This is a genomic window from Bacillus sp. AM 13(2015), from assembly GCF_001518755.1.
GTDB lineage: Bacteria > Bacillota > Bacilli > Bacillales > Bacillaceae > Bacillus > Bacillus safensis.
Genome location: NZ_LKCP01000072.1, coordinates 1 through 57,671, shown reverse-complemented (window position 1 = coordinate 57,671; position 57,671 = coordinate 1). Strand labels below are relative to the sequence as shown.

The 57,671-nt window shown below is 42.9% G+C and carries 39 protein-coding genes and 1 pseudogene (1 of these 40 running past the window's edge); 36 read left to right on the top strand and 4 right to left on the bottom strand.

Annotated features, from left to right (window positions below; all coding sequences use genetic code 11):
• The 12 genes and pseudogenes from purB to ablB all read left to right on the top strand — a co-directional run.
• On the top strand, positions 1–362 hold the end of the coding sequence (purB, locus tag AOQ70_RS12450; RefSeq protein WP_059376577.1) for an adenylosuccinate lyase. The gene continues 934 nt to the left of window position 1, outside the view; only the last 362 of its 1,296 coding nucleotides appear in the window; its start codon lies off the left edge, out of view; its stop codon occupies positions 360–362.
• A 72-nt stretch (positions 363–434) separates the two neighbouring features.
• A pseudogene (purC, locus tag AOQ70_RS12445) lies at positions 435–1,156 on the top strand (phosphoribosylaminoimidazolesuccinocarboxamide synthase).
• Complete coding sequence (gene purS, locus AOQ70_RS12440) at positions 1,149–1,403, top strand: phosphoribosylformylglycinamidine synthase subunit PurS (RefSeq protein WP_003214349.1); 255 nt, start codon at positions 1,149–1,151, stop codon at positions 1,401–1,403. The pseudogene purC and the gene purS overlap by 8 nt, the downstream one beginning before the upstream one ends.
• Entirely contained in the window at positions 1,400–2,083 is a 684-nt protein-coding gene (gene purQ / locus AOQ70_RS12435; RefSeq protein WP_024424510.1) for a phosphoribosylformylglycinamidine synthase subunit PurQ, read from the top strand. The genes purS and purQ overlap by 4 nt, the downstream gene beginning before the upstream one ends.
• Positions 2,067–4,298 carry a phosphoribosylformylglycinamidine synthase subunit PurL gene (gene purL / locus AOQ70_RS12430; RefSeq protein ID WP_047202804.1) on the top strand — a complete coding sequence of 744 codons (2,232 nt, stop codon included), beginning with the start codon at positions 2,067–2,069 and terminating at the stop codon, positions 4,296–4,298. Before purQ ends, purL begins: the two co-directional genes overlap by 17 nt.
• Entirely contained in the window at positions 4,274–5,704 is a 1,431-nt protein-coding gene (gene purF / locus AOQ70_RS12425; RefSeq protein ID WP_039183010.1) for an amidophosphoribosyltransferase, read from the top strand. The genes purL and purF overlap by 25 nt, the downstream gene beginning before the upstream one ends.
• 96 nt (positions 5,705–5,800) lie before the next feature.
• A complete protein-coding gene (purM, locus tag AOQ70_RS12420) occupies positions 5,801–6,841 on the top strand; it encodes a phosphoribosylformylglycinamidine cyclo-ligase (protein WP_039176942.1) in 1,041 nt (346 codons plus the stop codon).
• On the top strand, positions 6,838–7,407 hold the full coding sequence (gene purN / locus AOQ70_RS12415) for a phosphoribosylglycinamide formyltransferase (protein WP_059376576.1): 570 nt from the start codon (positions 6,838–6,840) through the stop codon (positions 7,405–7,407). The genes purM and purN overlap by 4 nt, the downstream gene beginning before the upstream one ends.
• A gap of 15 nt (positions 7,408–7,422) precedes the next feature.
• The gene (gene purH / locus AOQ70_RS12410; RefSeq protein WP_059376573.1) at positions 7,423–8,961 is read left to right on the top strand and encodes a bifunctional phosphoribosylaminoimidazolecarboxamide formyltransferase/IMP cyclohydrolase; all 1,539 of its coding nucleotides are present in this window, start codon (positions 7,423–7,425) and stop codon (positions 8,959–8,961) included.
• A gap of 12 nt (positions 8,962–8,973) precedes the next feature.
• Complete coding sequence (purD, locus tag AOQ70_RS12405; protein WP_059376571.1) at positions 8,974–10,248, top strand: phosphoribosylamine--glycine ligase; 1,275 nt, start codon at positions 8,974–8,976, stop codon at positions 10,246–10,248.
• A 111-nt stretch (positions 10,249–10,359) separates the two neighbouring features.
• Positions 10,360–10,554 carry a hypothetical protein gene (locus AOQ70_RS12400; protein WP_039176953.1) on the top strand — a complete coding sequence of 65 codons (195 nt, stop codon included), beginning with the start codon at positions 10,360–10,362 and terminating at the stop codon, positions 10,552–10,554.
• 21 nt (positions 10,555–10,575) lie between these two features.
• On the top strand, positions 10,576–11,421 hold the full coding sequence (ablB, locus tag AOQ70_RS12395) for a putative beta-lysine N-acetyltransferase (RefSeq protein ID WP_059376569.1): 846 nt from the start codon (positions 10,576–10,578) through the stop codon (positions 11,419–11,421).
• Here ablB and AOQ70_RS12390 read toward each other — a convergent pair.
• Entirely contained in the window at positions 11,416–13,074 is a 1,659-nt protein-coding gene (locus AOQ70_RS12390; protein ID WP_059376567.1) for a PucR family transcriptional regulator, read from the bottom strand. The two genes, ablB and AOQ70_RS12390, sit on opposite strands and share 6 nt — an antisense overlap.
• 190 nt (positions 13,075–13,264) lie before the next feature.
• Here AOQ70_RS12390 and AOQ70_RS12385 point away from each other — a divergent pair, with 190 nt between their 5' ends.
• From AOQ70_RS12385 to AOQ70_RS12370, 4 genes are read left to right on the top strand one after another with little or no spacing between them, the layout of a single operon-like run.
• The gene (locus tag AOQ70_RS12385) at positions 13,265–14,629 is read left to right on the top strand and encodes an aspartate aminotransferase family protein (protein WP_059376565.1); all 1,365 of its coding nucleotides are present in this window, start codon (positions 13,265–13,267) and stop codon (positions 14,627–14,629) included.
• Between the two features lie 12 nt (positions 14,630–14,641).
• The gene (locus AOQ70_RS12380) at positions 14,642–15,328 is read left to right on the top strand and encodes a CoA transferase subunit A (RefSeq protein ID WP_058837843.1); all 687 of its coding nucleotides are present in this window, start codon (positions 14,642–14,644) and stop codon (positions 15,326–15,328) included.
• Positions 15,304–15,969 carry a 3-oxoacid CoA-transferase subunit B gene (locus tag AOQ70_RS12375; RefSeq protein WP_041087095.1) on the top strand — a complete coding sequence of 222 codons (666 nt, stop codon included), beginning with the start codon at positions 15,304–15,306 and terminating at the stop codon, positions 15,967–15,969. Before AOQ70_RS12380 ends, AOQ70_RS12375 begins: the two co-directional genes overlap by 25 nt.
• A 14-nt stretch (positions 15,970–15,983) precedes the next feature.
• Positions 15,984–17,249: a peptidase gene (locus AOQ70_RS12370; RefSeq protein ID WP_059376564.1), complete on the top strand. Its 1,266-nt coding sequence runs from the start codon at positions 15,984–15,986 to the stop codon at positions 17,247–17,249.
• 30 nt (positions 17,250–17,279) lie between these two features.
• Here AOQ70_RS12370 and AOQ70_RS12365 read toward each other — a convergent pair whose 3' ends face one another.
• A complete protein-coding gene (locus AOQ70_RS12365) occupies positions 17,280–17,501 on the bottom strand; it encodes a YgaP family membrane protein (protein WP_059376561.1) in 222 nt (73 codons plus the stop codon).
• 125 nt (positions 17,502–17,626) lie between these two features.
• On the opposite strand from AOQ70_RS12365, the gene AOQ70_RS12360 reads away from it, so the two are divergent.
• Positions 17,627–19,369, top strand: a complete 1,743-nt coding sequence (locus AOQ70_RS12360; protein ID WP_059376559.1) for an adenine deaminase C-terminal domain-containing protein — start codon at positions 17,627–17,629, stop codon at positions 19,367–19,369.
• A 561-nt stretch (positions 19,370–19,930) separates the two neighbouring features.
• A complete protein-coding gene (locus tag AOQ70_RS12355; RefSeq protein ID WP_024424524.1) occupies positions 19,931–20,245 on the top strand; it encodes a YerC/YecD family TrpR-related protein in 315 nt (104 codons plus the stop codon).
• A gap of 241 nt (positions 20,246–20,486) precedes the next feature.
• Here AOQ70_RS12355 and AOQ70_RS12350 read toward each other — a convergent pair whose 3' ends face one another.
• A complete protein-coding gene (locus AOQ70_RS12350; RefSeq protein ID WP_041087101.1) occupies positions 20,487–22,067 on the bottom strand; it encodes an FMN-binding glutamate synthase family protein in 1,581 nt (526 codons plus the stop codon).
• A 139-nt stretch (positions 22,068–22,206) separates the two neighbouring features.
• Between AOQ70_RS12350 and AOQ70_RS12345 the strand changes: the two genes are divergently transcribed.
• A complete protein-coding gene (locus AOQ70_RS12345; protein ID WP_039176971.1) occupies positions 22,207–22,437 on the top strand; it encodes a hypothetical protein in 231 nt (76 codons plus the stop codon).
• Here the strand turns inward: AOQ70_RS12345 and AOQ70_RS12340 are convergent.
• Positions 22,360–22,827 carry a DUF2283 domain-containing protein gene (locus AOQ70_RS12340; protein WP_082700852.1) on the bottom strand — a complete coding sequence of 156 codons (468 nt, stop codon included), beginning with the start codon at positions 22,825–22,827 and terminating at the stop codon, positions 22,360–22,362. The genes AOQ70_RS12345 and AOQ70_RS12340 overlap by 78 nt on opposite strands.
• A 564-nt stretch (positions 22,828–23,391) precedes the next feature.
• Between AOQ70_RS12340 and AOQ70_RS12330 the strand changes: the two genes are divergently transcribed.
• The 17 genes from AOQ70_RS12330 to AOQ70_RS12250 form a co-directional block, all read left to right on the top strand.
• Entirely contained in the window at positions 23,392–23,910 is a 519-nt protein-coding gene (locus AOQ70_RS12330; RefSeq protein WP_058837836.1) for a hypothetical protein, read from the top strand.
• A gap of 187 nt (positions 23,911–24,097) precedes the next feature.
• Entirely contained in the window at positions 24,098–24,790 is a 693-nt protein-coding gene (locus tag AOQ70_RS12325) for a heptaprenylglyceryl phosphate synthase (protein WP_039176977.1), read from the top strand.
• A 57-nt stretch (positions 24,791–24,847) separates the two neighbouring features.
• Positions 24,848–27,070, top strand: coding sequence for a DNA helicase PcrA (gene pcrA, locus AOQ70_RS12320; RefSeq protein ID WP_059376556.1), 2,223 nt, complete (start codon positions 24,848–24,850; stop codon positions 27,068–27,070).
• Between the two features lie 44 nt (positions 27,071–27,114).
• A complete protein-coding gene (gene ligA, locus AOQ70_RS12315; RefSeq protein WP_058837834.1) occupies positions 27,115–29,121 on the top strand; it encodes an NAD-dependent DNA ligase LigA in 2,007 nt (668 codons plus the stop codon).
• A 15-nt stretch (positions 29,122–29,136) separates the two neighbouring features.
• Complete coding sequence (locus tag AOQ70_RS12310; protein ID WP_039176984.1) at positions 29,137–30,333, top strand: CamS family sex pheromone protein; 1,197 nt, start codon at positions 29,137–29,139, stop codon at positions 30,331–30,333.
• A 133-nt stretch (positions 30,334–30,466) separates the two neighbouring features.
• Complete coding sequence (locus AOQ70_RS12305; protein ID WP_059376554.1) at positions 30,467–31,666, top strand: MFS transporter; 1,200 nt, start codon at positions 30,467–30,469, stop codon at positions 31,664–31,666.
• Between the two features lie 91 nt (positions 31,667–31,757).
• Positions 31,758–36,227, top strand: a complete 4,470-nt coding sequence (locus tag AOQ70_RS12300) for a non-ribosomal peptide synthetase (protein ID WP_156417751.1) — start codon at positions 31,758–31,760, stop codon at positions 36,225–36,227.
• Complete coding sequence (locus AOQ70_RS12295; protein WP_059376550.1) at positions 36,224–37,765, top strand: serine hydrolase domain-containing protein; 1,542 nt, start codon at positions 36,224–36,226, stop codon at positions 37,763–37,765. The genes AOQ70_RS12300 and AOQ70_RS12295 overlap by 4 nt, the downstream gene beginning before the upstream one ends.
• On the top strand, positions 37,728–38,708 hold the full coding sequence (locus tag AOQ70_RS12290) for a C39 family peptidase (protein WP_059376548.1): 981 nt from the start codon (positions 37,728–37,730) through the stop codon (positions 38,706–38,708). The genes AOQ70_RS12295 and AOQ70_RS12290 overlap by 38 nt, the downstream gene beginning before the upstream one ends.
• Positions 38,705–39,415, top strand: a complete 711-nt coding sequence (locus AOQ70_RS12285) for a thioesterase II family protein (RefSeq protein WP_059376544.1) — start codon at positions 38,705–38,707, stop codon at positions 39,413–39,415. The genes AOQ70_RS12290 and AOQ70_RS12285 overlap by 4 nt, the downstream gene beginning before the upstream one ends.
• Positions 39,412–40,269 carry a 3-hydroxyacyl-CoA dehydrogenase family protein gene (locus AOQ70_RS12280; protein ID WP_059376540.1) on the top strand — a complete coding sequence of 286 codons (858 nt, stop codon included), beginning with the start codon at positions 39,412–39,414 and terminating at the stop codon, positions 40,267–40,269. The genes AOQ70_RS12285 and AOQ70_RS12280 overlap by 4 nt, the downstream gene beginning before the upstream one ends.
• A gap of 14 nt (positions 40,270–40,283) precedes the next feature.
• A complete protein-coding gene (locus tag AOQ70_RS12275) occupies positions 40,284–41,336 on the top strand; it encodes an HAD-IIIC family phosphatase (RefSeq protein ID WP_059376538.1) in 1,053 nt (350 codons plus the stop codon).
• Positions 41,337–41,363: 27 nt separating this feature from the next.
• Positions 41,364–41,633 (top strand): acyl carrier protein, encoded by a 270-nt coding sequence (locus AOQ70_RS12270; protein ID WP_059376537.1) that lies wholly within the window; start codon positions 41,364–41,366, stop codon positions 41,631–41,633.
• Positions 41,620–42,762, top strand: a complete 1,143-nt coding sequence (locus tag AOQ70_RS12265; RefSeq protein WP_059376535.1) for an acyl-CoA dehydrogenase family protein — start codon at positions 41,620–41,622, stop codon at positions 42,760–42,762. The genes AOQ70_RS12270 and AOQ70_RS12265 overlap by 14 nt, the downstream gene beginning before the upstream one ends.
• Before the next feature lie 19 nt (positions 42,763–42,781).
• Positions 42,782–51,871: a hybrid non-ribosomal peptide synthetase/type I polyketide synthase gene (locus AOQ70_RS12260; RefSeq protein WP_059376534.1), complete on the top strand. Its 9,090-nt coding sequence runs from the start codon at positions 42,782–42,784 to the stop codon at positions 51,869–51,871.
• Positions 51,872–51,891: 20 nt separating this feature from the next.
• Entirely contained in the window at positions 51,892–54,561 is a 2,670-nt protein-coding gene (locus tag AOQ70_RS12255; RefSeq protein ID WP_059376530.1) for a non-ribosomal peptide synthetase, read from the top strand.
• On the top strand, positions 54,554–57,671 hold a 3,118-nt coding region (locus AOQ70_RS12250; RefSeq protein WP_059376528.1), incomplete at its 3' end, for a type I polyketide synthase. The genes AOQ70_RS12255 and AOQ70_RS12250, both read left to right, overlap by 8 nt.

Sequence of the window (57,671 nt, the reverse complement as noted above, 5' to 3'; positions counted from 1 at the left end):
TTTTACCAGATGCTACGATTGCACTGAACTATATGCTCAACCGTTTCTCAAACATCGTGAAAAACTTAACGGTTTTCCCTGAGAACATGAAACGCAACATGGACCGCACACTTGGCTTAATTTACTCACAGCGCGTTCTTCTTGCCTTAATCGATACAGGCATGGCACGTGAAGAGGCATATGACACGGTTCAGCCAAAGGCAATGGAAGCGTGGGAGAAGCAAGTGCCGTTCCGTTCATTAGTAGAAGCAGAAGAAAAAATCACGTCACGTTTAACACCTGAACAAATCGCTGACTGCTTCGATTACAACTATCATTTGAAAAATGTCGATATGATTTTCGAACGTCTAGGTCTTGCGTAAGAAATGGGCCGCCTGCTCGCCAGGCGCCCAATCCTGAAAATTGCCAACATTCAAATTAGGAGGCCAACCTGAATGACTGTGAAACAAGAACTTCTCTACGAAGGCAAAGCAAAAAGAATTTATCAGACCGATGACGAGCATATTTTATATGTTGAATATAAAGACTCAGCTACAGCATTTAACGGCGAAAAGAAAGCTGAAATCGAAGGCAAAGGCAGACTGAACAACGAGATTTCAAGCTTAATCTTTCAAATGCTGCATGAAAAAGGGGTCAACAATCACTTTGTAAAACGCCTCTCTGAAACAGAACAGCTCATTCAAAAGGTACAGATTGTTCCGCTTGAAGTCGTTGTACGAAATGTAGTGGCGGGCAGTATGTCAAAACGCTTGGCATTCCAGAGGGAACGAAACTGGACACACCTTTGATTGAGTTTTACTACAAAGATGATGCACTCGGCGATCCGCTCATTACAGAAGATCATATTCGCATTTTACATGCAGCCACACCTGAACAGGTAGAGGAAATGAAACAGATCACAAGACAAGTGAATGAAGAATTAAAGCAAATCTTCTCAGACTGTCATGTGAATTTAATTGATTTCAAGCTTGAATTCGGAATAGATCACGAGAATCGTATTTTGCTAGCTGATGAGATTTCACCTGATACGTGCAGGCTTTGGGACAAAGATACAAACGAAAAGCTTGATAAAGACGTGTTCAGACGAAACCTGGGCGGCTTAACGAATGCATACGAAGAAATTTTCAAAAGACTTGGAGGCCATAAACATGTATAAAGTGAAAATTTTTGTCAGCTTAAAAGAGAGCGTTCTTGATCCACAAGGAAGTGCCGTGCAGCACGCTTTGCACAGCATGTCTTATCAGGAAGTAAAGGATGTCCGTATCGGTAAATACATGGAGCTTGTCATTGAAAAATCAGATCGTGATTTAGACACAGTCGTCAAAGAAATGTGCGAAAAATTACTTGCCAACACGGTGATTGAAGATTACCGCTATGAGGTGGAGGAGGTTGTCGCACAGTGAAGTTTGCAGTGATCGTCTTGCCTGGCTCTAACTGTGATATCGATATGTACCATGCGATTCAAGATGAGCTAGGTGAACAAGTTGAATATGTATGGCACGACGAAACGAGTCTTGACGGATTTGACGGTGTACTCGTACCAGGCGGTTTCTCTTATGGGGATTACTTAAGATGTGGTGCGATCGCCCGCTTCTCAAACATCATGCCGGCGGTGAAAAAAGCAGCTGAGGAAGGAAAACCTGTTCTTGGTGTTTGCAACGGGTTCCAAATTCTTCAGGAGCTAGGCATTCTTCCGGGTGCGATGAGACGAAATAAAGACTTGAAGTTTATCTGCCGACCAGTTGAACTCATTGTAGAAAACAACGAAACACAATTTACAAGCGGTTATCAAAAAGGCGAATCCATTACGATTCCTGTAGCGCACGGTGAAGGCAACTTCTACTGTGATGAAGACACTCTAGCGAAGCTCATTGAACGTGGCCAAATCGCTTTCACTTACGGAGACGATATTAACGGCAGTGTGAATAGAATTGCAGGTGTAACGAATGAAGAGGGCAATGTACTCGGCATGATGCCGCACCCTGAGCGCGCGGTTGATTCATTACTAGGCAGCGCAGACGGACTTAAATTGTTTCAATCTATCGTGAAAAATTGGAGGGACACTCATGTCACTACTGCTTGAACCAAGTCACAAGCAAATTAAAGAAGAGAAATTGTATCAGCAAATGGGATTGAGTGATGAAGAATTCGCTTTAATCGAATCCATTATTGGCAGGCTGCCAAACTACACAGAAACGGGTATTTTTTCTGTCATGTGGTCAGAGCATTGCAGTTATAAAAACTCAAAGCCTGTTTTAAGCAAATTCCCGACAAAAGGAGAACATGTCCTTCAAGGTCCTGGGGAAGGCGCTGGAATCGTTGATATTGGAGACAACCAAGCGGTTGTATTTAAAATCGAATCACATAACCATCCATCTGCGATTGAACCGTATCAAGGAGCGGCGACAGGTGTCGGCGGAATTATCCGTGATGTATTCTCCATGGGTGCACGTCCGATTGCTGTATTAAACTCTCTTCGTTTTGGTGAACTGACTTCACCGCGCGTGAAGTACTTGTTTGAAGAAGTAGTGGCAGGGATCGCAGGCTATGGAAACTGTATCGGAATTCCAACAGTCGGCGGAGAGGTTCATTTCGATCAAAGCTATGAAGGCAATCCGCTCGTGAATGCAATGTGTGTTGGACTAATCAACCATGAGGACATTAAAAAAGGGCAGGCCAAAGGTGTTGGCAACACGGTCATGTACGTTGGTGCCAAAACGGGACGTGACGGAATTCACGGTGCAACATTTGCGTCTGAGGAATTTTCTGATGAATCAGAAGAAAAACGCTCAGCTGTTCAAGTCGGTGATCCGTTCATGGAAAAACTGCTGCTTGAAGCGTGCCTTGAAGTCATCAAAAACGATGCACTCGTTGGGATTCAGGATATGGGAGCGGCTGGCTTAACAAGCTCAAGTGCGGAAATGGCGAGTAAAGCAGGTTCTGGTATCGAGATGAATCTAGATCTCATCCCGCAGCGTGAAACAGGCATGTCAGCATACGAAATGATGCTTTCTGAATCTCAAGAGAGAATGCTTTTGGTCATTGAAAAAGGCCGTGAACAAGAGATCATTGATATTTTTGAAAAATACGATCTTGAAGCGGTATCAGTCGGTCATGTGACAGACGATAAAATGCTTCGTTTACTTCACCAAGGTGAAGTGGTATGTGAGCTTCCTGTTGACGCGCTTGCAGAAGAAGCGCCGGTTTATCACAAGCCGTCAAGTGAGCCTGCCTACTATCGTGAGTTTTTAGAAACAAAAGTTGAAGCACCTGCTATCACAGATGCAGCCGACACGTTAAAGCAGCTTCTCCAGCAGCCAACAATTGCAAGTAAAGAATGGGTTTATGATCAATATGACTACATGGTTCGGACAAATACAGTCGTTGCACCAGGCTCTGATGCGGGCGTTTTAAGAATCCGTGGAACGAAAAAAGCCCTTGCGATGACAACCGATTGTAACGCACGTTATCTGTACCTTGATCCAGAGGTCGGCGGGAAAATCGCAGTCGCAGAAGCAGCACGTAACATTGTGTGCTCAGGCGCTCGTCCGCTTGCAGTAACAGATAACTTAAACTTCGGTAACCCAGAGAAACCAGAAATTTTCTGGCAAATTGAAAAATCTGCTGACGGTATTAGCGAAGCTTGCCGCAAGCTAAGCACACCAGTTATCGGTGGTAACGTCTCTTTATATAACGAATCAAATGGAACAGCCATTTACCCAACACCAGTCATTGGGATGGTTGGTTTGGTCGAAGATACAGCTCATATTACGACGCAGTCATTCCAGCAGGCTGGCGATGTGATTTTCGTGATTGGTGAGACGAAGGAAGAATTCGCAGGCAGTGAGCTTCAGAAGATGACAGAAGGCCGTATTTACGGAAAAGCACCAGAAATTGATTTGGATGTAGAGCTCACGCGTCAGGAAGCCCTTCTTGCTGCGATTCAAAACGGACTTGTTCAATCAGCACACGATGTGTCTGAAGGCGGTCTTGGTGTCGCACTTGCTGAAAGTACATTTGGAACAGACGGTCTTGGCGCTCAAATCCAATTGGGTTTAAACAGCGAAGCTTCATTATTCAGTGAAACGCAGTCACGTTTTGTTGTCACAGTGAAACCAGAGCACCGCGAAGCATTTGCTGCGGCTGTCAAAGATGCGAAAGAAGTTGGAACGGTCACAAATGATGGTGTATTCACCGTCAAAAATCAAGAAGGACAACAATGGATTCATGCAGCGGTCAACGAACTTGAACGCGCATGGAAAGGAGCGATCCCATGCTTGCTGAAATCAGAGGCTTAAACGAAGAGTGTGGCGTCTTTGGGGTTTGGGGACACGAAGAAGCCCCGCAAATCACATATTACGGATTGCATAGTCTTCAGCACCGAGGACAAGAAGGTGCGGGAATCATTGCAACAGATGGTGAAAACCTGACGGCACATAAAGGCCTTGGACTGATTACGGAAGTCTTTCAAAACGGTGAGCTAAAGGATTTGAAAGGAAAAGGTGCAATCGGACATGTCCGGTATGCGACAGCAGGCGGAGGCGGCTTTGAAAATGTGCAGCCCCTTTTCTTCCGCTCGCAAAACAACGGCAGTCTTGCCCTTGCTCATAATGGGAACTTAGTGAATGCAACGCAATTAAAGCAGCAACTAGAGAACCAGGGGAGTATATTTCAGACATCTTCTGACACTGAAGTGCTCGCTCATTTAATTAAGCGCAGCGGCTATATTGAATTGAAAGAGCAGATCAAAAATGCCCTGTCCATGCTTAAAGGAGCATATGCTTTCTTAATTATGACGGAAACTGAAATGATTGTGGCACTTGATCCGAACGGCTTACGTCCGCTTTCACTTGGTATGCTTGGGGACGCTTATGTCGTTGCTTCTGAAACATGTGCATTTGACGTTGTCGGCGCCACGTATTTACGAGATGTGGAGCCTGGCGAAATGCTGATCATTAATGATGAAGGCCTCAAATCTGAGCGCTTCTCCATGAATATTAACCGCAGCATGTGCAGCATGGAATACATTTATTTCTCAAGACCTGACAGCAATATCAATGGCATCAACGTGCATAGTGCGAGAAAGAACCTTGGCAAAAAGCTTGCTGAGGAAGCACATGTCGAAGCAGATGTTGTGACAGGTGTACCAGATTCGAGTATTTCTGCAGCGATTGGATATGCCGAAGCAACAGGTATTCCATATGAGCTCGGTTTAATTAAAAACCGTTATGTCGGCAGAACCTTTATCCAGCCGTCTCAAGCACTGCGTGAGCAGGGCGTGCGCATGAAGCTGTCTGCTGTGCGCGGGGTCGTCGAAGGAAAGCGTGTCGTGATGGTGGATGATTCCATCGTACGCGGAACAACAAGCCGCCGCATTGTGACGATGCTAAGAGAAGCGGGTGCGACGGAAGTCCATGTCCGCATTAGTTCACCGCCAATTGCACATCCGTGTTTTTATGGAATTGATACGTCCACACATGAAGAGCTGATTGCTTCTTCTCATTCAGTGGAAGAAATTAGACAGGAAATCGGTGCAGACTCCATTGCATTTTTATCTGTAGACGGTTTAATGGACGGGATTGGCAGAAAGTATGATGATCCGCAGCGCGGTCAATGCTTAGCATGCTTTACTGGGAAATACCCGACGGAAATTTATGAAGATACTGTTCTTCCGCATGTGAAGGAAACAGCACTGACGAAATAATCGAATAAAGGAGCAGCAGTCAAGATGATTTGATATGCTGCTCTTTCATTCTGCTGGAAATAAATGAAAGAGAAGCAGCTAAAAGGAGTGAATGGGATGTCAGAAGCATATAAAAACGCCGGTGTCGACATCGAAGCAGGATACGAAGCCGTCAAACGAATGAAAACACACGTAGAACGTACAAAAAGAGCAGGCGTCATGGGTGCTCTAGGTGGATTTGGCGGTATGTTTGATTTATCTGAGCTGCCATATAAAAAGCCCGTTCTTGTTTCAGGAACAGATGGTGTCGGAACGAAATTAAAGCTTGCCTTTTTAATGGATCAACACGATACGATCGGTGTCGATGCCGTGGCAATGTGTGTCAACGATGTGCTTGCACAAGGGGCAGAACCGCTCTTTTTCTTAGATTACTTAGCAGTCGGAAAAGCAGATCCTTTGAAAATTGAATCCATTGTCAAAGGTGTGGCTGACGGCTGTGAGCAGTCTGGTTCAGCGCTTGTCGGCGGAGAAACAGCAGAAATGCCGGGTCTTTATACAGAAGATGAATATGATATTGCTGGTTTTTCAGTAGGTGTCGTTGAAAAGGATGAAATCGTGACAGGAGAAAGCATCAAAGAGGGGCACTTGCTGATTGGACTCAGCTCAAGCGGAATTCATAGCAATGGGTACTCTCTCGTTCGTAAAGTATTGCTTGAAGACGCTGGTCTTGACCTTCATCAAACGTATGAACCTTTTACAAGACCTCTTGGAGAAGAGCTTCTTGAACCGACCAAAATTTATGTGAAGCCTGTTCTTAAACAAGTGAAAGCCGGTAAGGTTGACGGTATGGCACATGTGACAGGCGGCGGCTTTATTGAAAATTTACCACGTATGCTGCCTGAAGGGCTTGGCGTTGAGATTGATAACGGCTCATGGCCAGTACCGCCAATTTTCTCCTTTATTCAAGAAAAAGGACAGTTAAAGGCTGAAGAAATGTTCAATGTGTTTAATATGGGCATTGGTTTTGTCTTAGCCGTAAAAGAAGATGACCTTGTCGAAGTGATCAGAGGACTTGAAGAAGACGGAGAGAAAGCTTTTCTCATCGGCCGTGTTCAAAAAGGAGAAGGTGTCACATTCGGCGGTGGAAGCCTCTCATGAAGAAGTTTGCGATCTTCGCCTCTGGAAGCGGGACGAATTTTCAAGCCATTATGGATACATTAAAAAAGGAACAGTGGCAGGCAGAGGCCGCCATTGTGATTTGTGATAAACCGGGGGCAAAGGTGCTGGAGCGTGCTGAGAAAGAGGGCATTCCCTCCTTTGCATTTACCCCGAAGGCTTTTCCGAATAAAGCCGCTTTTGAACAAACGATCATTGAACAGCTTAGGCTGCATGAAGTGGAATGGGTTTTCCTTGCTGGGTATATGAGACTGATTGGTCCGACATTACTTGAAGCATTCAGAGGGAAAATTGTTAATATCCATCCGTCCTTGCTGCCAGCCTTCCCAGGGCTTGATGCTATTGGCCAAGCCTATCAAGCAGGCGTCAAAGTGGCAGGCATCACTGTCCATTTTGTCGATGAAGGCATGGATACAGGTCCAATCATTGACCAAGCGTCGATTTACATCGAACAAGGGGAAGAGCTTGAATCGATTGAAAAAAGAATGCATGAACTAGAACACACACTATATCCAAAAGTGATCAAATCACTTTTAGAATTATCTTAATGAGGTGACGAAGGCATGACGATCAAACGCGCATTAATCAGTGTTTCCGATAAAACGAATCTTGTACCTTTTGTGAAAGAATTAACAGAACTTGGTGTTGAAGTGATTTCAACTGGAGGTACACACAAGCTTCTTCAAGAGAACGGCATTGATGTCATTGGAATTTCAGAAGTCACTGGATTCCCTGAAATCATGGACGGACGACTCAAAACACTTCACCCGAACATTCATGGCGGACTTTTAGCAGTGAGAGAAAACGATGAGCATATGGCACAGATTGAAAAGCATGGCATTCAGCCGATTGATCTAGTTGTCGTGAATCTCTATCCATTCAAAGAGACGATCTCAAAAGAAGATGTAACATATGAAGAAGCGATTGAAAACATTGATATTGGCGGACCGGGAATGCTTCGTGCAGCATCAAAAAACCACCAAGACGTCACAGTGATTGTCGATCCTCGTGATTATGATACAGTCATTCAGCAAATCAAAGAAGGCGGCGTGTCACTAGAGAAAAAGCGTGAGCTTGCTGCAAAGGTATTCCGCCATACGGCTGCTTACGATGCTCTGATTTCAGATTACTTAACAAACTTTGTCGGCGAAACAGAGCCAGAACAGTTCACTGTCACGTTTGAGAAAAAACAATCCCTTCGTTATGGAGAAAACCCGCACCAAGCCGCGACTTTCTATGAAAATGCTCTTCCAGCGAAAGGTTCGTTGGCTACTGCCAAGCAATTACATGGAAAAGAGCTTTCCTATAACAATATTAAAGATGCAGATGCAGCTCTCCAAATTGTACGAGAATTCACGGAGCCGGCCGCTGTTGCTGTGAAGCATATGAACCCGTGCGGCGTTGGTACAGGAGAAACGATTGCAGAAGCATTTGACCGAGCGTTCAAGGCAGACGAAACTTCTATTTTTGGCGGCATTGTGGCTCTTAACCGTGAAGTAGACAAACAAACGGCTGACGTGCTGCATACAATTTTCTTGGAAATTGTCATCGCTCCTTCGTTCAGCCAAGAAGCACTTGACGTGTTAACGTCGAAAAAGAATCTTCGTCTATTAACATTAGATGTAGAAGCGGATCTTGGGAAAAAAGAAAAGCAGCTGACAAGTGTCCATGGCGGATTACTTGTTCAGGATATTGATACGTACGGTTTAGAGGAAGCAACGATCTCTATTCCAACGAAAAGAGAACCAACAGAAGACGAATGGAAAGACTTAAAACTTGCTTGGAAAGTGGTCAAGCATGTGAAATCAAATGCCATTGTTCTTGCGAAAGATCAAATGACAGCAGGGATCGGCGCTGGACAAATGAACCGTGTCGGCTCAGCGAACATTGCGATTGAGCAAGCAGGTGAAAAGGCAAAAGGAAGCGCACTAGGCTCTGATGCGTTCTTCCCAATGGGCGATACAGTGGAAGCTGCTGCAAAGGCAGGCGTCACAGCGATCATTCAGCCAGGCGGATCTATTCGTGATGAAGAATCGATTCAAAAGGCAGATGAATACGGCATCGCCATGGTCTTCACTGGCGTTAGACATTTCAAACATTAAGGGGATGACAGAGTGAACGTACTAATTATCGGCAGAGGCGGAAGAGAGCATACCATCGCATGGAAAGTGAATCAAAGTGAACTTGTCAGCCAAGTATTTGTCGCACCCGGCAATGATGGAATGACAGATGCTGCGAAGCTTGTACCAATCGACGAAGGCGATCATGAGGCATTAATTCGTTTTGCAAAAGAAAACGAAATCGGCTTAACCATTGTCGGTCCAGAGGTTCCTTTAATCGCAGGTGTCGTTGATGCATTTGAAGAAGCAGGTCTAAAAGTATTTGGACCGAATGCAAAAGCTGCGGTCATTGAAGGCTCAAAGGAATTTGCAAAAGACTTAATGAAAAATTATGATATCCCAACAGCCGCTTATGCTACCTTCACATCGTTTGAAGAAGCGAAGGCATATGTGGAAGAAAAGGGTGCGCCGATTGTCATTAAAGCAGACGGGCTCGCCGCAGGAAAAGGCGTCACAGTGGCTATGACGCTTGAAGAGGCGGTCGATTGTCTGCATGATTTCTTAGAGGATGAAAAGTTTGGCGATGCCAGTGCATCTGTCGTCATCGAAGAATTTTTAACAGGCGAAGAATTTTCACTCATGGCCTTTGTCAACGGAGAAAAGGTGTACCCGATGGTGATTGCGCAGGATCACAAGCGGGCCTTTGAAGATGACAAAGGGCCGAATACAGGCGGAATGGGCGCTTATTCACCAGTTCCGCAAATTTCAGATGAAGTGGTTCAGAAAGCGGTGGAGGACGTCGTCAAACCGGCAGCTCGCGCAATGGTGCAGGAAGGGCGTCCATTTACAGGCATTTTATATGCAGGCTTAATGCTGACACCAGAAGGCTCAAAGGTGATTGAATTCAATGCACGCTTTGGCGACCCTGAAACGCAAGTGGTTCTCCCTCGTCTACAATCAGATCTAGTTCAAGTATTTCTCGATATTCTTGATGGAAAAGATGTGGACTTACAGTGGAAAGACACTGCGGCTGTCAGTGTGGTTCTTGCATCAGAAGGATACCCAGAAGACTATGCAAAAGGCACACCAATCGGTACCTTGCAAACGACTGTCTCTGATGTCGTGACCTTCCACGCAGGAACAAAAAAAGAAAACAATCAATTCGTCACGAATGGCGGCCGTGTAGCGAATGTAACCGCATTTGACGACACATTTGAAGCGGCAAGATCAAGAGTGTATGAAGCGGTTAAAGAAATCATACAGCCAGGTCTATTTTATCGCCGTGACATTGGTGCCCGTGCGCTGAAGGCTGCGGGGAAAAACGTTTAATCAAAACACCTTTCTATCTGACGAGATGGAAAGGTGTTTTTTGTTCATGAGAAGGGATGATGCTCGAATATGAAGAAGTAATATGGGATGACGAATTTATGAGGAGGCAGCATGGTCATTCAAGGAATCATTCTATTTGCCATCGTTCTACTTATTTTATTTATACTGTTCTCAAATCTCATCATGTATGAAGCGAGAAAGCAAAACAAAGCCAAAAAAGGCTCAGCCATTAGGTATATGATCATGTCGATTTTTTCTGGTATCGTCATTGTTTCATGTTCCATTTGGATTTTTTTTATTAGCTGATTTATAAGAGAGGATGAGTATATGGTGCAATTGAAGGAACTTGCGAACGAGCGTTTTTCTGCCTCGATCTGTATTGATTCATTTAATGAGCGAATCCGTTTGGATGACTACAGCGGCAGGGTGCGGGATGTGATTCAGTCGGTTCTTCAGGAAGCGGCGGACTGTAAGGCTTCTAAGGTCATTGTGAAAGTCAGGCGTGAGCATATGCCTCTTTTTTTAGAAAAAGGCTTTCGGCTTGAAGGTGTGTTTTCTCATTATTTTCTTGGAAGTGATGCGTACGGCATGTCGCTCTTTCTGACGGAGAGTCGAATGAACAGCCCGTATTGGCTGAAGGAAGATGAAATTGTTGCGTCTATTCAAGAAAAGCCTCTCAAAAAAGATCAAGGCACGTGGCAGGATGAGTATGTGATGAGGAAAGCGGATACGCAGGATATTCACAAGTTGGCAAAGCTCTATGATACCGTCTTTGAAACGTATCCTACGCCAATGAATGAGCCAGATTACATCCAAAAGGTGATGGAGGAAGGGACGGTTTTTTATGCCGTTGAACATGACGGGCACATTGTGAGTGCAGCATCTGCTGAAATCAATGCGCCTTATGGTCATGCGGAATTAACAGATTGTGCGACCCTTCCGGCATACAGAAAGCTAGGATTCATGCACCAGTTGATTCTAGCACTCGAAAAGGAACTTCAATCCATGCACATTTATGTCTTTTATTCTCTTGCACGTGCACTATCCTATGGAATGAATCAAGTGTTTTATCAGCTCGGCTATACATATACCGGCCGATTCCAAAACAACTGCTATATTTTTGACAAAATTGAAGATATGAATCTATGGGTCAAAACGCCGAATGAATTATGAAATGGTTCTCATCTGATCAAGCAGACCAGATAGGCGGTACGCCATGATACTGAGCTGCAGCTTCATCCGATCATCCGTGGATTTGAGGCTGCAGCCTGTTCTCGTTTCAATTTGTTTCAGCCGGTAGCTTAATGTATGTCTGTGAATAAACAATTCTCCCGCAGATTTTTGAATATTTTCATTGTGGGCCAAATACACTTCGAGTGTATGGATCAGGTCTGCTCCCTGTTTTTTCGTATAAAGCAAAGGACTTAACAGCTCCACGTAAAAGTCATGCAAATTCATCCCCGCTTCATTCATTTCAAGAAGCATCCCGTATAAGCCAAGCTTCTGATAATGAATGATGCATTCGTCTGTCTTTAAAAGCGGAAGAAGCCTTGCTGCATACTGCGCTTCCTTCGCGCTTTTTGCAAAGAGACCGATCTGGTCATAGGCTCTCCCAATGCCAATCACGATCGGATGGACGGGAAAAAAATAAGACCAAGTGCTCCGGCACTCTTCTGCTGCGCGATACCACTCCGCTTCTTGAAACGCTTTTTTTTCTGCGGGGGTAAGAACAAAAATGGAATCGAGCCTTGTCTTAAGTAAAAAAGGAATATGTCTGCGTTCAAATATCGACGTGAGCAATTGAGATAGGCGCTGCATCATTTGGTGATCGAGCTGTGTGTGCTGATGCTGAAATTGAAAGTAGATGACCACCTGCTCATCGCTCATATCATATTGCAGCTTAGTTGCTTGTTCGATGACATAGCTTTCTTCTGTATATTGCTGCTGCAAAATATCATCTAACAAATGACCTTGCATTTGGTTTTCTGTATCTTGAATGGCTTTTTGCTTCAGCCATTCAATCGCATACACGGCTCCGGCATGCTCGATGGCGATTGCGTCGAGATGGTGCCACGTTTCTTTTTTCTTTAAAGCCACAATAAACCCAAAAATATCGCCCATTGCAATGACGGGGCACGCAGCCAGCACAAACGCACCGCACGTGTCATAGACGAGCCGCCCTTTCTCCTCAGCCTGCTTGAGAAGAGGTGTCGTTTCAATTGGTTCGTGATCTGTTTGAAAGCCAAATGCAGGAGAATACGTTACTTCGTCTGTTTCGAGGTGAGCTGCTGTTTGATGTAAAAAAACATCAAGCACAACGATGTTTGCCGAAGTGAGATGTGCCAGCTCATCTGTAATTTGTGTGACATTTTTATTGCTGACATTTAAATGAGTCAGTCTTTGGTGAATGGCTGAAGAATATTTAAGCTGATGAAGCTGGCTGCTGACGATTTGCTCTAGGACGGCTTTTGTAATGTCTGAGAAGTTGACATGTGAAGGAATCTCGATGAGTGGAATGTCGCTGTTTTTGGCAGCTTCGATCAGTGATGCAGGAATTTCCGTTAAGTACACGCCTTTATAAATGGCAATGGCGGATAGACGATCAGATTGAATCAGTTCTTCAAGCCGGGCGCGCCTTTCCCTATTGTCTGCAAGCCCAAAGCCGGTTGTAACAAGCAGCTCTCCTTCTGAAAGCCTTGAAGTATCTTCGATAATTTCCACGATGGTCACCCACTGAATGAGGCGATCCAGTCCATTTTCTCCAGCAAGCAGCTTTGTTTCCTTCATGATATCGAGCGAGAGTGCATCTTTGACGAGAATCGCCATAGACTCATGACCTCCTTTTGAACACTCTTATACACGATGTATAAAAAATGCGTGTGAAATTCGGGCATATGGCGAATGGAGGATGACTGCCCTCTTGATTAAGCTAATCTTATAACAAGTATACAAAATTTTCTTGCGATTCATGAAAAAAGAAAGATGCAGCTGCTGACGAGAGAGGGAGGAATGACAAGTGGAGACCCGGGATTACTTAATCAAACCAATGTTGAATCAGCATTATCCTGTGGCTGTGAAAGGAGAGGGGATTTATTTATATGATCGGGACGGGAAAAAATATTTAGACGGCTCATCTGGTGCTGTCACGGCAAGTATTGGACATGGCATACGAGACATCATTGATGCCATGACAGAGCAAGCGGAAAAGGTGAGCTTTACGTACAGATCACAATTCACAAATGAACCAGCAGAAGAACTTGCCTATGAATTGAGTACGCTCTGCCCAGGGAACCTGAACTGGTCTTTTTTTGTCGGAAGCGGATCAGAGGCAACAGAGACCGCCATGAAAATTGCCATTCAGCATTGGCAGGAGCAGGGGAAGGCTGAGAAGAATCACATCATCTCAAGATGGATGAGTTATCACGGCATCACACTTGGTGCGCTGTCGATGTCAGGACATATTGCAAGGAGAGAGCGCTTTGAACCACTGCTCGAAAAGCATCCGGTGCTGTCTCCGCCATATAGCTACCGTTCATGGCTGCCAAAGGAAGATAGCAAGCAGGTCGAATGGTATGTCCAGGAATTTAAAACCGTCATTCAGCGTATAGGAAAAGAGAGGATTGCGGCTTTTATTGCAGAGCCGATTGTTGGAGCAGCGGGCGCGGCACTTGTACCGCCAGATGGATATTTTGAGGCGATGAAGCGAGTTTGTGAGGAAAACGATATTTTAATGATTGCAGATGAAGTCATGACAGGCTTTGGACGAACTGGGAAAATGTTTGCCATGGAACATTGGGGCGTCGTACCAGATATTATGGTACTCGGAAAAGGCATGAGTGCCGGCTATTCACCGATTGCGGCAGCTGTCTCAGCGGATCATGTGATTGCACCGATTCTCAGCGGTTCGGGCTCTGTGATGGCAGGCCACACATATAGCGGCAATCCGCTTTCAGCAGCCGTCTCACTGGCTGTCATTCGATATATGAAAAAACACCAGCTTTCAGAACGGGCTGATTTGTCTGGCCGATATTTAATGAATGCTTTAAAGGATTTGCAATCAAAACATTCCATTATAGGAGATGTGAGAGGAAAGGGACTGCTCATTGGCATTGAGTTTGTCGCAGACCGATTATCGAAAACACCATTTCCTGCCCATGCTCAAATGACACATTTAGTTGTGGAGACGGCCAAACAGAATGGTTTGCTTGTTTACCCAGCAAGCGCTGGAGAGGATGGCGTAGGAGGTGCAGCAATCATGATCGCACCGCCGCTTTCCATCGCGCAGCAGGAGATGGATGAACTCATTCATTTATTCGGGCAGACAATGACGCAAGTTGAACAAGAAGTCATCAATCGAGGGTTTTTCCCATCTGCGATGTAGGGAGGAAAGAGGATGAACAAAACAGCGAGTCTTGATGAAGTGATCACACATTTTAAGGACGGGATGACCATCATGTTTGGCGGGTTTGGCGGTGTGGGGTCACCGCCATCATTGATCGATGCCATCCTAGAAGCCAATATCAAAGACCTGACATTGATCGGAAACGATGCAGGCTTCCCGCAAATCGGTGTTGGCAGGCTGATCACAGAAGGAAGGGTGAAGAAAATCATTGCTTCACATATTGGCTCTAATCCAATTGCCGGGCAGAAAATGCAGGCGGGTACACTAGACGTTCTTTTTTACCCGCAGGGCATCCTAGCGGAAAAGATTCGGGCAGGCGGAATGGGTTTAGCGGGCATTGTGACAGATGTCGGCATGGATAGCCTCAATCTTGATGAGAAACAATTGGTTCCGCTAGGTGGAAAGCAGTATATTCTTGAGCCTGCGCTGACTGCGGATATTGCGATTGTGAATGCCCTCAAAGCAGATGAAGCAGGGAACCTGATTTTTGATAAAAGTGCTCGGAATACCAACCCGATTGTGGCGATGGCAGGAGACTGGACCATTGCAGAAGTAGAAGAGATTGTGCCTGTGGGCAGGCTTCATCCAGAGGAAATTGTGACACCAGGCGTATTTGTGAACCAGATCGTGCAATCAAAAGGAGTGAACTGGACATGGGCATGGGAGACATCGATTTAAGACACCGCATAGCCAAACGTGCGGCACAGGAAATTGAAGATGGGATGATCGTCAATCTTGGGATCGGCATCCCAACCCTTGCAGCTGAATACATCCCACCACATTACGAGGTGTGGCTGCATGCAGAAAACGGCATTATGGGAGCAGGCGCTTCACCAGCACGAGGGGAAGAAGACCCGAATTTGTGCAATGCCGGAGGTTTCCCTATTACGTTAACAAAAGGCGGCTCATATATGGACAGCACAACCGCTTTTGGCATCATTCGCAAAGGGATGCTGGATATGACGATTTTAGGTGCACTTGAAGTCAGCAGTCAGGGGGATCTTGCGAATTGGATTGTACCAGGTAAACGAGTACCGGGTATGGGCGGAGCGATTGAACTCGCGCAAAAAGCGAAAAAGGTAGTGGTCGTGATGAGTCACCTTGATAAACACGGACAATCTAAGATAAAAGCCGCCTGCACGCTGCCTTTAACAGCTAAGTCTTGTGTGGATCTGATTATTACAGATATGGCAGTCATTGAGGTCAAATCACAGCTGCTCATTTTGCGTGAAGTCATGCCGCCGTTTCAGCCGGAAGATGTCATGAGGGCGACAGAGGCGCCGCTCATTTTAGCGCCTGATGTCAAATCTGTTGTGTAGAAAGGATGACTGACTTGCAGCCAACCACACGTATCAGAAACTGGATGAAAGAGCATAAGGAGGAAGCCGTGACGCTTCTTCAGCAAATGGTGCAATGTGACAGCACACAAGGGAATGAGCAAGAGGTACAGCAAATCGTAGCAAATAAACTTTCTGCCATTGGCTTTGATGTTGACGTATGGGACATTGGCGGAGATGATTTGCTGAACCACCCGTATTTTTATTCCCCGAGGCGTTCTTTTAAAGGAAGTCCTAATGTCGCCGGACGATTGAAAGGAAAAGGCGGCGGCAAATCTATTTTATTAAATGGGCATGTGGATGTTGTCCCAGCAGGAGATCACAAACAATGGACATATCCGCCTTACAGCGGGCATATCATAAACGGGAGACTTTATGGACGCGGGGCAACAGATATGAAAGGTGGAAACGTTTCTTTACTCTTTGCACTTGAGGCACTGCATGCACTTCAGATTCCGCTGAAGGGAGATGTCGTGTTTCATAGTGTTGTTGAAGAAGAGAGCGGCGGTGCAGGCACCCTTGCAGCCATACTGAGAGGATATACAGCAGATGCAGCCATCATTCCAGAGCCAAGTCATATGAAAATCTTTCCGATTCAGCAAGGATCTAAATGGTTCAGACTGCATATTAAAGGAAGGGCTGCTCATGGCGGAACAAGATATCACGGTGTTTCTGCTATAGAAAAGAGTACGATTGTCCTTTCACATATAGCGGCACTAGAAGAAAAAAGAAATCAGCGAATCACGGAGCCGCTGTTTCAGCATATCCCAATTCCGATTCCGATCAATATCGGGAAAATTCAAGGCGGTGATTGGCCATCCTCTGTAGCAGACCTTGTCACAATGGAAGGCAGGCTCGGGGTGATGCCGGGTGAGACAGTAGAACAGGCAGAGAAGGAACTAGAAAATTGGATGGCAGGACTCGGAGAAAAAGATGAATGGTTCCATGAACATCCTGTTGAGGTCGAATGGTTTGGTGCAAGATGGCTTCCGGGTTCAATCGATACGGATCATCCGCTTTTAGGTTTATTGAAGGAACAATATGAAGCGGTCATGAAGCAGCCGCCGAAGATCGAAGCCGCCCCTTGGGGAACTGACGGAGGATTACTGTCACAGGCAGCAGGTATTCCGATTATCGTGTTTGGACCTGGAACAACGGAGCTTGCCCATTTTCCGAATGAATCTATCGACATTGAGCATGTGATAGAAGCAGCAGAGATTATTGCAGGGACAATGGTCGAATGGTGTGAAGCAGCGGAATGAGATGAAATGAACATAAAAAAGAAGGCTGCCTTACTCAGCCTTCTCTTTATGTGTGTCCTGCTGCTCACACATATATGTCACTGGACAAAAACGAAGAATGCCAGATCCTAGTTTCATACTGCCAAACATGATGCTAAAAAGAAGCATTTTACTCCATGGTTTTCTAGCATATAAGGATCCAGCTACAGTACATATTGTCATTCCACAGGCAATTCTAATGAGCGCTTCCATTAAGCCGAGATTAGGTTTCATTGAAGGTGAATCTCCTTTTTTAAATTATTTTAAGTGTGATTTCAAGAAATTGTAACGTTTCATTAATGCGTAACGTGGTTCGTTATGTTACGATAGGGCTAATACAAATGAAGGAGAGTATGTGAATGTCCGAACGTACTTTTAATTGGAGAAATAATGACATCCGCACACAAATCGATGTAGTCGACTCAAAAATAGTTCCAACACTCCTTTTAACGAATGGACTCGTGCTTAACCCGTTTTTGAAGCAATGGGTGAAGGCAAATATTTGGATACATGATGATCGAATTGTTTATGTCGGAGCAGAGCTTCCTCAAAATAAATCAGCTAAACGTGTGATTGATTGTGAAGGGAAATACATTGTGCCTGGGTATATAGAGCCTCACGCGCACCCATTCCATATTTATAATCCCCAATCACTTGCAGAATATGTGTCTCAATTTGGCACAACAACAATGGTCAGCGATAACTTATTTCTTCTTTTGCAAAGCAATGAAAAGAAAGCGCTTTCCACTCTATGTGAATTAAAAAAGCAGCCATTTCAGTATTTCTGGTGGTCCAGATACGATCTTCAAACGGAAGTCAGATATGAAGATGAGATGCTGCCTGTCAACTACCGGAAGGAATGGATTGATCATCCTGACGTCCTTCAAGGCGGCGAATTAACAAGCTGGCCAAGATTGATGGACGGTGATGATCTCATTTTATATTGCATGCAAGAAACGAAGAAGCAGAGAAAACGAATTGAAGGGCATTTCCCCGGAGCTTCTGAGAAAACGCTAACAAAAATGAAGCTGTTTGGCGCGGACAGTGATCATGAAGCGATGAATGCGGACGATGTGTTAAAAAGATTGTCCCTTGGCTATCATGTTTCATTGCGGCATTCTTCCATCCGACCAGATTTAGTGAATATTTTAAGAGAATTGCATGAGCGTGATTTTAGACACTATGACCACTTTTTCTATACAACAGATGGTGCTGCTCCTCACTTTTATGAGGAAGGCATGATTAACCGCTTGATTTCGATCGCCCTTGAAGAAGGCGTGCCGATCATTGATGCGTATAATATGGCGACATTTAACATTGCAAAATACCATCAAATTGATGACTTATTAGGCGTTGTCGGTCCTGGACGGCTGGCTTCTTTGAATATTTTAGATGATCCAATGAACCCAAATCCTAAAACAGTCATATCTAAAGGGGTTATCCTCAAATTAGATGGCGAGAACCAGCATCAATTCCAAGAAACAAAATGGGAAAATGGCGGGCTTCTTCCATTAGATTTGGGGTATGACCTGACGATGAGTGATTTGCAATTCTCTATGCCACTAGGTGTGAAGATGAGAAATGCCGTCATCATGGAGCCTTATACAGTGGAAATTGATAACTCAATCAACCAGCTGTCATGTGACCATGATCAAAGCTTCTTTAGCCTAATTGACCGAAAAGGCGAGTGGCGTGTGAATACGATGCTAAAAGGATTCGCAAACAAAGTGCAAGGCTTTGTCAGCTCATTTTCGCTCACGGGTGACATTTTAGTGATCGGGAAAAATAAAGAGGATATGATGCTGGCACATAAGCGGATGAAAGAAATTGGCGGGGGAATCGTCCTCACAGAGAACGGGAAAATTTTGCATGAAATCCCGCTGCAATTATCAGGCTGTGCATCGGCTGAACCATTTGAGACTGTTCTTCAGCAGGAACAAACATTACGCGAGCTGCTCATTGAGCGCGGCTATCCATTTGACTGCCCAATTGATACACTTGTCTTTTTCCAAAGTACACATTTGCCATATATTCGAGTGACGCCAAGAGGAATATTTGATGTCATGAAAAAAACTGTACTCTTTCCGTCTATAATGCGTTAAAATATAACAGAGTGGAGCTGTATCATCTTTGCCGCATTTCTGACTGCTGTTATAGGGCAGAAGTGAGCTATGGTTCTCTTCACTGCCATGTAAGTGATCATGATCTTATGTGGAGCTGTTGACAAAGCAGAGGGCTTTGACATGACGAATGAAGTACTCTAATTGTAAAATGATTCTGTCGGTTACGCTGACCGGCCAACACATTTTGAATGATCGAGCAAGGCGGGGCGCATATTTGTGGGTCTCGCTGAGCTTTCCGCAAAGTCTATATATTAGGGCAGAAGACCTAACCAAGCAGAAGTCATCTTTATACAGGAAGCAAACAAGTTTGTCAGATTGTCATACAAGGAAAATGACAGAACTTGTCGAATTTGTTTACGATAAAGAAGCTTCGGCTTACGAAAGAACCTGACGGCATTTTCAGCGTAGAACCAAACCTGTCATGATCTGTTCAAAGCTCATTGCTGAGGTTTTAAAAAAATTAGTCAGGAAAGATACCGCTTTCTTAGAAGAAGATCGTGCAAAGCGGTGTGGCAATAGTAAAGGAGAAGATGTATTAAGATGCAAATTGATAAATTAAGGGGCAAAAGTTTAGATCAGTTATTCAACTCCATCTTATCCCTTAAAGACCTGGAAGAATGTTATCGATTCTTTGATGATTTGTGTACCATCAATGAAATCCAATCTTTATCACAGCGTCTTGAAGTAGCACGTATGCTTCGCGAGGGAAACACGTATCATAAAATTGAGACGGAAACAGGTGCAAGCACTGCAACCATCTCACGTGTCAAACGCTGCTTAAACTACGGCAACGATGCCTATACGATGGCACTTGACCGCGTAGCCGAACAGCAGGAAAATAACGAAACAAAATAAAGCAGCTTTCACTGTAAACAATCCTTTTCACGAAAAATGGACTTGTTTGCAGTTTTTTTATGAAAAGCGGGCAGGGACTGATAAATTGTCCCTGTTTTTTTAATTTAGCTCGTCCATAAACCATCTTTCTCATTCATAGGAGATGTCATCTTCGTTTGAGATGATTTTCTTAAACTCTACTGTTTGCTAACTTTATACGAAAATGTTAATAAAAAAAGGTGCGTTTCCGCACCTTTTCAAGCTAGACAGATGGCTGTGTGCCTGAGAACATCGGCACTTCGCTTGTCTCGCCATTCTCTTGTCTAAAAATAATATGTTTCTCATTAAAATGAATAGGCGATTCTATTCCCGCAGCTGCGGATAAGTTAAACAAACCTTCTCTAAGAGACAGGATATAATTGCACACTCGGTATTTTTTTTCTTCAATTGATAAACCCTTTTGCAGCTTTGGATCAGTCGTGGCGACCCCGACTGGGCATTTATTCGTGTGGCAGACTTGGGCGCGAATGCATCCGACTGAAAACATGAGACCTCTAGCAATATTCACAAAGTCAGCTCCCATTGAAAGGGCAATCGCAATTTTATCAGGCGAAAGAAGCTTGCCAGAAGCAAAGAGCTTCACCTGATCTCTGACACCGTATTCTTTCAAAATTTGATGAACCATAGGGAGTGCCGTGAAAATTGGCAGCCCTGCGGAATCCGCCAATTCATGAAAGGACGCCCCTGTACCGCCTTCTCCGCCATCAACTGTAATGAAATCAGGGTGTTTCCCGCTTTTTTTCATATAGCTGGCAAGCTCTTCAATATTTTCTTTATGCCCGACAACAAGTTTGATTCCAACTGGCTTTCCGCCTATACTCCGCAGCTCCTCAATGAAATCAAACATGTCAGGAATGGAGTGGAACATCTCAAAGCGGTTTGGGCTGTCAATGGATTGGTGAGGCGGTAATTTACGGATATTCGCAATTTCTTCCGTTACTTTTTCGCCGTCAATATGACCGCCGCGTGTTTTTGCTCCTTGTGCCAGCTTGAGTTCAAAGGCTTTGACTTCCTCATGCTCGCTTTTTTTCTTGAATTCTTCAAAGGAAAATGCGCCATCCTCTGTTCTAACGCCAAATAAACCGGGCCCAATCTGACAAATGATATCTGCGCCGCCTTTGAGGTGATAAGGAGAAAGCCCGCCTTCACCTGTGTTCATCCACGTACCGCCGGCCATTTTTAATCCTGAGGATAAAGCTGTAATAGCCCTGTCGCCTAAGGAGCCGTAGCTCATAGCGGATTGACCGATCAGTCCTTTCACATGGAAAGGCTTTTGACATGTGTGTTCGCCAATGACTTGTACATCCTCTTGATGGAGAAAATAAGGATTTGCTTCGACTTCTTTGAAATGTTCACTTCTTCGCAGTAAATTGTCTTGATCAATTTGATACACTTTCGTTTTGATTTTTTCAGATTGATCGATTCGTAGTTCATCTCGCTGCTTTGGAAACAGGACGTTTCGAATGTAATAGCCTGGCTTGTCAAAATCACGTTTTGATCCAAAGCCCATCGTCCGGCTTTTGTACTTTCCTGACATGACCGCCTGCTCGTATTCTCTTCTTGAGAAGGGCAGCTCCTCTCGGTCATTCAGAAACAGATATTGGCGAAGCTCAGGTCCTATTTTTTCAAAGATAAACCGCAGCTTTCCAATGACCGGATAATTTCGTAGAACTGAATGTTCTTCTTGTTTTTCATCCCTCATCCAAATCCAGATCAATAGAATGATTGGGATGATCAAAAAAATGATTAGCAATGTGCCGATGATCATTAAGGTTGTGGTCATGAAGATCCCCTCTTTTCTCTTTCATTGCTGTTGTTATTCCACTTTTCATAAAAAGAGAAACCACATCAACATATTGTGACGTTTAGAAATGAAAAGGCGGGGTAACTTACAAATAAGATCATAAGGGGAGGGAACATACATGAATAAGCGTCCAAATGCGTATGTACTTGCAGGATTAGGGGTTGGAGGAGCTGTGTTATTAGCCGTAAAAAATAAACAGCATCTGAAAAAATGGGCAAGCATGTTCCGGTCAGATGAAAAGGTTCCTGAAAAAGCCGGCCACCCAGATCCATTAGATATCCAAGACAACAAGATGGTCGACGAAGGGGCCATGACATCCGTCCATTATTTTAATGAAGCGAGACAATAGTTTGAAAAAAAACCGTTTTGAAAGATCAAAACGGTTTTTTCTTGTGATGTTATAGCGAAAAGGATCGACAATGGTAAAACCGATCAGCCCATTGTGATCAGATGTCGAGAATTGAAATTCAATGCCTGACAGATGATAGGTTGAGAGAACTTCCTGATCCGTCAAACGTAAAGAAAGATGATCCTCATAAACCGGTGCATTCCGCAGCACTTCGGATTCTTCTGCAAATAACTCCAATCCAGCCACTCGGTCCTCTTTATCGATATCTACATTGATACATTCATTGACATCTAATTCAATGGTTTCTTTGATTTTCAAACGCTCCGATTGCGGGGTGATATAAATGTATCCGATATCTATACTTTGTTCATATGTAATCGTTCTTTTCAATGGGGTCACCTGCTTCATTTTACTGTTAAACGAATACGTTAGCTAATTAACGAGATTTGAAATTATGAATGGGTATCGAAGGTAAATTAAAGAATATCAATTATTATAATAAACTAAAATTAAGAACATAGCAGGATGTGCAACGAATGTATCTTTGTATATACTTTAAAGGGATAAATTAACTATATTGGAGATGAATGATAAATGGCGGATTTGTATTTTTTTGAAAAAATGTCTGAACTGAGCCATATAGTACTTGTGTTGTGCGCATATGCTTTTTATTGGAGACTTAAGAAAACTAGAAATGAGAGGAAGCTCACTAATTTTGAACTTTTTCTAAAATATTTTATTTTATTTGGAGTATTAACTTGGGGAATCTCATTTGTGATTTTAACAGTCTCATAATTCTTGCGAAAAAAGTCGAATTAACACTATTTATGTAAAAACAAATTATTTCTACCTTAAAACGAAAACTAAACTAAAATGATATGTTATTATCAAAAATAACCATAAAATCAAATTTATGGTTATTTGGTTATTTTAAAGAAAAGGGGAGTTTGTACATTGATCAAAAAATTATTTGTATTCACACTGGCTTTATTACTTTCTATTGCAACAATAGTGCCAGTAGCATCAGCTGAAAATTCAGTAAATCCTGAGGCTGGATTGAAAGGATTAACAAAAGAACAAATTGAAAAATCTGTAGCTGAAATAGAGTATATCTTTACTAAAATTCTAGTATTTGATGATGAAGCAGGTTATGTTGTTAACGAAAAGGAATTAGAAAAAGCTTCATACCCAGTTTATCAAAAAGAAGGCATGATCGCTTTTGCGAACTATATGAATCAACAAAAAGGTATTGCTACTACACAAAAAAACACTGTTCAACGTTGTCTTGAAGATGCTCTTGGTATTACTAAGGGGGCTTTAAATCAGGTTCAAAAGGCTATTGAAAAAGGTGAATGGTTAAGTGTTCTAGGGTTTCTAACTTTAACTGGAATTGCGGTATCACCTCCAGTATTATTTGGCTTTTTCTTGCTATGTGGTGCACCAACAGCACAAGTTGCTCCACTTGAAAAATAAAAAAACTATGTTCATTTAATAAAAAAGCAGATGCTTAGCATCTGCTTTTTTGTTTCTAAATCTTTAAATCACGCCACCCATTTTCAAAAGAATGAAACTTTTAACTGAAGGAGGTTACCCATTTTTTGCGGTCACTGATTTTGTTATAATATTTAAATGGAATGAAACGAATGGAGGAACGTTTTTCATGTATGATGTTACCGAGTGGAAGCATGTCTTTAAACTCGATCCAAATAAAGAAATTTCCGATGAACAGCTAGAAGCGATTTGCGAATCTGGGACGGATGCCATATTGATTGGCGGAAGTGATCATGTGACAGAGGACAACGTGCTTCAATTGATGTCAAAGGTCCGCCGCTTTCTAGTGCCATGTGTGCTCGAAATCTCCACACATGAGATGATTGTGCCGGGCTTTGATCTGTATTTCATCCCGACTGTCTTAAACAGTACTCACCCTGACTGGATTGTCGGGCTTCATAAGGACGCGATGAAGGAATTCGGTGATTTGATGTCAATGGAAGAGATTGTGCCTGAAGGTTATGTCATCTTAAATGAAGATTGTAAAGCGGCCAAGCTCACAGAGGCAAATACAGCGCTGGATATCGATGACGTCAGAGCATATGCAAGAGTGGCAGAGCATTTGATGAAGCTGCCCATTTTTTATCTGGAATACAGCGGAACGCTTGGAGACATAGAGCTTGTCAAAGAAACAAAAGCAGTGCTTGATGAAACAGTTCTTTTTTATGGCGGCGGCATCGAGAACGCTAAGCAGGCAAAAGACTTCTCGCAGCATGCAGACGTCGTGGTTGTAGGAAACGTCATTTATGACAATTTCAAAGAAGCATTAAAGACAGTGGATGCAGTCAAAAAGTCATCATAGTCAAATAAGACGAAACGGGTTAAAATAGAACATAAGTTCGAATTGGCGGTGAATGGAATGAATGAAATATCGAATCATCTATTAGAAGGGCTGAATGACGCACAGAAAGAAGCAGTCAAAGCAACAGACGGTCCTTTATTGTTGATGGCAGGAGCAGGAAGCGGGAAGACACGGGTGCTCACACATCGAATTGCCTACTTAATGGCAGAAAAACATGTAGCTCCGTGGAACATTTTAGCGATTACATTTACAAATAAAGCAGCACGTGAAATGCGTGAACGTGTCCAGGCTATTTTAGGACCTGGCGCGGATGACATCTGGATCTCTACGTTCCACAGCATGTGTGTCCGTATTTTAAGACGCGATATTGACCGCATTGGTGTGAATCGCAACTTCTCTATTTTAGACACATCTGACCAGCTTTCAGTCATTAAAAACATTTTAAAAGAACGGAATATCGATCCTAAAAAGTTCGATCCACGCAGCATTTTAGGATCGATCAGCAGTGCAAAAAACGAACTCATTGACGCAGAGGAATACGCCAAAACAGCCGGTGATTTCTATGATCAAGTGGTCAGCGATGTCTATACAGATTATCAAAAGCGTTTACTCAAAAACCAATCACTCGACTTCGATGATTTAATTATGATGACGATTCGTCTATTTGAGCGCATCCCTGAAGTGTTAGAGCACTATCAGCGGAAATTCCAATATATTCATGTGGATGAGTATCAAGATACGAACAGAGCGCAGTACATGCTTGTGAAACTGCTCGCGCAGCGTTTTCAAAATATATGTGTTGTCGGTGACTCTGACCAGTCTATTTATCGCTGGCGCGGAGCGGATATTACAAACATTCTCTCCTTTGAAAAAGATTATCCATCCAGTGAAGTGATTCTGCTTGAGCAAAATTACAGATCGACGAAACGCATTTTGCATGCTGCAAATACGGTGATTCAAAACAATGCAAACCGAAAGCCAAAAAATCTTTGGACAGAAAATGATGAAGGCGCGAAGATAGCCTATTACCGTGCAGATAATGAATTCGGTGAGGGACAATTTGTCGCAGGAAAGATTCGTCAGCTTCATCAAAGCGGAAAGCGTAAATTATCCGATTTTGCGATCCTTTACCGAACAAATGCCCAGTCTCGTGTCATAGAGGAAACGTTAATGAAGGCCAACATTCAATACAACATTGTCGGCGGCACGAAGTTCTATGACAGAAAAGAAATCAAGGACATCTTGGCATACTTACGCCTAGTGGCAAACCCAGATGACGATATTAGTTTTGCACGAATTGTCAACGTACCAAAGCGCGGAATCGGTGCGACATCTGTTGATAAAATTGCAGCATATGCGGAGATGAATAATCTGTCTATGTTTGAAGCACTTGGTCAGGTGGATTTCATTGGACTGAGTGCACGAGCAGCCAATGCGCTTGATGAGTTCAAACAGCTCATTGATCAAATGACGAACATGCAGGATTATTTATCTGTAACAGAATTAACAGAAGAAATTTTAGAGAAAACAGGCTATCGTGAAGCGCTTAAGCTTGAAAAAACGATTGAAGCACAAAGCCGCTTAGAAAATATTGACGAGTTTTTATCCGTCACGAAGAACTTTGAAGAACAAAATGAAGACAAGTCACTTGTGACCTTCCTGACAGATCTTGCCCTCGTCGCAGATATTGATAAGCTGGATGAAAATGAAGAAGAAGATCAGGATGCTGTCATCTTAATGACACTTCACGCCGCAAAAGGTTTGGAATTCCCTGTTGTTTTCTTAATGGGAATGGAGGAGGGTGTCTTCCCGCACAGCCGTTCATTAATGGAAGATGCAGAGATGGAAGAAGAGCGCCGCCTCGCTTACGTAGGTATCACACGGGCTGAAGAAGAGCTTTATTTATCAAGTGCGAAAATGAGAACACTTTTCGGCCGGACGAACATGAATCTTGAATCAAGATTTATTCGAGAAATACCAGCCGATTTATTGGACAACCTAAATGAGAAAAAAGAAGCAAAAACACCGTTTGGCCAAACAAGAGAAAGACCGCAAAGACGGGGACCTGTCTCACGTCCGCAAACACAAACCATTCAAAACACAGGCGGCGGCAGTATTGGCTGGGCTGTGGGCGATAAAGCGGCCCATAAAAAATGGGGCGTTGGTACGGTTGTGAGTGTGAAAGGCAGCGGAGACAGCACAGAGCTTGATATTGCGTTCCCAAGCCCTACAGGCATTAAGCGTCTTCTCGCAGCATTTGCACCAATCGAGAAGCAATAAACTGATAGGACTGACAAAACGGATGAATTGAAAGGAAGAAGCAGATGGATAAAGAAGCAGCGAAACGCCGGATCGAGGAACTGCACCAGATTTTGAATCAATACAACTACGAATATCATACACTTGATCGTCCAAGTGTTCCTGACGCTGAATATGATGCGCGGATGCGTGAGCTGATCTCTTTGGAGGAAGAGCACCCTGACTTAAAAGCAGCGGATTCTCCTTCACAAAGAGTGGGCGGTGCTGTTTTAGACGCCTTTCAAAAAGTGCGTCACGGCACACCAATGCTCAGCCTTGGGAATGCGTTTAATGAACAGGACCTTCTTGATTTTGACCGCCGGGTTCGTCAAGCAGTCGGTGACGATATCGCATACAATGTCGAGCTGAAAATTGATGGACTCGCTGTTTCTCTCCGTTATGAAAATGGCGTGTTTGTCCGAGGAGCGACGCGCGGCGATGGAACAACGGGTGAGGATATTACTGAAAATCTCAAAACGATTCGTTCCATCCCGCTTAAAATCAAACGCCCTCTGTCGATTGAAGTGAGAGGCGAGGCATTTATGCCAAAACCTTCTTTTGAAGCATTAAATGAAAAAAGAATACAAAACGAAGAAGAGCCGTTTGCAAACCCGCGTAATGCGGCTGCAGGTTCACTTCGTCAGCTTGATACGAAAATTGCAGCGAAACGAAACCTTGATATATTCGTCTACAGTATAGCGGAGCTTGATGAAATTGGTGTTGAAACGCAAAGTGCAGGACTTGATTTTCTCGACGAACTTGGCTTTAAAACAAACAAAGAAAGAAGAATGTGCCAAACGATCGAAGAAGTCATCGACCTCATTGAAACATTAAAAATAAAGCGTGCCGATTTTTCATATGAAATCGATGGAATCGTTATTAAAGTCGATTCACTCGCTCAGCAGGAAGAACTCGGCTTCACGGCAAAAAGCCCGCGCTGGGCGGTTGCGTATAAGTTTCCGGCTGAAGAGGTCGTAACGAAGCTACTTGATATTGAACTAAGTGTCGGACGTACAGGCGTGATTACACCAACAGCGATTCTTGAGCCTGTCAAAGTAGCAGGGACGACAGTGCAGCGTGCATCTCTTCATAATGAAGATTTGATCAAAGAAAAGGATATTCGCTATTTTGATCAAGTGATTGTGAAAAAAGCCGGGGATATTATTCCTGAAGTCGCAGGTGTCCTTGTTGATCAGCGTACAGGCGAAGAAAAACCGTTTCACATGCCAACTGAATGTCCAGAGTGTCATAGTGAGCTGGTGCGAATCGAAGGCGAAGTGGCCTTGCGATGCATCAATCCTGAATGTCCTGCCCAAATACGTGAGGGACTCATTCACTTCGTTTCCCGTAATGCAATGAATATTGATGGACTTGGCGAGCGGGTCATTACACAGCTCTTCAAGGAACAGCTCGTTTCTCGTGTGTCCGACCTTTATCGATTAACGAAAGAAGAGCTCATTCAGCTTGAACGAATGGGCGAAAAATCTGTCGACAATTTACTGCGTTCAATTGAACAATCGAAAGAAAACTCTCTTGAGCGTTTACTATTTGGACTCGGTATTCGATTTATTGGTTCAAAAGCGGCAAAGACCTTGGCGATGCATTTCGAAAACATCGATCAATTAAAGCAAGCGACGAAAGAACAATTACTTGAAGTCGACGAAATTGGTGAAAAAATGGCTGATGCCGTCGTCACGTATTTTGAGAAAGAAGAAATACTCGATCTGCTGAACGAACTAAAAGAGCTCGGAGTCAATATGACCTACACAGGGCCAAAGCCGGTAAAAGCAGAAGAAAGTGATTCCTACTTTGCAGGAAAAACCATTGTGCTGACAGGAAAATTAGAAGAAATGGCTCGAAACGATGCAAAAGCAGCAATCGAAGCATTAGGCGGAAAGCTGGCAGGCAGTGTGAGTAAAAAAACAGATCTAGTCATTGCCGGAGAAGCAGCGGGAAGTAAGCTGACAAAGGCAGAAGAACTCAATATTGAAATTTGGGACGAAGCTAAAATGCTCGAGGAGCTAAAGAAATAAGAGGAGTGTTTTCTATTGAAAAAGTTGTTATTGCTGCTGACAATGCTCACACTGGTATTGTCAGCGTGTGCACCTTTTGGGGGAAAGGAAGAGGAAGAGGTCACACAAAAAACGGATGAAACGAAGGAAACAAAGGAAACAGCCATCATCCCGATGTACAATATCTCAGACTCCTATTACAAAATGGTGCTGCCGTTTAAACAAGGAGCTGCTAGAGGTCTAACAGCGGAGCGTCTCAATACACGCTTGGACATTGATGAATTTGAAACAGGACTTATGCGCCTTGCAACAGAGTCATTTAATACAAACGACTATCTATTCCAAGAAGGACAGCATTTAGATGAGGACACCGTTCTCAGCTGGCTGGCGCGCAAAAAAACAGGCAGTGATCTGAAAAAGGCAGAAAAAGAAGATAAAGACTTTAAGAATCTAGGCTTAAATCCTGCTCTTCCAAACTCAGGTTCAACAAAGTCTAAAAATGAAAATAGTCCAATTTACTTAGCTTCAATGCTAGAGCATAATTACTTAATTCGAAAAGACAAAAACAGCTTACAGCTTGGCGGAGTTGTCATTGGTCTTGCGCTGAACTCGGTTTATTATTACCGTGAAAAGATCGGTGACCCGCAGCAAGAGGTGACCATCGATTCATCGAAAAATTCAAAGAAACTTTTGGCAGAGGGTGAAAAAATCGCTGAACAAGTGATCAAGCGAATTCGTCAAATGGACGGACTGCAAAAAGTGCCTGTCATGATTGCCCTTTATAAGCAAGCACCAAAATCATCTATCGTTCCAGGTAACTTTATCGCCAAAACAGATGTGAAAGCAGGCTCCGCTGATATCGGAAATTGGGATACGATCAAAGAGGAGAATGTATTCTTCCCTTCAGATAGTGCGAAAAGCAGCTACAAAGATGATTCAGAGCGATTTGACCGCTTCAAGACAAAGGTAGAAGATTACTTCCCGAATTACACTGGTGTTGTAGGAAAAGGCTTTTACAAAAACGGCAACCTGCAAAAAATGAAAATCGAAATTCCAATGCAGTTCTATGGAAAAACGGAAGTCGTAGCCTTCACACAATATTTAACCGGAGAAGTCATGGATTACTACAAGAGTACCAATATTGAAATCAACATCACATCTTCTGATCAACAAGAAGCCCTGATCACGAAAAATGCTGAGGACAAAGAACCGACTGTTCATATATATGACTAAATAAAAACCGCCTTTTGGCGGTTTTTTAAATTAGTAAAAATGTATCAAATTATGAAAATATTGTTATAAAAAGTAGAAGTGTAGAAAATAATGTATTATTATGGGTGTTAATGAAGAGAAAATGGAGATAAATATGAAAAACAAATCATTTTACTTTTTATTAGGGGGACAATCCCTAGCTAATTTCGGGGATTCACTATATGTCCTCGTACTGACCATCCTGACATACCAATTAACAAATTCTACACTAATTGCTTCAATGGTGGCTGTCTCGCAGTTTGTTGGACAAGCTCTTGGAGCGGTGCTTATTCCTTTCTTTATGTATCAATTTAAGCTGAAAAGACTCATTATCTATTTGCAAATGTGTCAAATTGCTTTCTTCGGTTGCTTGATTTTCATTTATATACTACAACTATCAACATTTACTATTCCTCTCTTTTTTATCATTGTATTTTTCCTTTCTTTGATAGATGGGGGAACCATTCCTGTTCGAAATTCGATGATCCCGCGTTTAGTAGAAAAGAACTTTTTACTAAAAGCCAATAGCTATATTTTAACATCTGATCAAATTGTCCTTTTACTAGGCTGGCTTTTAGGAGGCCTGTTTATTGGCATTCTTGGACCGCAGTTTCTACTAATTACCACACTTGTTTTATACAGTTTGTCGCTCATATCTATGCTCTTTATCATTGATACTGGGGCTGCAGCTAAACAAGAGCAACAGTCTGAATCATTTGGTACACGGATCTTTTCAGGCTGGAAGATCATGTATGGAAAGCGAATCATTAGAACATTAACGATTTTAGAAATGCTGTCCATGAGCGGCAGAAGTATCTGGACTGGTGCTATTATTCTTGTTTATGTCACTGAAGTCTTACACCAGCCTGAAACATGGTGGGGGTTTATTAACGCAAGCTATTTTGGTGGAACCATTCTAGGCGGTCTGCTCGTGCTGCGGTTCGCAAAGCATGTGGAACAGCGTTTGTTTGATCACATTTTTTATAGTTCGGTGATCGTAGCTGTGCTAACTCTTTGCTTAGGGTTGAATCATTCAGCATGGATGAGTTTATTGTTTGTCTTTTTATTAGGACCAGCTTTTCAGCTTCGCAGCATTGCTATTCGTACCTATGTACAAGATACATTGAGTCAAATTGAATTGCCTAAAATACTATCAGCTCAACATACACTATCGACTTTTATATACGGAATGTCGATCCTCGTTATGAGCACCATGACCGATCTCTTTGGGGCAAGAGTCGTCTTTTTTATCAACGTTGGCCTGTTTACTGTGTCGGCTATCCTAGCGTCTAGATTAAAAAATGAACAAATTTAGACAGTTTATCTCAATTATTTACAAAAATACCATTATGTGATTTAATAAGTTCGTAGAAATGTTAACTATATGAAAAGTAGAGGTGGCGTAATTGACTAGTAGTTTAGTATATTGGCCATTAACACATCCGCAGCGGCGCGTGATGAACATGGAAACATTTTATCCAGAAACACCAATTAATCATATTGGCGGTATTATTTTCGTCAATGGGCCGTTGCAGCTCGCTAAACTGAAGCAGGCCATTGCAACTTGTATCATGACAACAGAATCTCTTCGTCTCAAACTAGTAGAGAAAGATGGTGAGACGCTTCAATATGTTGATCCAAACGCCGATCATCATATTCCTGCCTATGAGTTTTCCACACATAAAGACATGCTAGAATGGGCCGAAAATGCCTTCAAAATACCATTTCAATTACTAGAAACCTCTCTCGCCGAATTTGCTGTATTAAAAGTCGGTGAACAACAATCCGGTTATTTCATCAAATGCCATCATACAGTAGCAGATGGATGGTCGATGAAAGTAATCATCGATAAAATTAGCCAGCTTTACACTGCTCTTATACAAAGCTCCTCTCTCGAACAAGAAGCAGATAATCATTCTGTTTTTATTGATAAAGAATCAAAATATAGGAACTCCCCAAGATTTAAAAAAGATCAGCAATTTTGGAAAGAAACATTATCTGATGTGTCTGATAGTTATTTGGTACAGGGAACTGACCAAATCAAAGGCCATCGTCAAAGCCATTATCTTGATCGACAACTCTCAGAACGAATCTATGCATTTATAGATACCCATCATTGTTCAATCAACTCTTTATTTACTTTAGGCCTCTTCGTTTATTTGCATAAAAAATATCAGCAAAAAGATTTTATTATTGGGACGCCAGTTCTCAATCGTTCCGGGCAAAAGGAAAAAGCCACGTCCGGTATGACCGTTAGTACAATGCCATATCGAATGAAGATGAACCCTCATCTATCTCTATTAGAAAGTTTGTCAGACGTTCAAAAAAGCTATAAGACTTACTTCCTGCATCAGCGTTATCCTTATGATGCACTCGTCAAAGATTTAGAATTTGCAAAGGCAGGGTATGATCAACTTTTTCAAATCTATATCAACTCCTACAGCACAAATATGGTGCAGGAGATGGAAGGATACAAAGTGGAATACATGGAGCTTTACAATGGATTCCAGCCATATGGCTTGCAAGTAGCTGTAAAAGAATGGGATGAAAAAGGACAAATCGAGCTGCAATATGACTACAAAGTCTCAGATTACAGCAATGAAGACATCAACTTTCTACATAAAAGGATGCTTCTCTTTGTCGAAAACATACTCAACCAGCCGAAGCAGCTCTTAAAAGATGTACTGCTTATGACAGAGGAGGAGGAACATCGAGAGCTATATCAATGGAACGACACAGGCGTGCTATTCCCACAGAAGCAAAAAATTCATGAATTAATCACAGACATGTCAAAGACTTCTCCTGATCGAATCGCGATTCAGGACGGCTCTCATATCATGACATACGGTGAACTTGAGAGAAAAACCAACCAAATGGCGCATTTCTTGCAAACACATGGCTTACAGAGACATGACTTTGTGGCAATATGTTTGAATCATTCACCAGAACTTATTGTACTGCTGCTGGGGATTTTAAAGGCTGGAGGCGCATATGTACCGATTGATCCTGAGTATCCGCAGGAACGCATTCAGTTTATTTTGGATGACAGCCAGGCTAAGCTGTTTTTTACAGATCATGCTTCTACATACCATTTTAATGGCGATACGTACAATATCTACAACGTGTGGAATCAGTTGGATTCATATGATGCGGCACATACATTCATTGGAGATGATGAAGACGTCGCATACATGATTTATACGTCTGGCTCTACAGGACAGCCAAAGGGAGTCATGATCGAACATCAAAGCTTAGTGAACTATATCATGTCTGCCAAAACAAACTATACAGATTCAAAAGATGACCATTTTGCTCTGTATTCGTCCATTGCATTTGATTTAACCGTTACATCCATTTATACGCCATTGGTTATTGGCAGTACAGTAGTGATCTATCGTCAAGAGGATCAGCCAGGCTTTTTATTAGAACATATTTTGTTTGATCAAAAAGCAAAGGTCATTAAGCTGACACCAGCTCATATGGCACTGTTAACAGATGCTGCACTGTCTCAATCAGTGGTTAAACGAATGATTGTAGGAGGAGAACAATTATCGACTGCTTTGGCCAAAAGAATTACGGAGGCAAGTGATGGAAGGATATCCATCTTTAATGAATATGGACCAACTGAAGCAACCGTTGGCTGTATGATCCATCAATTCCATCAAGATGATGGCGGGACATCGGTGTCAATTGGAGTGCCGATGCCGAATACAGAGATTTATCTTTTAGATGAGAATCAGCAAGTGGTGCTGCCAGGGACAATAGGAGAAATATATATTTCAGGCGCGGGTGTTGGCAGAGGATACTGGCAAAGACCTGATTTGCAGAAATCACGCTTTCTACCCAATCCATTTGTAAGTCACCGCCGCATGTACCGAACCGGTGACATTGCGAAACGAGCAAATGATGGAAAGATTGAATACATTGGCCGGATTGATCATCAAATCAAGCTGCGAGGCTACCGGATAGAGATGGGTGAAATTGAACTTGCGCTTATGGCACTCGATGAAGTGGATAAAGCAGCTGTCATTGATCTAACTGATGAATATGGAGAAAAACAGCTGGCTGCTTATATTGAATTGAAAGAAAAAGAGCTAACCTCCTTTTTACTAAGAAAGAAATTATCAGATCAGCTTCCAGCTTATATGGTACCAGCCTATTTTGTTGTATTAAAAGAACTCCCGCTCACTCAAAACGGAAAAATCAATCGTACAGCCCTGCCTGATCCATTGCTCTCTCAAGAGGAAACAGCCGTTGAATGTTCAAAGGAAACAGCGGACATTGAAGAGATCATAGTAGACACAGCAAAAGACATCTTAGGGCACGAAACGATCAAACCGGCTGATCATTTTTATCAGCTTGGCGGTGACTCCATAAAGGCGATTCAATTTATTGCGAAGTTAAAAGACAAAGGACTCTATTTAAAAACCAAAGATCTATTTACTTATCCCATTTTTAGAGAAATGGCACAAGTCGTTCAGCAGGAACCAGTCTTACATATCTCACAAGAGCAGGCTGTGGGCGATGTGAAATCGATCCCAATCATCGAATGGTTTTGGTCCCAGCGGTTAAAAGATAAACATTTCTGGCATCAATCCATCATTGTTCATTCAAAGAAAAAGATGGATGAAAGAATCGTGCAGAGTTCTTTAAAAGAGCTGGTCATTCATCACGACGGATTAAGGTTAAAAGTACATGAGGCGACAAGAACACTCTATTATGATGAAAACATTCAGGATATTCCACTGACGATACACGATTTTACGGCATTGTCAGAAGAGAACGTGGAAGAAGCACTAAAAGAAGTAGGATGTCAGATCAAGCAAAGGACTCATCTTTATCAAGGGCCATTGATTCAGGCAGCGCTTTGTCAAACTGCTTCTCAATCACATCTTATTTTTGCCGCCCATCATCTTTTAGTTGATGGTATGTCTTGGCAAATTCTGGTCGAGGATTTGATTCAATTATTTCATGCAGAGAAGGTGTCAGCAGAAGTGCTTCCACCAAAAACTCATTCATATCAAACATTTACAGAACGGGTTAACGAGTATGCATTATCAGAAGATGTAAAAGAGACGTTCAGCTATTGGGAAAATGTAGTGGGGGAAATTCAGCCTCTGTATCAAGTTTCTTCTAATGAGGGATATGTCAAAGACGAAGTCAAGTTAACGAAGTCATTATCAGTGAAGCTCACGGATCAATTGATCAATCAAGCGAATAAAGCGTATCAAACGCAGCCTCACGAACTGTTAATTTCAGCCTTAACGCAAGCCTGTTATCAGCAAACGAATCAAGAACTGATTTCTCTGGAATTAGAAGGTCACGGCAGGGATGCTGTGGAGGAAAATATTGATGTATCTAGAACGTGTGGCTGGTTCACCACCATGTATCCCGTGAATGTTCATGTTTCTGAATCTCTCACAGATCACATACGGGCTGTCAAAGAAACGATACGTAAGGTGCCAAATAATGGTGCAGAATATGGGCTGTTGTCACTCATCAATAGGCAGCTTCCTGATCATTCAGCGCCGCAATTACGCTTTAACTATTTAGGTGAAATCGATCAGGTGCTTAAAAAATCATCTGATTATGAGATGTCTTACTTTACATCGGGGATTGATTCGTCATTGGATAATCCGGTAACAACCGTTATCGATATGGTCGCTACCATCAAGGGCGGTCAGTTGATTTTCCATCTTTCTTTCAGCGAAAAACAGCTGTGTGAAACAGATATGATGCAGCTATTGCAAGAGGTAGAACAGCAAATTGAGCGTATGGTACAGCATTGCTTAGAACAGGAAGGGATCGAATTTACACCGTCTGATTTTGAAACAGTAGATATGTCTCTTGAAGAAATGGATTCATTATTTACATGAGGAAAAATCAGCATGTTATCTACATTTCATTTTTATTTGCCTTCTTATGGATAAGCAGCTTTGCTGGGGGGACACATGCAAAAGCAGTGATTTCTTCTAAAGCTATTGATCAAGTAATAGAGGAACAGATGGAGCTTGGGCGCATTCCAGGCATGTCCGTTGTGGTAGTGAAAAAGGACGAAGTGGTGTACCAAAAAGGGTTTGGCTATGCGGATCGAAAGAAAATGAAGCAAGTGACAGCCAGTACTTTCTTTGAAATTGGTTCTACATCAAAGGCGTTTACCGCTCTTGCTATTGTGGAGTTAGTGAAGCAAGGGAAACTTCATTTGAAAGATCCAGTGAGCAGATATATTCCAGGCTTTTTTCCAACATACGATGGAAAGCCTCAGCGTTTGACGGTGGAGCAATTAATGCATCACACAAGCGGCATTCCCTTTCAATCCATTGCGCTTATCCAGCCAGATCATGCAAAAGATGCGCTAAAGAAAACAGTCCATCAGTTGAAATCAATTGAGCTTCATCACAAGCCCGGCAGCTCTTTTGAATATGCCACCATCAACTATGATGTCCTTGGTCTCATCATTGAAAATGTGACAGGAACGTCATATGAGGCATACATGAAAGGACTGTTTAAAAGGCATCATCTTGATCAAACAGAAGCTGGGCTAAAACGCATGAAATCTGGTGTTATTTCAGAAGGGTTTAAACTGCATTTCCTTGCTCCGCATGTTTATGAAGCGCCAGAATATCGAGGTAACACCCCCGCAGGCTATATTGTGATGAATAATCAGGATGTGGGAACTTGGCTGCAATATCAATTGACCGATTCAACTTGGTCTCGTTTTGTAAAAAATCCTGATCAGTTAACTGTGAATGTCCCAGAAGAAGGGGAGCATGTCTATTACAATGCCGGCTGGTATATAGAAAGAACGAAAGGCCGGGTGGCATCGTTATTTCATGCAGGATCTAATCCGAATTATTCATCATTTTTTCTGATCCAGCCAAAAGAAGGCGTTGCTATCGGAGTATTAGCAAATATGAATAGCAGCTACACAGAGCAAACGGCACGTCTTATTGCCAAAACGATGACGGGTACAAATGAAGAAGCAGAGTCATCTATGGATCCATTTCAGCTCATTGATCAATTGAGTGTAGCAGCCACATGTCTTTTTATTTTGCTGCAAATGGTGTCTGTCGTTCGTTTTATCAAATGGAGGAAACGTGTAAGAAATGGCGTTCTGGTTCGCAGGAACTTGTCACTTGGCGTATGGCTTAGAAGTATCGGCTGGGTGCTGCTACTAATTGGGATATTGCTTCTGCCAATGATTCTTTCGCAAATAGCTTTTAAGGGGCTGCCTTGGAAAATGACTTTTGTATGGGGACCTACCTCTCTCATTGAATTAGCGATTTCTTATTATTTGTTTTTCATTTGGTTTTGTACGATTGGTTTCATCAAAGGATTTATGGTGACATCTACTGCTGGAAAGAGAGGACAAAAAGATGACCGTCAAACAGATTTCAGGCATTCATCCTTATAATGAATTGTTTTATCGCAGCTGTTTCTTCAATTGCTTTTTTCCAATTGTGAAGCTGCATGGTCAAGAAGTCGCTCCATATTTATTAAATGATCAATTTGCATACGGACTTACAGAGGACGGTTTGCTTCAGATTGACTGGATGTCGGCACACGATCCAGAAAAGATTATGAATTTACAGGGCATTCAAGTTGAAAAAATGACACATTGTGCCAATCTCATTGAAAACGTCAAACAGGATGTGACGCAGGAACGTCCGGTGATTGTATGGGTAGACCCTTACGTTCAGCGAGGTAGAAAAGAGTATTTAACAACCCATAGCCGTCATTCAATTTTAATCACGGGTTTCAATGAGAATCGGCAAACTTTTCAAGTATTAGAGAATCGGCATTTAGATAATTTGTCTTATGAGCATCAAGTGCTTTCATATGAAGATGTACAGAAAGGATATGACACCTTTCATGAACACTTTCAGCCGAATAATCAATTTCATTCCTATGCCTCATTCTACTTTGATCAGGACAAGGTCTCGACTGAATTATTTGACCAAAAAACGGCTTATTTCCTGAGAAATATGTATGGTCAGATTGACGCAATAGAAAAAGGAATTGCAGTTCTTGAAACATTTTATGAACAGTTTCCACAATGGGATGATATCGAAAAGCTCGTGGCAGCTTTCAATCAGATCATCAATACAAAGAAAGTAGAGCTGTATCGACTGAGGCTTATTAAAGGCGATCTACCTGAGCTGTTTCAATGGATGGAACGTATTTTAACAGAATGGGAGAAAGCGAGGCATCAGGCAGCAAAACTCTTTTTTTCAGGGGAGATGTCTAGTCGGTACCAAGCCAACATTAAAGCTTCCTTACAACAAATCATCCAAGATGAAAAAAAATGGCTGGAAATGCTGAAAATCGAATGCAAAAGGGAGTGTGGCGTGTCGTGAAGTTATTTTGCTTACCGTACGCAGGTGGAGCAAGTACCGTATTTAGTACGTGGAAATCTTATATAGACCGGTCTATAGAAATTCATGCCCTTGAACTCCCTGGGCACGGGACAAGAATGACAGAGCCTGTGCTGACAAATTTACAGCAAGTCGCAGATGATCTTTATCTACAGGCGTCCTCTTCTTTAAAAGAAGGAGAGCCCTATGCCATTTTCGGTCATAGCATGGGAGCTGTCCTTGCATACGAATTACAAAAAAGAATGAAAACAAGATTAAACAAAGAGCCTGTTCATGTCTTTTATTCTGGACGCTTTCCACCACATATTCCAGAGAAGAAAGTCTATCATCAGCTGTCAGATGCCAAATTAAAAGAGGCGATCATTGCGATGGGGGGCGTTCCTGAGGAACTTGCCGATAACCATGCAGTGCTTGATTTCTTTCTGCCGATTTTAAGAGCAGATTTTCAGCTTTTGGAGACTTATCAGTGTGATGAAGTTGTTCCAGCTGCTTGCCCAATTTCTATTTTTTATGGTACTCGTGATCTTCCTTCTGTGCTGTTTGATTTAGACGATTGGGATCAATATACAAGTGAAGATTGTGCGTTTTTTGAATTCGATGGAGATCACTTTTTTATTCATTCATTAACAAATGAAGTCGTAGAAAAAATCAATGTCATTTTAAAGCGAATTGGAGTGTTGGAGAAATGAACACGAAGCACGTAGGCGTGATTGGAGCAGGTGTGATGGGGGCTGATATGGCATTAGACCTTTCAGCAAATGGCTATCAAGTCACATTGATTGATGTCACAGAAGAAAAGCTAAACGAAGCACTAGAAAAAATCAAGAAAACCTATCAATTGGTGCAATTTGTGAGAAAGAAGAAAATCTCATTGTCCTTAGAAGACGTATTGTCTCAAATCCAGCTATCGACATCATTTGAAGGCTTACATGACGCACATATCGTCATTGAAAATGTGACGGAAGATTGGGAAATAAAAAAGCCCATTTATGAAGAGCTGCGAGATATTTGTATGAAAGAAACCATCTACTTTGTAAACACGAGCTGCATTTCCATTACAAAGGTAGGGTCCCTTATGCATCATCCTGAAAAAGTCATTGGTGCACATTTTATGAACCCTGTTCCTCTTAAAGCGTTAGTTGAGGTGATTAGAGGAAAAGCAACTTCTGATGAAACTGTTGAAACGGCAAAAGGTTTCTTGAAGTCCTTTGATAAAACACCTGTTGTGGTGCATGATCTTCCAGGATTTGTTTCCAATCGTGTGCTCATGCTGACAATCAATGAAGCGATTTGGGCGGTGCAAGATCAAGTCGCGACACCAGCTGATGTCGATAAAATTTTCCGTGGAGGCTTCGGCCATAAAATGGGGCCGCTTGCGACAGGAGACTTAATTGGGCTTGATACGATTTTGAATTCATTGCTTGTTTTATACGAGAGCTACAAAGATCCGAAGTTCCGCCCGTGTCCTCTGCTTGTCAAAATGGTCGATGCAGGTGAGTATGGCAAAAAATCTGGTAAAGGCTTTTTCCAATATGACATGTGAGAGGAGAAAAACAAATGGCTAAGCAAATCAAGTGTGTTGTCTGGGATTTAGATCATACATTATGGGATGGGATTTTACTTGAATCAGATGAAGTGACATTAAAGCCATCAATGAAGGAAGTGCTGACAGAGCTAGATGAGCGCGGAATCCTTTTATCCATTGCAAGCCGGAATGATGAAGCTGCTGTGAGGGAAAAGCTCTCCGCCTTTGGGATCGAACATTTCTTTCTCTATCCTGAGATTCATTGGAATGCCAAATCTAGTTCATTAGAGAGAATCAGTGAGCGCTTAAATATTCATAAAGATACCATTCTCTTTATTGATGATCAGCCATTTGAAAGAGAAGAAGTGAAGGCTGTTCATCCAGAGATTACTTGCTGGGATGCGGTGGATTATATGACATTGCTCACAGATGATCGACTGCGGCCAGCTTTTATCACAGAGGATGCAAAACGGCGCAGAGAAATGTACATGGAAGCAGATCAAAGGCAGCAGGAAGAAGAGAAATATGAAGGACCGCCTGAAAAATTTTTGGCATCTTTAAATATGAAATTTGTTATATCAGAAGCAGGAGAACAAGATCTCCAGCGAGCCGAAGAACTTACCGTTCGAACCAATCAATTAAATGCAAGCGGGAAAACCTACGATTATGCAGAGCTTGATTATTTCCGTCAATCAGACAGTCACTTGCTTCTCGTCTGTGAACTTGAAGATAAATTCGGTTCTTATGGAAAAATAGGACTCTCTTTAATAGAAGAAACGGGTGATACATGGCATGTCAAACTGCTGCTTATGTCTTGCCGCGTTATGTCACGTGGAGTCGGGACCATTTTACTGACAACGATTTTGCAAGAGGCGAAAAAGAGAGGAAAACGGCTTGTAGCTGATTTTAAACAAACCGATCGAAACCGCATGATGTATATCACTTATAAGTTTGCGAATTTCAAAGAGATCGAGAATGGGGAAGATGGCTATATTTTGTTCGAAAACGATTTAAGCATGATTCAGCCTTTCCCAGAATACGTAGATGTCAACATTGAGATAAAGCAGAAAGACCCTGCCAAATAAAAAAGCGAAAAGCGAGGAGATTGAATGATGAACCTACACGAACAAGTAAGAGCATATATCGAGCAAAACCTAGTGGTATTTGATGAGGAAATGGAGCTTGGAAATGATGATCATATTTTTGAACAAGGCTTTGTCAATTCTCTATTTGCCATGAAACTAGTGAACTATATTGAACACGACTTTCGCTTCCAATTAGACAATGAAGATCTCGACATTGCTAATTTTAGTACGGTCAATCGTATTGTCGCCTTAATTGAGAAAAAACAACAGGGGGCGGCTCTTCATGAAAACAGCTGAACAAACAATCGATGCCATTGAAGAAATACGACAATATTGCAATGAAAATATCCGTCCATTTGCCAATGAATTCGATGAGACAGAACATTTGCCGGAGTCGCTGATTCGAGATATGGCGAAAAGAGGCTATTTGGCAGCAGGTATCCCATCCTCCTATCAAGGATTGGGGCTTGATCCAATCGCATATGGACAGTTCACGGAACAAGTGGGGAAAGCTTGCTGTAACGTACGGACATTATTAACAGTGAATTCACTCGTAGGAGAAGCCATTCTTCGTTATGGAACAGAAGATCAAAAACAAGGCTGGCTTGTTGAATTAGCTAAAGGGGAAAAAATCGGTGCCTTTGCTTTGTCAGAGCCGAATATTGGCTCAGATGCCAATCATGTTGAAACTAGCTATCAAAAAAAAGGACAGTCCTATGTATTAAATGGGAAGAAAAAGTGGATTTCCTTTGGAGCGATTGCAGATTTCTTTATTGTGATTGCACGAGACGGCGAACAAGTCACGGCATTCCTTGTCGATCGAGATCAGCCGGGTGTAGAGATTGAGAGGATTACTGGAATGATGGCAAATCGAGCATCTTATTTAGCAGAAATCACCCTTGATCATGTGCAGGTACACGAAGACTGTGTCTTAGGACCAGTTGGGGGCGGTTTTAACCACGTAGTGTCACTTGCTTTAGACCATGGAAGATACAGTGTCGCTTGGGCAGGGCTTGCCATTGCACAAGAAGCCGTTGATTCTCTCGTTACGTATTCACGCAAAAGAACACAGTTTAATGAAAAACTGTACAAGCATCAAATGATCAAAGGGATGATCGGAGATGCAGTCACTCAGCTCCATGCAGCGAGAGCCCTATGCCTAAAGGCTGGAGAAATGCGAGAAGCGAATCATCCTGATGCGATCACTGAAACATCCATTGCAAAATATTTCACCTCCAAAATTGCTGTCGACATTACAAATACAAATGTCCAAATCCATGGTGGAAGTGGCTTTAGCCGGGAAAACTCAGCTTCAAGGTTATATCGTGAAGCGAAGGTGCTTGAAATTATTGAAGGGACTTCGCAAATTCAGCAGCAGGTCATTGCTAACTATGGTTTACGCCATTATTTCGTGAAACATTCTTAGAGAGAAAGGAGATGTTCCCATGGCATTACAGCCGAAGAAGCTGGATAAACAGAACATTGAAAATATGTTAGGTATCACTACGATCCAAGAAGGACTGCTTTTTCATCATTTAATGCAACCGGACGGAACGGCTTATTTTGAACAACTGTTGATCCAAATAGACGGACCGATTGATCGAGATCTCTTTGCACATTCATGGACGCATGTCACCAAACAGCATGAAATGCTTAGAACATTGTTCAGATGGCAGGAACTCGCAAGGCCAGTACAAATTGTGCTGAAGCAGCATCAGCCTGACATTCGATATCGCAATTTGACACAAGCTGAGGAGCCTCTACATTTGCTGAAAGAGGAAATAATAGCACAGGACCGAGAAGAACGATTTGATCTACAGGAAGTTCCATTTCGCCTGACATTATGTGAAGTAAATGAAGAAGTCAGCTGGGTTCTCATTAGCTTTCATCACATTTTATTGGACGGGTGGAGCCTTGGGATTGTATTAAGTGATTGGATGAGTGCATATGAGCGCTTATCAAATGAAGACAAACCTCTTCTTGAAAAAAGACCCTCCTATCAATCATTTGTTAAATGGCAGCAGCAAAATTTTCAACAGACAGAAGCGCAATCTGCCTACTGGAAAAATGTTTTCGATGGCTGGAGTTATGCAGAACTGCTTCCAAAGTCAGGCGGCGCGTATGAAGATTCAGGTGCTTTTCATCAATATGAACATCAAGTGGATGCTACCATTTCGGAGAGCCTGAGCAAATTCACGAATCAACATGATGTGACATTGGCATCTGTTATGTATACGCTGTGGGGAGTTTTGCTATCTAAGTATGCCAACCAAGACGATATTGTCTTTGGAACAACAGTATCAGGAAGAAATGCGGATGTTCCTCAAATTGAAAAGATGACAGGCCTGTTCATTAACACATTACCGCTGCGTGTCTCATTCGAACAGAATCGGCCGATTGTTGAACAGATGCAGGAAGTGAGTCGCGAAATAGCTGTGAGAAATGAATATGAACATACACCGCTATCCGACTTAAAGAAATATGCAGGATTAACGGCAGAGCAATCATTATTTGATTCAATCGTCGTCATTGAAAATTATCCACTAGATCGAATGCTCACGAAAAGCGATCAGCCTGTTCGTATTCGCGGATTTGAGATGAAAGAACAGACGGAATTCGATCTCACGCTTAGTGTACAGGCGTTTGATGATCAGCTGCACTTTTCATTGGTGTATAATCCAGTCAGCTTTTCTGCTGAACAAATTGAAAAGTGGTGTCAGCATTTTCTTCATCTCCTGTCTGATGCTTGTGCTCACCCGCATAAATCTGCTGCTCAGTTACAGCTGCTATCAGAAGAAGAGATAGAAAAGCAATTAACGGTTTTTCAGCAATATGGCGGGGCAACGTCTATCAATGAACCAACGGTGATTGACCTATTTGAAGAGCAAGTGGAGCGAACGCCAGCGGCAGCCGCAGTTGAGTTTGGCGATACGATGGTTACATATGAACAACTCAACAAGAGAGTGAATCAGCTCGCACGCTATTTACAAAATAAAGGGGTCAAACAGGAGCAGCGTGTCGGCATTTTAGCAGAGCATTCCATTGAAATGGTGATAGCATGCTTAGCTATTTTAAAAGCTGGCGGGGCTTACGTGCCAATTGATCCTGAATACCCGCAGGAACGAATAGAGTATCTACTAGAAGACAGCGGAGTAGAATGGCTCCTAACTCATCCGATTAAAGGACTCACCTATTCTTATCATGGAGAAAAAATTGATATCACACAGCCGGATCTATACACCGGACCATCAGATAACTTGGCAGAAGCCATCACCTCAGACCAAACAGCCTACTGCATTTATACATCAGGAACGACCGGAAGACCTAAAGGTGTACTCATTCATCATCTTGGTTTAGCCAACTATATTGATTGGGCGAAACAAGTATATGTTCGAGGAGAAACAAGGCATTTTGCTTTGTATACATCATTGTCATTTGACCTGACAGTTACTTCTATTTTCACACCGCTCATTTCAGGAAATACCATCATGATTTATCACCATGAAAACCGGCAGCTGCTTGTCGAAGATATCATAAAAGATAATCGCGTACATGTGATGAAACTGACACCATCTCATTTACAGTTTATTAAGCATCTGTCTTTTCCAGACAGCCAAATGAAATGTTTTATTTTAGGCGGAGAACAGCTGGAAACATCTTTAGCGAAATCAATTCAGCAGTCATTCCCACAGCCTATAGAAATTGTGAATGAATATGGACCAACTGAAACAGTGGTTGGCTGCATGATTCATCGATATGACCAGGACATTGATCAAGACGTGTATGTACCGATCGGAAAACCTGCACAGCATACAGATATTCTTCTTTTTGACAGACATATGAATCTTATGCCGGAAGGAACCATCGGTGAATTATATATTGGGGGGAAAGGTGTTGCAAAAGGGTATTTGAATCGCCCAGAACTGACCGAAGAGCGGTTTGTCGATCATCCTTTCCAGCCAGGTGAAAAAATTTATAAAACAGGTGATGCAGCCCGCATTCTGCCTAATGGGCTCATTCAGTTTTTAGGCCGAAATGATGATCAAGTGAAGCTGAGAGGCTATCGTATTGAAACAGGTGAGATTGAATTTTGGCTGAATGAACAGCCAGGGGTCAAAGCAGCAGCTGTTGCTGTAAAGCCAGATGTTTCTGGTACACCATGTTTAGCCGCATATGTTGTCACGACAGCCATACTCGATCAAGCTGCAATGAAACAAGCACTAGCCGATCAGCTGCCGGATTATATGATTCCAACTCACTTTGTTCAATTGGATGATATGCCGCTGACTGCCAACGGCAAATTAGATAAACGAGCTTTACCTGCTTTGAAACAGGGGCAGCTAACGAAAAAGCAGGCGGGCTCTGACAATCTTTCTGATACTGAAAAAGTCATTCAAGCCATCTGGAAAAAAGTCCTCGGCTTAGATGAGGTAAGTGTTCATGACAAATTCTTTGACATTGGCGGGCATTCTCTGAACCTGATCCATGTTAATCAACAGCTCGCTAAGCAATTGAATCAAAGTATTCCAATGGTTGAAATGTTCCGCCGTCCAACGATTAGAGAGCTTGCTGCCTATTTAAGCGGTACAACAGAGCAGGAGGCAGCTGGCACGCAGCCTGCGAACCAAAAGAGAAGAAAAGCGAACGAGCCGATTGCGATTATTGGAATGGCAGGTAAATTCCCTGGTGCGAAAAATGTTGAGGCATTTTGGCGAAATTTGAAGAATGGAGAAGAATCGATTTCATTCTTTTCCGATGAAGAATTGCTTGAAGCTGGAATTGACCGCCAAACCTTTGAACGTTCCGATTATGTAAGAGCAAAAGGTGTGATTGATGGGCCTGATTTATTTGATGCATCATTCTTCGGCTATTCACCAGGTCAGGCAGAAATGATGGATCCTCAAATACGGCTGCTGCATGAGTACGCCTATAAGGCGCTGGAAGATGCGGGGTATGTGCAGGAAGATTATCAAGGTAAGGTCGGTTTGTTTACTGGGTCCACATCGAACTTTCAGTGGATTCAGCGTTTTGCATCTTCGCTTGATAGCAGCATGTCAGAGCTGTTTGAAGTGGGCTCACTCAATGATACGTATACCGTGAGTACAAGAATTGCCCATAAATTGAATTTGAAAGGACCAGCGCTCACATTGCAAACCGCTTGTTCGACTTCTTTGGTCGCCTTGCATTTGGCCTGTCAATCCATTGCAAATGGTGATTCAGATGTAGCGCTTGCGGGAGGTGTGTCGATTTTACACCCAGTGAAATCAGGATACATTTATCAGCAGAACATGGTGAAATCTAGTGATGGTCATTGTCGTGCCTTTGACGATCAAGCAGATGGAACTGTTGGCGGAGATGGTGTGGGGCTTGTTGCTTTAAAAGCACTTAGTGAAGCCATAGAAGATGGTGACCATATTTATGCGGTCATTAAGGGCTCTGCCATCAACAATGATGGTGATCAAAAGGTTGGCTTCAATGCTCCAAGTGTTGAAGGTCAGACAAGGGTCATCCAAGATGCCTTAAATCAAGCAGATGTTTCACCAGAAACGATTGAATATGTAGAAACACACGGAACTGGAACGTCACTTGGAGATCCGATTGAAATAGACGCGCTCACAAAAGCTTTCGACACAGAGAAAAAACAATTTTGCCGTATTGGATCTGTGAAAACAAATATTGGACATTTGGATGCAGCAGCAGGAGCAGCTGGCTTGATTAAAGCTGTGCTTTCTCTTCAGCATCACACATTTGTGCCTAGTCTTCACTTCAAAAAAGCCAATGAAAACATTGCATTTGAGCATAGTCCTTTCTTTGTAAACACTGAGCTGACCGACTGGAAGCAGCCAGTATCACATTTGCGGAGGGCTGGTGTGAGCTCATTTGGAATGGGCGGAACCAATGCGCATGTCATATTAGAAGAAGCGCCGCAAAGAGATCGTCAGCAAATGCCTCGTTCGGCTGAGCTGCTTGTCCTTTCAGCAAAGAGCAAAACGAGTTTGGAACGAATGAAAGACAACCTTGTGAATCAGTTGGAAAACACGCCTTCTCTCAATTTGGCAGACGCAGCTTATACCTTGCAAACAGGCAGGCAATCCTTTGATTTCCGTCAGGCATTTGTTGCGGGTAGCAGAGAAGATGCTCTGAGAGTATTGACAGAAAAGCAAGGCAAGGGTATTGGGAAGCTCATGCATTCGCATGTGGAGAAACAAAAGATTATTTTTATGTTTTCTGGACAAGGCAATCAATACCTCAACATGGGATTAGATTTGTACCGGGAAGAGCCTTACTTTAAGAAGCAAATGGATGCTTGTTTTCAAGCGTATGAAGAAGCAACAGGGCGAAGTCTTGCCCGCATTCTTTATCCATTAGCTGCTGAAACAGAAAAGGCCCGCGAAAAATTGGCAAGCACTCAATATGCACAGCCAGCCATTTTTGCGATTGAATATGCCCTTTCTATGCTCTTCATTGACTGGGGCATCCGTCCTGATGCAATGATCGGCTATAGCTTTGGCGAATTAACGGCAGCCGCTATATCAGGCCTTTTCAGTTTAAAGGAAGCGATGTCGATGGTCGCCTATCGGGCGAATGCAATGCAGTCGTCGCCAGCTGGCATCATGATGAGTGTTCCATTACCCGAAGCAGAGTTAAAACCGATGCTTCCAAAAGATATTTCTCTCGCTGTTGTCAATGATTCCTCTTGTATCGTGTCAGGTCTTGAAGCAGCAATAAGTGAATTTGAACAAGAGCTGAAGAATAAACGGTTGATGTGTATGCGATTAGGTGGAACCATTGCTGCTCACTCACATGTCATGAAGGAGGCAGCGGAACAATTTGGTGAAAAATTAAAGGATATTAAAGCCAAGCAGCTGCGTATTCCATTCATTTCGAATTTGACAGGAGACTGGATGACAAATACGAGTGCTCAGGATATGTCCTATTGGAAAAGGCATATGACCGATACGGTGCGTTTTGCTGAAGGCATCACAAATATTTTACAGCAGGATAATATTCAATTAATTGAGATTGGACCAGGTCAAGATTTGAGTGTCATGGTCAACCGGTCACTGAACGGCATGAATCAGCATGTATGTCATGTGCTTAGACATGCAAAACAAGATGTGACGGATACTGAATTTTTACTTGGACAGATTGGACGCCTATGGACACATGGAATATCCATTGATTGGAACAGGTTCCATCTAAACCGTCAGCCGCGGAAAATGCCGATGCCAACGTATGCGTTTGATCAAACCTCCTATTGGTATGATGCATCAGACCGTGTAAAACGCGATAAACCTAAGCAGTCTGGACGAAAGGAGCAAATGGATGAATGGTTCTATACCCCTTATTGGGAGGCGGACCTTTCCCCTTATGTGTCATCAGGTGATTCCTCTTTTGGAGCCTTGCTTTTGTTTGCGGATTCATCTGCCTTCGGAGAGAAGGTTGCAGCCGAGCTTCTGACGAAACGAAACGAGTTCGTAGTGGTTCAGAAAGGAAATGAATTTACGAAGCATGATGAAAAAAGCTACACCATTCGGTCACATAAGCCTTCTGATTATGAAAAACTCATATCAAATCTGGCAGATGACCAAATCAATGTGTCAGAAGTTTGTCATCTATGGGGTCTTTCAGAACGACAGCTGTCTCAATCGGAAGAAGAATGGGTGAAACAAACGCAGCAAGATGCTTATTACTCTTTGCTTTATATCGGACAGGCTTTGAAAAAATCTGTTTTGGACCAAAAGGTATCCATTACAGTTCTTTCCTCATTGACGTATGCCGTTGGCGGTGAGTCTATCCTTTATCCTGAAAAAGCAATCCATCTTGGACCTGCGATGGTTATTTCACAAGAAACACCGAACTTGCGTTACCGCATTCTTGATGTCGATCGCCCAGTGGCAAATGGGGTGCAGGAAAAGAGGTTGCTGAAACAAATTAGCGATGAGTTAGATCGAACATCTGGACAGCTTCTCACGGTCTATCGACGAAATAAGCGATATGTGAAAAAGTATGCCAAAGCTCTAGTTCCCGAAACAGGACATACTCAGTTGGCTAAAAAAGATGGTGTATACATTTTAATTGGCGGTCTTGGGTTTATTGGATTGAATATTGCACAGTCTTTGACCGAGCAAACGAAGGGAACGTTGATCTTAACGAGCAGGTCTGGACTGCCTGATAGAAGCAAGTGGCAAGAGTGGCTTGCTACGCACGATGAACAGGATCCAACTAAGAAAAAAATACAAAAGGTGATGGCGCTTGAAGAGGCTGGTGCAGAAGTTCTCATAAAGAAAGTAGATGTTCGCCACAGGGAAGATATCCAGCAATTGATCAACACGGTGGATGCGGCCTATGGGCAGATTGACGGTGTGATTTATGCAGCTGGAGTGACAGGTGATCAATCCTTCAGGGTGATGGAGCAAACAGATGTCCCATTCTCAGAACCGCATTTTGAAGCGAAGATGAATGGTGTACTTCATCTTGATGCCGCCTTAGGTGACCGATCACTTGATTTCTGTTTTGTGCTGTCTTCTTTGTCACCAATTTTGGGTGGACTCGGATTCACAGCCTATACAGCTGTGAATCATTTCATCGATGCGTACGTGTATGACAGAAATCTTCGTTCAGAAATGCAGTGGTCTGTCATTAGCTTTGACGGCTGGGAATTTGAGCAAGGAAAGCAGCTCGATCTTCCAATCGGAGATGATGTCACCGAAACGTTAATTGCAGAAAAAGAAGGAAGAATGATCTTTGAACGATTGCTTTCAATGGATCAAGTGGAACAAATGGTTATTTCAACAACGTCTTTACATGATCGTATCCACCGATATGTAGACCGTTTATCCCGTGAGGAAGAGAGCGCCGGAGAGCATGCACAAGATGGAAACTTATATTCTCGGCCAGCGCTGTCAACGAATTATGTTGCACCTGAATCGGAGCTGGAAAAGGAACTAAGTCAGCATTGGCAAGCTTTCTTTAAAATTGATGAAATTGGCATTGATGATCATTTCTTTGAAATGGGTGGAGATTCCTTGAAGGCGATTACCTTTATTGGCATCATCCATCGCGCATTCAGTGTTGAGCTGGCGCTTCCACAATTCTTCCAAATACCAACGATCCGATTAATGGCAGAATATATCGAACAAGCAGATACTGCCGCTTATCAGGCGATTGAAAAAGCCGAAGTGAAGGAGCATTATCCTTTGTCGTCTGCGCAAAAACGGTTGTATCTCATGCAGCAAATGGATGTAAGCAGCACAGGATACAACGAATTTAAAGCGGGGCGAATTAAAGGGAAGCTCGATATCAGCAGGTTGGAATGGGCATTTCAGCAGCTCATTAAGAGACACGAAAGTTTGCGGACAGCGTTTGTACTAGAGAATGGCGTCCCTTATCAAAAGATTGAAGAAGAGGTACCATTTGCAGTCACTTTGTTTGACCTCACAGAGGGATCGACTCAAGGATCTGAGAAAGAGCAAAAACAAGTGATTGAACAATTTTTGACTGCCTTTACGTTAAGTGAGGCTCCATTAATGAGAGTCGGTGTGATGAAGCTTGCAGAAGAGGAATTTGTGCTTATGTTGGACATGCATCACATTATCTCAGATGGTCTTTCTCAAGATATTTTGGTCAACGACTTTATGCAGTTATATGACGGCAGGACACTTGAGCCTCTTGTACTGCAATATAAAGATTTTTCAGAATGGCAAAACGACATGCTTGCGTCTGAAGCATTAAAAGAATCGAGTGATTATTGGAAAAACCGGTTAGAAGGTGCTCCGGCGCTCGATCTGCCAACAGATTTTGATCGGCCTGAGGTGAGAAAATTCCGCGGCGGACATTATACATTCCGTATAGAAGAAGCGGAGCTGAACGCGTTTAAGCAAGTGATTGTAAAGGAAGATGCCACGCTGTTTATGGGGCTGTTAAGTCTGTATCAGATTTTGCTTCATAAATTAAGCGGTCAATCAGATATCACGGTTGGGGTTCCGGTAGCAGGTAGAAAACAGGAGGAGCTGCAGCAAGTCATCGGTATCTTTGTCAATATGCTGCCACTTCGTTTATATCCTAACGCAGAGCTGACGTATCAGCAATTCCTTCAAGATGTAAAGGCACATGTCATTGATGATTTCGGACATCAAGATTATCAATATGAACATATGGTTCAAGACCTCCAACTGAGCCGGAATGTCAGCCGGAATCAATTGTTTGATGCTGTGTTCGCTTTGCAAAATATGAATCAGCCAGAACTGAAGGTGGGCGGTTTAACCTTTAGTGATTATCCGTACGAGACAGGAACGTCGCGCTTTGATTTACTCTGGATTGCGTATGAGCAGGAAGACGGACTTTCTTCAACGATTGAATATAATACTGAGCTTTTCACAGAGGAAACCATAGAGCGGATTGCAGGTTTGCTGAATGACATCATGCGAGCTGTCTCAGTAGATTCGGTGAGAATAGAGGAAATTGAACTGACTACTTCATTCAAGCAATTAGACGACGTATCTCTTTTCGAATTAGATGACTTAAAAATATAAGTAAAGAGGTGAATGGAAGAGTGATTGAACAAGATGATTTTCAACTGAAAGCAGCGGCGAGGGAAAGGGCGAGGGAAAGAACTTATTGGACATCTGTTTTATCAGGTGTCCAGCTGGATGGCCGTATTCCTCATACGGTTTCACAAGCCCATTCTGCTGCAATGAACCGATCGCTTCATTCGTCCTTCCCGATGGCTGTGAACCATTCGTTAAAGCAGTTATGTGGAGATTCTGATTTGCGCTTGTTTATCGTGCTGACCACAGCCGCTTTTGGGGTGCTTCAGCGTTATAGCGGAAAAACTGAGTTGATGGTGACTGTTCCTACAATGGAACAGTCCGCCAGTCAATCTACCATTAATCATATGCTGCCACTTAAGGCAGAGATTGATCCTTATATGAGCTTTAGTGCAGGGCTTGACGCAGTAAAACAATCGTTTCAGGAGGCAGTACGTCATCAAAACTATCCTGTTCATATTTTAATGGATGAAATTTGGCGTTCAGCAGGAGAAGGAAAAGAGCGTGTTAATCTGGCATGTGCGTTTGAGACATTGCATGGGCATACTGACCGAGAGCAGTTGCACGCGGATGTACTCATTGTTTGGAAGAAAGAACAAGATCACCTCCATGCTGAAGTTCACTGGGATGCTTCCATTTATGACGATCAAATGATGGAGCAGTTTTCAAGACATTTCATGACACTCACAGAGCAATTTCTCAAAATGCCTGATCAAGCGATGAGCACACACTCGTTTCTATCTGATATGGAGAAAAGTCAGTTGTTTGATTCGTTTCAAGGGGAGGCGCTTGCCTATCCGATAGATCGAGATATTGTGTCATTATTTCAACAGCAAGTCCAATTGCATCCAGCGCGAACGGCTGTTGTGTTTGGCAATACCTCCTATACATATGAAGAGGTTGATCAGTTATCGGATCGTATTGCGTTTAGACTTTCCCAAAGTCAAATCACACGTGAGACTCCTGTTGGTCTCAGAATGTATCGGTCTGCTGAACTGGTCATTGCCATTCTTGGTATCTTAAAGGCTGGCTATGCTTATTTACCGATTGATGTTCATCTGCCGGTCGAAAGAATTCGGTATATGCTCAAAAACAGCGGTGCTACAGCCATAGTATCGGACGAAGACGGACACGAAGGTTTGGATGTGAAGGTTTATGTTATTCACGACATGTTTCAAGAATCCCTAATAACAGAGAATCTCACTTGGTCTATTTCGCCTTCGGATATGGCGTATGTCTTGTATACATCGGGTACGACTGGGCATCCGAAAGGGGTCGTTATTGAACATCGTCATGTCATTAATTTGGTATACGGAATGAAAACACGCTTTTTTGATCTACTCCCTGATGATTTGCAAGTAGGGATGCTGGCTTCACATATTTTTGATGCATCTGTACAAACATTGTTTCCAGCAATGCTCCTCGGACATACGCTGCATATTGCAAAAGATGAAGTCCGTATGGATGGGCATTCATTATGGTCGTTTTATCAAGAAAACCACATTCAGTTGTCTGATGTGACCCCCTCTCATTTAAAGCTGATGAATAAGGCAGCAGCACAATCAAAACAAGCCTTGCCTGCTCTGAACATGCTGCTTGTGGGCGGAGAAGTGTTTACAAAAGAACTGATGGATCAATTTTTACAGCATGTAACGGGTGACAAACTTATCATGATTAATGCGTATGGACCTACTGAATGTACGGTTCAGTCGTCATCCTTTTTGATTCCTCATGATTGGGATGAGCAAGTCATTCCTATTGGGCAGCCGATGCCAAATGAGCATATTTTCATATGTGATACGCAAGGTGAGCCGGTTCCGATTGGTGTTTTTGGCGAATTGTATATAGCAGGCGCTGGTGTAGGCCGCGGGTACATCAATCATCCTGATCTCAACAAGGAGAAATTTATCAAAAAACCAGAGCTGAGCAGCGGGATGTTATACGGTACGGGAGACCTTGCAAGATGGCGGTTTGATGGTTTATTAGAATTTGCTAAAAGAAACGACGGTCAAGTGAAAATCAGAGGATATCGAATTGAGCTCGAGGAAATCCGCCGAGCCCTTCTTGATGATCCGAACATACAAGGGCTGGTCCAAGATGTCATTGTCATTCCTAAGGAATCGAAGGATCAGGATCAATACATTTGCGCATATATCATGGCAAAACAAGCGATAGATCAGCGCGCACTTCGTCAATCTTTAAGTGAAAGATTACCAGGTTATATGGTGCCGAGGCATGTCATTCAAGTAGAGCAATTTCCTCTGAATCTATCAGGGAAATTGGATATTCAAGCACTGCCGAATCCAGAAGATCAGTTGGAAGGCAAAGCAGAGCCGGTAACCATTCAAGTTCACAATGAAACAGAGCAGAAACTTGTTCGTATTTTCGCGTCTATATTACAAGTCCCTGCTTCGCAGATTCATATAGATGAACCGTTTTTTGATTTAGGCGGGAACTCTTTTAATATCGTTGAGCTGTCCAATAAAGTGAAAGAGGAATTTCAGCAGGAGCTGACTGTGATGGAGCTGTTCCAATATACAACTGTTTCACAAATAGCCGCTCAATTAAGAAACAAAGCATCTGGGCAGGATAAACCAATTGAAGATGATGGAGAAAATGAAGCGGATGACTTAGAAAGTGCCGCTCAACTGTTAGGCGGGATGATAGATGAGTAAGTTCACAGGATTAGAGGTTGCAGTGGTAGGTATGGCTTGCCGTTTTCCAGGAGCGAAGAATATTCATGACTTTTGGGATAATCTTGCGAATGGAAGAGAGTCCATTACCTTCTTCTCTAAGGAAGAGCTGCTTGAGGCAGGTGTTGAACAAGAGGCATTGGACCATGAGCAATATGTACGTGCTAAAGGAGCAGTAGATCAGCATGATCACTTTGATGCAGATTTCTTTGGTTATTCACAGCGTGAGGCTGAAGTAATGGATCCGCAAATTCGCATGTTTCATGAGGTGGCATGGGAATCCCTTGAAGATGCAGGCTATAATCCTGAAACCTATCAAGAACCGATCGGTTTATTTGGAGCTGCTTCTGCAAACTTATATTGGCAAGCTGCGTCCATGCTGATGAGAACAAATAACTCATCTGAACAATTTGCGGCTGTTCAGTTAACAGATAAAGATTTCATGAACACAAAGGTATCCTACAAATTGAATCTGAAGGGACCGAGCGTAGCTGTTGATACAGCTTGTTCCTCCTCTTTGACCGCAGTTCATTTGGCGTCACGCGCCCTGCTTACTGGAGAATGTAAAATGGCACTCGCTGGCGGCGTCACCATTACGACCCCTCACAAAAAAGGATACATGTATCAAGAGGGCATGATCATGTCACCAGATGGCCACTGCCGGGCTTTTGATGAACAGGCAAAAGGAACCGTTGGCGGCGAGGGCTGTGGAGTGGTTGTGCTCAAATCATTAAAGCAGGCACTAAAAGATAAGGACCATATTTATGGGGTGATTAAAGGTTCAGCTTATAACAATGACGGCGGGCGAAAGGTTGGATACACAGCACCAAGTATAGAAGGGCAAAGTGAAATTATTAAAAAGGCACTCAACATCAGTCGTGTAGAAGCCGAAAGTATTTCTTATATAGAAGCACATGGAACAGGGACGACTCTTGGAGATCCGGTTGAAATTGAGTCATTGAAGCAAGCTTTTCAAACGGATAAAAAGCAGTTTTGTGCCATTGGATCTGTGAAAACCAATATTGGTCATCTTGACTCAGCGGCGGGAATTGCAGGTTTTATCAAGACGACGCTTAGTCTGTACCATCAGGTGCTGCCACCCAGTCTTCATTATAAAAAACCAAATCCGAAAATTGATTTTGAATCATGCCCATTTTATGTGAATACATCAACTGTACCATGGAAGAAATCAGAGACCCCGCTGCGTGCCGGTGTCAGCTCATTTGGAGTTGGCGGAACGAATGTACACTTGATCATGGAGGAGGCACCCGCCGCCGATAAGTCGTCAGCAGACAGAGATCATGAACTAATGGTGATTTCGGCAAGATCGAAGCAGGCGGTTCAAAAGTCTGCTGAAAAAATCACATCTTATTTAAAAGAACAAACGAGCGTCTCACTATCCGATGCAGCATTTACGCTGCAAGAGGGACGAAAGCATTTCCCTTATCGACAAGCTATTCTTGCAAATTCCGACCGTACATTCCAATCAGCCGGACAGCCGCAAAAGGCATTTCAACATCCTGCGGTCGTTTGGATGTTCTCTGGCCAAGGTGCTCAGTATGTGAATATGGGCAAGGATTTATATGAGAAAGATCCTTTATTTAAGCAGACGCTTCAGAAATGTTTTGCCATCATTTTATCCTTATCAGGTGTTGAGATCGAGAACGTGTTATATCCAACAACTGAAGAAGAATTCAAAGAAGCAGAACGACTCATGCAGCAAACATCTTATACACAAATTATCATGTTTAGTTTTGAGTATGCGCTTGCATCGAAGTTGATGGGACTGGGCATACGTCCGCATTATTTCATTGGTCATAGTATTGGGGAAATCACGGCTGCCTGCGTGGCTGGTATGATCCATCTTGAAGATGCAATCCGGATCGTTTTAAAAAGAGGTAGTTTGATGCAAAAAATGCCACCTGGTGATATGGCAGGCGTGACACTTCCTGCCGAAGAGATTGAAGATAATCTTCCAGAAGGTGTCGAGCTTTCTGCGGTGAATAGCTCACAATTATCCGTTGTATCCGGCCCTTCAGAACGATTACAAGTATATATCGAACAAGCTGAAAAAAGAGGGGCTTCTGTCCAAAAACTGAAAACTTCTCACGCCTTTCATACAAGTATGATGGCTGAAGCATCCAAACAGTTTAAGGAAGTTCTTTTAGAGATCACCTTTCAGCAAGGCGAGATACCGATCCTTTCAAATGTGACAGGGAGCTGGTTAACGAATGAGCAAGCTGCATCACCTGAATACTGGGCATCTCATATCAGACAGCCTGTTTTATTTAGTCAAGGATTAGAGACATTGCTTGGACTCGGAGAGATGGTTTTCATTGAAGTGGGGCCAGGTCAGACGTTGACTCAATTCGTGAGACGACATGATCACTATGATGTGAACAAAGCAGCAGCTGTTTCATTGGTGAGACATCCAAAAGAACAAGCAGCTGATGATGAATATATGGAAAAGGCCATAGGGAAACTGTGGAGTTACGGAGTGGAGCCGAACTGGAGCGCTGTCAGAAAAGAAGAGGCCCCATATCGAGTTTCACTGCCAACGTATCCATTTGAGCATCAAATATTCCCTTCACCGCAGTTTAAAGCGGATCAGATGATGACTGCTTTAACGCCAGAAAAGATAGAGAAACGGTCAGCTGATTTTCAAGACTGGTTTTACATTCCGGTATGGGAGCGCTCTTCACCTCTACTAAAGGAGCAGCATCATCAAGGAAAACGTATCTTGATATTTGAAAAAAATGGCCATATTGGTGCCTATTTGAAAGAACGGCATGCAGAGGTGATCAGCGTATGTCAAAGTGATCATACGATGAAAGAAAATGACCATTTGCTGAAGGCTGACGTTTATATGCTGTCCCACTTAGAGTGGGTCATGGCTGAACTGCAGCAATCTGGATTTATACCTGAAGAGATCATCTGGATGCATGATGAACTGACGAAAGATACCGATGATCAGCCAAACTACTTATCTGTGCTCGATCTCGTCAGACTGATCAGCCGGTACCATAACACAACCATACGTCTTCACCTCGTGACAAGCCAAGCACATGATGTAATCGGCATGGAGAAGGTCA

Coding starts and splice junctions, on each gene's coding strand:
- purS (WP_003214349.1), top strand. CDS start 1,149: ATGTATAAAGTGAAAATTTTTGTCAGCTTAAAAGAGAGCGTTCTTGAT.
- purL (WP_047202804.1), top strand. CDS start 2,067: ATGTCACTACTGCTTGAACCAAGTCACAAGCAAATTAAAGAAGAGAAA.
- purF (WP_039183010.1), top strand. CDS start 4,274: ATGCTTGCTGAAATCAGAGGCTTAAACGAAGAGTGTGGCGTCTTTGGG.
- purM (WP_039176942.1), top strand. CDS start 5,801: ATGTCAGAAGCATATAAAAACGCCGGTGTCGACATCGAAGCAGGATAC.
- purN (WP_059376576.1), top strand. CDS start 6,838: ATGAAGAAGTTTGCGATCTTCGCCTCTGGAAGCGGGACGAATTTTCAA.
- purH (WP_059376573.1), top strand. CDS start 7,423: ATGACGATCAAACGCGCATTAATCAGTGTTTCCGATAAAACGAATCTT.
- AOQ70_RS12400 (WP_039176953.1), top strand. CDS start 10,360: ATGGTCATTCAAGGAATCATTCTATTTGCCATCGTTCTACTTATTTTA.
- ablB (WP_059376569.1), top strand. CDS start 10,576: ATGGTGCAATTGAAGGAACTTGCGAACGAGCGTTTTTCTGCCTCGATC.
- AOQ70_RS12390 (WP_059376567.1), bottom strand. CDS start 13,074: ATGGCGATTCTCGTCAAAGATGCACTCTCGCTCGATATCATGAAGGAA.
- AOQ70_RS12380 (WP_058837843.1), top strand. CDS start 14,642: ATGAACAAAACAGCGAGTCTTGATGAAGTGATCACACATTTTAAGGAC.
- AOQ70_RS12375 (WP_041087095.1), top strand. CDS start 15,304: ATGGGCATGGGAGACATCGATTTAAGACACCGCATAGCCAAACGTGCG.
- AOQ70_RS12365 (WP_059376561.1), bottom strand. CDS start 17,501: ATGAAACCTAATCTCGGCTTAATGGAAGCGCTCATTAGAATTGCCTGT.
- AOQ70_RS12360 (WP_059376559.1), top strand. CDS start 17,627: ATGTCCGAACGTACTTTTAATTGGAGAAATAATGACATCCGCACACAA.
- AOQ70_RS12355 (WP_024424524.1), top strand. CDS start 19,931: ATGCAAATTGATAAATTAAGGGGCAAAAGTTTAGATCAGTTATTCAAC.
- AOQ70_RS12350 (WP_041087101.1), bottom strand. CDS start 22,067: ATGACCACAACCTTAATGATCATCGGCACATTGCTAATCATTTTTTTG.
- AOQ70_RS12345 (WP_039176971.1), top strand. CDS start 22,207: ATGAATAAGCGTCCAAATGCGTATGTACTTGCAGGATTAGGGGTTGGA.
- AOQ70_RS12325 (WP_039176977.1), top strand. CDS start 24,098: ATGTATGATGTTACCGAGTGGAAGCATGTCTTTAAACTCGATCCAAAT.
- pcrA (WP_059376556.1), top strand. CDS start 24,848: ATGAATGAAATATCGAATCATCTATTAGAAGGGCTGAATGACGCACAG.
- ligA (WP_058837834.1), top strand. CDS start 27,115: ATGGATAAAGAAGCAGCGAAACGCCGGATCGAGGAACTGCACCAGATT.
- AOQ70_RS12305 (WP_059376554.1), top strand. CDS start 30,467: ATGAAAAACAAATCATTTTACTTTTTATTAGGGGGACAATCCCTAGCT.
- AOQ70_RS12295 (WP_059376550.1), top strand. CDS start 36,224: ATGAGGAAAAATCAGCATGTTATCTACATTTCATTTTTATTTGCCTTC.
- AOQ70_RS12290 (WP_059376548.1), top strand. CDS start 37,728: ATGACCGTCAAACAGATTTCAGGCATTCATCCTTATAATGAATTGTTT.
- AOQ70_RS12280 (WP_059376540.1), top strand. CDS start 39,412: ATGAACACGAAGCACGTAGGCGTGATTGGAGCAGGTGTGATGGGGGCT.
- AOQ70_RS12275 (WP_059376538.1), top strand. CDS start 40,284: ATGGCTAAGCAAATCAAGTGTGTTGTCTGGGATTTAGATCATACATTA.
- AOQ70_RS12270 (WP_059376537.1), top strand. CDS start 41,364: ATGAACCTACACGAACAAGTAAGAGCATATATCGAGCAAAACCTAGTG.
- AOQ70_RS12265 (WP_059376535.1), top strand. CDS start 41,620: ATGAAAACAGCTGAACAAACAATCGATGCCATTGAAGAAATACGACAA.
- AOQ70_RS12260 (WP_059376534.1), top strand. CDS start 42,782: ATGGCATTACAGCCGAAGAAGCTGGATAAACAGAACATTGAAAATATG.